Source organism: Pinibacter aurantiacus (assembly GCF_019130065.1).
GTDB lineage: Bacteria > Bacteroidota > Bacteroidia > Chitinophagales > Chitinophagaceae > Pinibacter > Pinibacter aurantiacus.
This window is the reverse complement of sequence record NZ_JAHSPG010000012.1, coordinates 57672-115342: the sequence shown is the minus strand read 5'-3', so window position 1 is coordinate 115342 and position 57671 is coordinate 57672. Positions and strand designations below refer to the sequence as shown.

The following is a 57671-nucleotide window of genomic DNA, read 5'->3' as shown; positions in this document are numbered from 1 at the left end:
GGCGGAAGTGACGTGCAGGGCTTTTGCAAACAACATGCAGAATTGTGGAAACAAACAACGCCGCCAGAAAACTTTTTGCAGGGTACGTACGATAAGTTTGCGACAATGGGTGATGCAGCATCTCATGTGATCATTGCTGCAATGAAACGTGCGCCAACTTCAAAAATTCCGGTAATGGAAGAAATTGCTGCCACAGCATGTGCTGTTCAAAATATTTTGCTCGGTGCGGAAGCTCTCGGCATTGCTACGTTTTGGAGCACGGGCGGCATGACGCTGAAAGAACCATTCAAACCATTTCTGCATTTAAACACTGAGGATGTCGTTATGGGGATCATCTACCTTGGCTACAGCGATGTTGAACCTGCCGGCAAAAGACTGGTTCCATTGGAAGATAAGGTTAGATGGAACGGCGGTCCGTTGAATAAATTTTAATTTCTCCGTAGAGACGCATGAAAATGCATCTCCTGTTGCACAAACGCGATGTTCGAATGAAAAGGTCGGACATCGCGTTTTGTTTTTTTACCATTGAATTTTTTAAATGGGATGCGTATTCGCATGCGTTTTTATCGCACAACAACGGGTTTAACAGAGACGCATTATCATGCGTCTCTACGACAATTCCTCCAATGACCTGGTCTTTTTGGGGGGCAATAAAAAATCCTTCGGGTGCCTGAAAAAATAGCGTCTCAAAATGCCGAGAAACTCAGGATAATCTTTCAACCGTATGCCACGCGATTTCACGGCAACAAAAAAAGCGAGCGAAAAACTCACCAGGAAATTGATGAAACCAATCAGTAAAACACCTGCAATGACAGTCAGCAAATAAGATAGTGGCACGTTATGATCGAGGCCATAATAACCAATGGCCGTGTTACCGGCAGAAATGGTGATGTGCCTGATGTCGAACGGAATGCCGAATATTTTTCCTAGAGGCGCCGCCCAACCTAAGAAGAAGCCAAGTGAAATGCTTCCTGCCAGCGTGCCGGAATTTTTATTAAGAAAATTGGCGAGTTTATCAAGTCTTTTTGCCGGTATGGTATTCACAAAAATGGGGTGATTTTTAAGCCGCTCCGCCACATTTCCATACACTACATGATTTTCTACATAGCCCGCAATAATGCCGCTTAAAAACAGAAAGAAGCCTGTAACACAGGCCCATAATACGGACATACTTTGCCAGGGATGTTGATCTGCCAGTAACTTTTGTGCTGCATCTCCTGCGGCAATTTTAAAACCAAATGAGAGATTGAAGAGCCATGCCAGCAAATAGGTAAAGGGAAAGACAACCAGCAGATTACCAGCAAAGGAGGCGATCTGGCTGCGTGAGACTTTCGCAACAGTTAAGGCAAGGTTGCGAAGATCTGGGCGTGACTGGCTTTTTTTCACATCGAGCGAACTCGCTACAGCGGAAGCAGTGTAGGCCGGTTGTTTGGTGGCGAGCGTGGCATCCGACTGATCCATTAATACAAAACAAGTTGCATAGTTTGTCCCGTAGCTCATGCCTTGCCAGAAGTAAGGCAAATGAACAAGACCAAGCAGGTTCTTTATAATGGCGCCAAATGATATAATGAAACTGCCAGCCATGGAGCTGTTAAAGAGATGTCGAAAATCTGCCCGACTATTGCTGATATATTTTTGCCCCTTCTTTCCTTTGTGTTCTGCTATTTGATAAGCCACCAGCCCAAGGTTTACAGAAAGAAATTCACGAAGGCTGTTTTTTGTGTTTTCATTTTTTACGACTGTCTTAAAATATTCAATGAATCTTTCTGTATCAAAAAGTTCATCTGTATCCAGCACATCAATGATTACATGCATGCGCTCAATTTGTTGCTGCATGCGCACTGTTACAAATGTTTGCGCAAGACTGGTGCCGTATTCCAACCGCTGATCTGTTATCCATTGCAGGCTTTGCGTGCAGTTGTAAAGGTTTTCCTGTATGTTGGCAAACAACCATTTTTTTTCCCGGCTGTCGAAATTGTTTTTTTGCGTCATGTACAAATTCACCAGCCTGTTTTGTTCGATAAACGGTTGGATGGCGTCTTGCACATTACTAAATCGACCGGTTATTTCTTTCTCCATTCCCAGCGTGGCAACTTTGTAAGAAAGCATTTGCAACGATTCTCCCAATTGCCGGATGATATCGGGGTCGGTGATGTTTACCTGTATGCCCAGCAATTCAAAAAATTGTCGCCAAAGATCCTGGTCAATATTTTCTACCCAGACATGATCGTTCTTCAGGTAAAAAACTCTTTCTATTACGTAACGAAAGTCTTTAGGATGGGGAAGGGGTGGAAGTATTCTATGTTTCAGTTTGCTAATCAGTTCCTGCACGAATCCGCGTGAGCTGGTAATGCCGCTTTCAGTAAGTGTGGGTATGAGATCAGTATTTTGAAATTGCGACAGTAAAGCTTTGCGTAAGGCAAATAGTGCAACACTTTCTTCGCGCAGTTTTGCCAGCACTTCCCTGAATTTTTTCTCCGCTTCTTTTGTGTTGCGATAGTTTCCCGGACGTATATTTTTAACAAGGTCAACCACATATTGGAGACCACTCGTTCCTGTATACAAGGGAAGAACAACTGCTTTATCTTTTTTCTTCGCGATAGTCTCTTGCTTTTGGGTTCTTTGAAAAAATATCATGGGCAGATCATAGGTTGTTTTGAATTTCGGTACCGTTGTATCACAGGCAGCAATGCGTCGATACGCAATATACGTAATATAAAAAATACGATTAATGTAGTGGAAACTAATCCTTTGTGAAAGTTGTGCAGTATTAAAAGTAGTTTATAATTTTGCCAAAATTATTCTGTATGAATTTCTACCTTAATGATGACACCAGCACACGTGTAGAAGAGGATGTAGATATACTCACGGCAGTCGATGAACCATACCAGCTTATCGTGTGGAACGATGAAGTGAACACCTTTGAATGGGTGATTGAAACGCTTGTGGAAGTATGCGGACATTCTGTGGAGCAGGCAGAGCAATGTGCCATGATCATTCATGTGAAAGGTAAGTACGCCGTAAAGAAAGGTGAATATGATACTTTGAAACCGTTGTGCGATGCGATCACAGACAGGGGCATTGGTGCAACGGTGGAAGAAACGGTACGGTAGGGGCGAATCGCATTCGCGCTGGTGCATAGAAATAGTGATTGCAAATTCCGCACAAATTGAAAATTGAAAGTTGAAAATTGAAAATGCGGGTGACATAAACCCTGCGCTTTGATAAATCAAACCTTACAGTAAACACAAGAAATCTTAAATATCCAATCTCAAATCATCCTATGCCAGTATTCGCCTTAGATAAACACATCGTTTTTCCTCCCGTTGAAGAATCAGAGCCGGACGGTTTATTGGCGATTGGCGGAGATCTTTCTGTGGAACGATTGCTGACTGCTTATAAGCAAGGCATTTTTCCCTGGTACGAAGGTGAATATCCCCTGTGGTGGTGCCCCGATCCACGATTCGTTCTAGTTCCCGGCAAACTTAAAATCTCCAAAAGCATGGAAGCGCTTTTCAGGAAAAAAGCTTTCTCATTTACAATCAACCAGGCATTTAATGAAGTGATACGCCATTGCAAAAGCATTTCTCGCAAGGGGCAAAATGGAACCTGGATTACCAACGAGGTTGAACTCGCTTATAATCAACTACATCAGCTCGGTTATGCACACAGCGCAGAAGTATGGAGTGATGGTGAATTGGTTGGCGGACTCTACGGCATTCGAATGGGAAAAGTTTTCTTTGGAGAAAGCATGTTCAGCAAAATGAGTAACGCTTCAAAGTATGCCTTTATCAGCTACGTTGAGCAGTTGAAGAAAGAAGGCGTACAACTAATCGATTGCCAGATACACACCTCACACTTGGAAAGCCTCGGCGCTGAGATGATTCCCCGTAAAACATTCACGCATTTACTGAAAGAGCTGCTGTAAGAGAGATTACCGGCAGCCTAACAACTATCAGCAAACAACCTCCTCCGCCTTAACAATGGTCATAAAAAAGCAACGTTCTGCTTTGTTATTTTGTCTTGTCTACCAAACGCGTAGAATTACGATATCTTGTGAAAAACTTTGTAAAACGTTGAATAATATGGTTTGACATTTTGTTGTTTTAAAAACTTTCGTACTTTTATACCGGAAATATCGCATCAGATCGTCACTCCCTTTTATTTAACTATACTTCACATCTCCTATCCCGTGGAAGCTAGATTTTAGTCTGTTTTATTTTATTTTTCTAAACTTTTAAAAGCTCCCATTATGAAAAGAAATTTCCACATTCATCTTAACGGAATCACTATTGCTTTAATCGTTATTGCTTTGTATGCTTCTCTTACTTTGATTACTTACTTAGCTTGGCGCAGTCAGTAGTAGATAACTCTGTTATCTTATATTTTTAATGGTAAACCGGCCGGCAGCAAGCTCCCCGGAATTCTAAATATGATTTACATCACCTGTGAGAGTGTAAATTCCAGAATATTATTAAGGATTGTTGCCGGTCATTACCGCGTCATTTAATTGAGAGTTGAAAATGGAGAGTTGAGAGTTAAAAACAATGCGAGATTCTTTTTATTTCTCAATTCTCAACTTTCAATTCTCCATTAAAAAAGTATTTTCCTCTCCGGATATTTTTCTGCGTATTGATAAATCAAGCCGCGGATGTAATCGTTGTCGGGGTGTGGAGTTACCCGTTCCTTCAATTGTTCCAGCGTAATGTCCTCGCCAAATTCTCCTTTGAGCGCAATGCCGCCGAATTTGCCTTTATTCATAAGCAGGATGGAAGAGTGGTTGTAAGTGCCGTCAAATATGGCGAAGGTGGGCAACTGCTCATGTAATGCGGTGATTGCCTTCAATACTTTTTCATTGTGCAAGGAAGCGGTTTCTATAATGTCGTCATAATCATTTATAGTGCCAAAGCATAAACGCTCATTGAGTTCAAACTCTTCTGCCATTTTTCTTAACAAAGTTTGTCCTTCGTACAACAGATTAAAAGTGTACAACGGATTTAAATGTTGTTTCTTTTTTTCTATTGCAAAACGCACATATCCTTTTCGATCTTCGTAAGTATACAACCCATATGATTGATGAAACCCTTTCTGACTGCGGTTAAACTCTGGCCATAGTTTTCTTATTTCAATACTTTCAAGAATCAGTGCAACCAGTTCGCTCGAGCATTCTTTATGTGTAATGCTGTAAACTTTTCGTAAAAGATCCTGTTTGCGTTTGCCACCATCGTTGTTAGAAAAATGACTCTTCACACGCTTCTGCAAATTGGTAGCCTTGCCTACGTAAATGATCTTTCCTTTTGAATCATGAAAGTAATAGACGCCGGGCATCATCGGCAACTGCTCAATGTAATAAGTGGGCAAATGCGTTGGCAAATACTGTTCTTTGTTTTTGCCTTTCAGCATTTTGGCAACATGTCCTTCTGAGTCGCCTGCAAGAATTTTTTCAAACAGCATGGCAGTTGCAGCTGCATCGCCGTAGGCTCTATGCCTGCCTTCTATAGTAATGCCTAGTGAGCGGCAAAGATTGCCCAGGCTATAACTTGGCAGCCCCGGAATCACCTTGCGGGCCATGCGAACGGTGCAAAGTTTTTTCGCATTAAGCTCATATCCGCAAGCCTGCAGCTGGTGTTTAATAAAAGAGTAATCGAAGTTTACGTTGTGGGCAACAAAAATGCGATTAGAGAGTAGATTGAAAACATTTTCGGCAACATCTTCAAAGGTTGGTGCATCGGACACCATAAAATTATCGATGCCTGTAAGCACAGTAATGAAATGCGGAATCCTTTGGTTAGGATTGATCAGCGTTTGAAACTTTCCTTCCACCTCCATTCCGTTGTGCAGTATAATGGCAATTTCTGTAATGCCATTACCATTTGCAAATCCACCGGTTGTTTCTATATCTACTATCGCATACATGACTCAAAACATTCTCACTTTTAATGATTTTTTTCTTGCTAAAAATCATTCACTAATTTAATTTACGTCGTCAAAATGATGTAGGCGAAGTTAAAAAATTGTTTTGACTTAAATTTTCAAATCCATGCGTTTAATCCTGTCCCTTTTCCTTTCCGTATTGTTTACTGTAAATAGCTTTGGCCAAGAGGTCCGTATTGAAAAAAAGAACATCAGCGACACCGTTTTTTACGATCAGCGGATGTTGATCATTCCTTCCGACTCGCTCGATGCGATGAAAGTAATGCTGAAACTTTTCCCGGGTAAATTGTACAATTTATCAAGTAAAGATTACAAGAATACTTTTATAAGTTGGGAATGTAAAAAATGCAAACCTGCAACTTACACCGACGTGAATGGGGTAGAAGGAGATCAGCTATTTCCTTATAAAAACGGCGTTGCTACAAGATTAATAGATGTGATCCACTACAAGGACACAAAAGGCAACGAATACAAGATACTTGCCTTCAATCATTCGGCATATGATGAAGATGGAGCGCAAACAGGACGCTTTACAGGTGGTCTCCTTGGGCTTGCAAAGTTTGCCAAAATGGACGGCAGCTGGCAAATGAGATCTTTTCAACCAGCTATTGCTGCCTTTGGTTCATTTGCAAGTTCTCCAAAACCATTGCCGCTTGTTATAGGCGAGGACCAATACGCTTTTACCGTTCTGCATCGAAATGGTGGCGCGGGCGGTCCATTTGAAGGCATGTTGTTTCTCATTGCTGGGACTGGCGGTAAATACCGTCCCATTCTCGCCACAGGGCAATACGAACTGACAAATACAGATAAAGGTGAAACCTCGTGGAAGAGCTCGATCAAAGTTGACAATGACAGCAAGAAACAATATTTTATAGATATCATCATCACTACAAAAGGATATTACCACAGAAATGAAAATGAAGAAGACGAGTTATACAATGGTCCTTACGAAATAGCGTCGTTCATTAAGAATAAAACCTCCTTCGATTTTGTAATTGAAAAACGATATTCTTTCGATGGCAAGTACTATAAAATGAAAGGAAAGCCGGTGGTAGCGATAACGAATGCGAAGTAGAGACGCGTTCAACGCGTCTCTCTTATGTCGTTCAATTGATAAAAATGCAACGACATCCTGATACAAAAGAGACGGATTCAATGTATACAAGAGACGCATTCAATGCGTCTCTACTGGGATTCGAAATTATTTCTAACAGCGATGATGATAGGCCCTTAGTGAAACTTAGTGCCCTTAGTGGCTTAGTGGTAAATATTCGAGTCTTTTCTCAACAAGCTGTACCTATGTTCATTGATTAGTTGATTGTTCTTGAAAATAGATTTTTCAAAAATGCAGTCAAATTTGAATCCGGCGTTTTCAAGCACTTTCATAGACCCGGCGTTCCATTCAAACACACAAGCAAACAGACGTTCGAGATTAAATGTCTTGAAGAAATGTGGGATCGCATGTTTGGCGGCTGTGGTCATTATCCCCTTTCCCCAAAAAGGCTCTGCCAGCCAGTAACCGAATTCTGCATTTTTGCGATAAATATCTTCCTGTAAAATAATGCCAATAACACCAATGCATTCACCATTGTACTCGATCGCTAATTCTGTCGGGAGTACTTTTTTTCGTGAAAGAAAAATTCTTGCATCTTCAATAGTATAAGGATGCGGAAAACTATCCCGGAGATTGTTTTTGATCTTGATATTATTTGCATACCGTGCAATGCTCTCCGCATCGTCGGTATGTAAATAACGGAGGATGAATGTTCCGCAGTTTATGGTCATTTAGTTTTGAGTTTTGAGTTATGGGTTTTGAGTAGGATGTAGTGAGTTATAAGTTTCGCGTTCCCTTACTCATAACTCACTACTCATAACTCACAACTTTCCGCCCTCGATTCCTTTAATGTAAACATCCTGTTTTGGATATGGAATTTCAATGCCTGCTTTGGCAAATTGTTCGAAAATTTCAATCATTATGTTGCTGCGTAAAGTGCCTGCATCAGAAAGGTCGTAGGACCAGAAATTGATCTTAAAATCTACAGAGCTGTTGCCGAAATTATTTAGCAGTACAGAAGAGGCAGGCGATTGCATCACCTTGCTGTTGTTTTTCAAAACGTTTTCAATGATCTCTTGTGCTTTGCGTACATCAGCCTCGTAAGCAATGCCTATGACGATTTCCATGCGTTTGTTTCGGTTGTGCAGCGTCCAGTTGATAAGGTGTTTTGAGAGCATGTCTCCGTTCGGCACAATGATGTCCGCACCATCGGCGTTGCTGATCTTGCTCGAGCGAACGCCTATTTCTTTAACCGTTCCTGCACGCCCGTCTATTTCAATATAATCGCCCACCTGGATGGGTCTCTCAAATGCGAGAATAATTCCTGATACAAGGTTGTTAACAATGTTTTGCAAACCAAAACCGATACCAACACCCAAGGCACCGATCATGATGGAAATTTTATCAAGCGGAATACCTGCGGCAGCGATGGCGATCATAAAGCCCAGTGCCCAAACAGCCAGCCTTACCAGCAGCATCACAGAACCTATGTTGCTTCTCTTGTTGGTATTGTCATTGAGCTTGCTGCCGAAAAAGAAATTGATGAATTGCGAAATGATAGAGGATATCCAAATAACAAATACAAAAATGGCGATGCTCATAAAGCTAAACTGCATGTTGCCAATGGAACGCGTTTTGTTAAAGAACCAGTCAATAAATTTGAAGAGCGAATCATACATGGTGAGGCTTTTCGTGAAAGCGATCAAAAACAGAATGCCTGTGATGATCCAAAGCGCTCTTCTCAATTTTGTTTTTAATTCATCATACACAAGAAACTCCGAGAACCTGCTTTCACGCAATGATTTGGACTGCAGATATACCGCTTCTAAAATAATAGTGCTGAATGCTTTCAGCGTAAAGGTGAAAATGAAACTTTGAACTGCAGTGATGCCGAATATTTTCGCAAGCGTAACACGTCCCGTAAGATTGAATATTATTGATAAAGCAGCAAATGAAAATGTAAGAATGGTGATTGATTTTTTTACAGGAGATTCATCCAGTCTTACAAACATGTCTTCTTTTTCACGCAACATTTTCACGCATGTCAATACTACTCCGGTACTTCCGATGATCAACCAGAAACGCTCTCCAAATGCAGATTCCAGGAAGAGATCATCCAAGGCAAAGAAAAGCCATAGTATCGACATGATGATCCAGTTTGTTTTTGCCGAAGGCGTAAAGAACGGCATCAGCAGATACGTTATCAAAAGCAACCTGATCACTTCATTTACGTGCATGTACACCATTGGTGGATTAGGATACATGAATGGTCCCACACATAAAAAGGCAGTGAGGCAGGATATTATTACTGAATGATTCAGAAAATGCAGCGGTCCAAGTATTTTTTCAGCATCAGCATATTTTTTAACGCGTCTGTAGTTGAACCAGCACCAGCTGAGGAAAGCAAACAAGACCAGCAGGTTAATGCTGCGAGTGTCCCAGCTTCCAGCGACATAAATATTAAAAACGCGGATCGACCTCGTAAAGGTGCTCGTAATTACATCCCACAAAGATTGTTTGTAATCAGACGGTCTTATGCTATACAGCGGTTCTTCTTCCTTTCCCCACATTGCGGTTTTGAACGATGTTGTGCGGAAATTAAGGTCAGACATCATGTCGCTTATCAACAAGTTGCTGATCGAGACCTTGTTCTTCATCAGGTTGATGCGTGTGATGGCCTGCTGTTGTACAGAGTCAAGATTGTGTGCTTTTCTCAACACATTTTGAACTTGTCTGCTTAACGAAGTATCAGGAATGCTTAGTTTTAAAGTACCATCGTTAACTATCTTTTTCACCTCCTGGTTGCTTTTAACGATCTGGTCGGAGTAATCAGCCAGGCTTTTTTGCCAGTCGGCCAACTTTGAACCGATTTCCTGCAACATGATGGTAAATGTGTTGAGGTTGCGGAGGTTCATTTCCGCATCATTTTTATCGAGTCGATTTTTGAAGAACGTAAGGCTTTTTTCTATCGATGGAATACCAGCCGCAATTTTTGTGGTATCCATTCTTCGTTTAAAATAGTTGGATGATCTCGATATCGTGAACGTGTATGTTTCAATCTTGCTGGCAATTTTAGAAACTGCAGTATCTGCCTGCTGCTTCAGCGCTATTGAATCGCGAATTTGTGCTTTGCGAATAGAGTCTTCAGGAGAAAGATTGTGTTGTGCGAAACTCTTTTGCAGAGTGATGCACAATAAAATAAAAATAATGACCGGTCTGGCGTGCCTCAGTTTTTTCATGTAGGATTTTTCTTGTGACTGCAAAGTAATTTGAAAAAACCGGAAATGTGAGAATTTGAAGATTTGAAAATTTGAAAATTCTTTCCGTTCGGCAATTTAGAATGGAACGCAGATTTTCAAGATCTTCATGATTTGATAAGATTTTTTGAGTATTATTAATGACGTGTTGGGCATTCAAATCATTTAAGAAAAATCATAACAAATCATGAAGATCTTGAAAATCTGCGTTCCGCTTATCATTGCGCTCTCAGCGTGCAAAGCCAGTCATTCCGATGAATCATTTTTCTTCGTGCAGATGTCAGATCCGCAATTTGGTTTTTATACCGACAATAAATCATTTGACATAGAGACCGCTCATTTTGAAAAGGCCATTCAAAAAGCCAATCGCCTGCATCCTGCATTTGTAATTGTTACAGGCGACCTGGTACATAAAACACTTGATGCTGCTCAAATTGATGAATACAAAAGGATTGCGGCGCGGCTTGATTCCGATATTCCACTGTATAATGTGCCCGGCAACCATGATGTAGGGAACGAGCCTACTCCGAAAGACGTTGATGGATACAATGCAGCGTTTGGTCCCGACTACTACACATTTCATTGCGGCAATATGTTGGGCATTGTATTAAATTCAAACTACCTCCACAGTCCCGAAAAGGCGATGGATAAAGCAAAGGCGCAGGAAGAGTGGCTCATCAGAACATTGGATTCTGCCTCCAATAAATCATACAAGAACAAAGTGGTGTTCATGCATCATCCGCTATTTATTGAAAGAGCGGAAGAGGGTGATGGCTATTTTAACATCCCGACGGTAACAAGAAAAAAATATCTCGACCTGCTAAAGGCCAATGGCGTTAAATACATTTTTGCAGGTCATCTGCACCGTAACTTTTTTGGAAAAAGTGATAGTCTCGAAATAACAACCACCGGACCGGTAGGAAAGCCGCTGGGCCAGGATTCATCGGGCCTGCGCATTGTTCAGGTGAATGGCGGGGTTATTACGAGTAAATACTATGTTCTTGATTCAATACCGGCGAAAATGCAATGAATTTGAAAATTTGAGGATTTGAAAATTTGAAAATACACTCTGTGCGAGTGGTGATGGAACGCAGATTTTCATGATTGCCATGATCTGTTATGATTTTTTGATTTGAGATTTAATAGACTTCATCAGATCTCAAATCATCAGCAATCATGACAATCATGAAAATCTGCGTTCCGTCTTCCCATTTTCAAATCTTCAAATTTTCAAATTGAAAACTACCGTATTTTGCACCACAAACAACCCGGTGCATGCATACATTTGAAACATTGAGTAAGCTTTTTATTGCCAGATTTGATACCAAACATTTTACGGGTAAGCCTGTGACGCTGTATGAACCGGCTGATTATTTTTTGTCTTTAGGAGGAAAACGAATTCGTCCTGTAATGTGTTTGATGGCGAACGAACTTTTCGATGATATCATTGAAGATACCTGGAATGTCGCGACGGCTATTGAGTTGTTTCACAACTTTACGCTTATTCACGATGATATAATGGACAAAGCGCCTTTGCGTCGTGGCCTTACAACAGTTCATATTAAATACGGAGAGCCAACTGCTTTGCTGGCTGGCGATGTGATGCTGGTGACAGCCTATGATTACCTCAACAGAATGAAAAGTGGCCATCTTCAAAAGGTGATACATCTCTTTAACAAAACGGCGAAGGAGGTGTGTGAAGGGCAGCAGCTTGACATGGATTTTGAGCAAAACATGCAGGTCAGCATGGATGAATACCTGCATATGATCGAGCTTAAAACGTCTGTTTTGCTTGCTGCAAGTTTGAAGCTGGGCGCCATTCTTGGCGGAGCAGGCGATGGCAACCAGCAGCACATGTATGAGTTTGGAAGAAACCTCGGCATCAGTTTTCAGATACAGGATGATTACCTCGATGCATTTGGAGATCCGGCGAAAGTAGGCAAGCAGGCTGGGGGAGATATTAAGGTGAACAAGAAAACCTTCTTAATGATCAAAGCGCTGGAAAGCTGCAATGATGATCAGTTGGAGCAGCTTACAAAACTGATGAAAGAAAATCCTGATGATAAAGTCGAGAGAGTGTTGGAAATTTTCAGATCACTCGGCGTTGACAAATGGGCGATTTCATTAAAGGAGCAGTACATGGAAAAGGCATTCCAACATCTTGAAGAAATTGCGGTATTAAACGTCAGAAAGGAGCCGTTGAGACAATTGACCTATGCCTTGATGCAGAGAGAGTACTAATTTGAAAATGTGGGGATTTGAAAATTTGAACATGAGGGAGAACGCAGATTTTCAAGATTTTCATGATTTGTCATGATTTGAAAAATTTTGACAATGTGCGTTAAGTTTTTCAAACGTATCCTTTTGTATAAGACTTTTGTACTTTTACTAACTACAAACTTTTTCAAATCTTATACATTTATGAAAAGAATAAACAGTATGGTTAACGTTTTGTTGTCCTTTTCATTATTTCCCTTTAGTTTAACAAATTCGACGGATGATTTTAGAAAAAAGTTATCCAAATATCAAAATACCAATCAACAAACGGATGAGGTCAATATTTCCAACGATTGGCAAAGCGTAGGAATTGATATTTCTCAAGCGGTTGAAAAAGGAAAGAATGGATAGGAGAGAAAGTCCAATTCCCAATCAGCAACACAGAAATCCTGAGAAAAATGGCGGAGTCTTAGCCACTCACATGCAATACCATCAAGGCCCAATTCCGCCGGCAAGTGAGCTGCAGCGCTATAATGAAATTAATCCCGGCTTTGCGGACAGGATTATTTCAATGGCTGAAAGGGAACAAAAGGCACGGTTAGAACTTAATCTATCTTCTTCAGAAAAGGTATTTGAGATAGAAAAAAATAAGGTCAGCATAACTAAAAGGGGACAATGGTTTGCACTGGTAATAGTTATCTTCATTTTACTTTTTGCATCATTTGTGGCCTATCTGGGTTATGCAAATGCAGCGGCTGGTTTGGTTGGAGCTGTAGTGGTTGGAGTCATAGTTTCATTTGTGGGAGGGAAAAAGAGAGAAGCTGAATCTTAGAAAACTAACTGCTCAGGATTTGAATGTCCCATCTTCTGCTTTTAATTCACTTTCAAAATATTAAGGAAATAAAAAGATGAAATTCTTTTAAAAAACCGGAATAAAAATTTTGCAGAAACATTTTCAACCTTATCTTTGCACTCCCAACAACGAAAAACGGTAACGCAAAACGTTGATAACGGGAAAGTTCTTACAGAAATGGGAGTTTAGCTCAGTTGGTTCAGAGCATCTGCCTTACAAGCAGAGGGTCGGCGGTTCGAGCCCGTCAACTCCCACTAAAGCCGAAATTCTTAAAAGATGAGTTTCGGTTTTTTTATTCAGATTTTCTGTTACAAAGTTCTTACAAAACGGGAGTTTAGCTCAGTTGGTTCAGAGCATCTGCCTTACAAGCAGAGGGTCGGCGGTTCGAGCCCGTCAACTCCCACAACCGAAGCCAGAATACTTAATAGTGTTCTGGCTTTTTTATTTGTGGTATTTGAAAGTTTGATCGGTTCAGAGCATTCCGGCTTGTAAGTCGGAAGGGTCGGCGGTTCGAGCCCGTCAACTCCCACAAAAAAAGCCAGAATACTAAAAAGTGTTCTGGCTTTTTTATTCCCATTGTTCTCCGTTATAATGCAAAAAAACTGGCAGATTAGGTTCTTTTTACATCTGGCATAAAATAGTAAAAGGCAGTCATAGACTGCCCTTTACCGTTTATTTATCAATTTTATAGATTGGATGCTATCATTTTTTATTTCAAGCTAAATTCAATTACCGGAACTTCATAAGGTGGCTTGTTTTTGGGAAGTTTTAAAATCAAGTCTGAATTGTTATCGCCGGTTTTAAATGCTACTTCAGAATCATCATTTAGGAATTGTGCATACTTTATTTTGCCACTATAATTAGGCAATACAAGTTGTCCATCTGCCGGATAACTGAAAAGATGCAGGTATAACTTCTTTGTAGTCGGATTGTATGTCAGCCTTTCGCCCATCGATTCTGGTATATTATATTCTGCGGGAGGAAAGGTGCAATTATAGATAGCCTGATTGTTTTCATGCATCCAGTATGCCAGGCTGTCCAGCGCTCTTTTAGCACGATAATCAAACTCTCCACGAGCTGTAGGGCCAACATTTAATATGAGGTTTCCACCATTGGCGGTGGAGGTGATTAACAGGTCAAGTAACTGACGTTGGTTCTTCCAGGTGTTTTCATCACGGTAGTATCCCCAGGAGCCAGAGAAGGTTTGGCAGGTTTCCCAATATTTTCCTTTATACGGTAATAGCTCCGATGGTTTTACCTGCTCAGGTGTCACAAAATCGCCGCCATCTGCATATCCATCCTGGTCAAGTCCTAACCTGTTGTTCACCAGGATTCCAGGCTGTAATTTTCTTACCAGTTTTATCAGGTTCAATGCGTCCCAGTCTTGTGGATGTTTACCATGTTTACTTTCTTTTCCCCACGTCCAGTCCAACCAAAGGATATCGATCTTTCCGTATTTTGTAAGCAGTTCCGTGATCTGGTCCTTCATATATTGCTGATATTTTTTCATATCGCGCCCTTTGTTTACACGCAGATAATAAGCATCTTTTTCTTCATTGCTAAGGCTGTCTGCCGGGCGTTGTGGATGGCAATCGTCAATGGTATAATCCGGATGGTGCCAATCAAGTAACGAGTAGTAAAAACCCACCTTTATTCCCTCGGCGCGGAAAGCATCTACAAATTCCTTTACCAGGTCGCGATGTGCCGGTGTGTTCGTTGCCTTGTAATCGGTATATTTTGAATCGAACAGGCAGAACCCTTCATGATGTTTTGTTGTAAGCACCGCATATTTCATGCCTGCGGCTTTGGCTTCTTTCGCCCATTTTTTGGGATCAAATTCGTCAGGGTTAAAATTGTCGAAATATTTTTGATAGTCTTCGTTCGTTATGCGTTCGTACATCTTTACCCACTCATGTCTGGCCGGCAAAGAATACAGCCCCCAATGTATGAACATGCCGAAACGACCATTGGTCCACCATTTCAGACGGCTCTCTTTTTGAGCAGCAGTCTCCTTAAATATTTTTATATCCTGCGCGCCGGCAAACAACGAACAGCATAAAAGCAATCCAATCGTGATACTTTTTTTCATCGGTGTATTTTTGTTTTTACATTTTGTCAATAGAAACTTTCAATAGATTATGATCACAACAAACAACAGTAAAAAGGAAAATGAAATTAACTTTTATACTATTTGAAATTTTAAGATTGATAAAATAGTACACTATTGTAGATAGGAAATTAAACGAATGATATATATTAAACGAAAACGACCAGATCTCACAGAGGAATCCGGTCGTTTTTTGATTTGTATGCGGCACATAAAGTATTTTCAAATTCCCGCATCCTCAAATTTTCAAATTATTTCTTCCTCTTCTTTTTGTCCTTAGCCGGCGCTGCCGCTTTGGACGAAGGTTTTGAAGTTTTCTTCTTTTCTTTTTTTGGTTTGGTTACTTCGCTTTCGCCTTCTTCAGGTTTTGCTCCACTGGTAAGCACCCACTCATAATCAAGCTGACGTTTGGCAAGATTTGCAGAAATCACTTTTATGCGCACTTTATCGCCCATGCGGAATGCACGACCACTGCGTCTTCCAACAAGTGCATAATCGCCCTCCATGTGGCGGAAATCATCGTAATCGAGCAGGCTGTTGATGCTTACAAGACCTTCGCATTTATGCTCCACAGTTTCTACCCAAAAGCCAAAACTTGCTACGCCGCTAATCACGCCGTCAAATTCATCACCCAGATAGTTTTGCATGTACTCTACCTGTTTGTATTTGTTTGCCGCACGTTCTGCGTCCATCGCAGCACGTTCACGTTCACTACAGTGCTTGCATTTTTCTTCCATTTCTTTGTCGGGCTTCACAGCGCTATCAAGCACTTCCTGTAATACACGGTGAACCATCACATCAGGATAACGGCGGATGGGAGAGGTGAAATGCGCGTAGTGCGTAAATCCAAGACCATAGTGACCTATATTGTCTGAGGTGTAAACAGCTTTTGCCATTGTGCGGATACCCAGTTGTTCCAGCACATGTTGCTCCGGTTTGCCCTGCACGTCTTTCAGCATGGTATTGAAGGATTCTGCAATGCCTTCCGGTGTTTTCGTATCGAACTTGTGACCGAATTTTTTGGCAAACTCCACGAATGGCAACAGTTTTTCTTCGTCAGGTGTGGCGTGCACTCGATAGGGGAAAGGAACCGGTTTTTTGGCAACCTTTACTTTCGCAACACTTTCTGCCACCACTTTATTTGCGAGCAACATCAGCTCTTCGATCAACTGGTGTGCCTCTTTGCTTTCCTTTATTACAATGCCGATTGGCTTGCCTTTGTCATCCAGTTTAAAGCGCACTTCCTGTGAGGAAAAATTGATCGCGCCTTTCTTGAAACGCTGTTTGCGCAAGCGTTGTGAAATATTGTTTAGGATGAGCACTTCGTCTTTATACAGTCCATCTCCTTTTTCAATCACTTCCTGAACTTCTTCGTAAGTAAAGCGGTGATTGGAGTGTATAACGGTGCGGCCCAGCCAGAAATCCTTCACTTCAGCTTTTGGCGTTATCTGGAACACTGCTGAGAAGGTGAACTTATCTTCTTTCGGACGCAAAGAGCACAATTCATTTGAAATTCTTTCCGGCAACATCGGATTTACTCTATCCGGCAAATACACGGAGGTTGCACGCTGGTAAGCTTCTTTATCCAATGCCGTATCCGGCGTCACATAATAGCTCACGTCTGCAATGTGAACGCCTATTTCGTAATGTCCGTTTTTCAATACACGGAAAGAAATGGCATCATCAAAATCCTTTGCATCTGCTGGATCTATAGTAATTGTAAATACATCGCGGAAGTCCTTTCGTTTCTTGATCTCTGCTTTTGGAAGCGCATCAGGAATGCGTGCTGTTTCTTCCTGTATTTCATCGCTAAAGCCAATAGGAAAGCCGTTTTCGAGAATGATCTCACGCATTGCAAATTCGTTCTCGTCGCTGGCATCCATTATCTTGAGCACCTCGCCGGTTGGCTTTTTATTCTTTTCCCAGCCCGTAATGCGAACGGTCACCTTGTCATCGTTCTTCGCGTTGTTCAATTTATCCAACGGTATGTAAACATCCGGCATTGGCTTTTGAGACTCCGCTATAAAAAAGGCGAAATTTTTATTCAGGTCTATTTTACCAACAAATTCTGTTTGTTTTCTGTCCACCACTTCCGTGATCACGCCTTGCGCCCTTCCTGTTCTGTGTGGATCGCTGGTGATCTTCACCAGCACGGTATCGCCGTGCAATGCAGTATTAAAATCGTTTGGCCTTACCAGTATGTCATTGTCAAGTTGCGGTACAATAATAAATCCAACGCCTGATCTGGTGATATCAAGCACACCTTTGTACTGACGGGTATCGGATGACGGCTTTTTCTTCTTTGTTTTTGAGTTTTTTCTACTCATGTAATTTGTTTAAGATGGAGCGAGTAGGAAATGAGTGATGAATTATGAGAGATGAGAGATGAATTGTTCATGATGGCTGTTTAATGCATTCATAATTCATCACTCATCGCTCATCACTTTTTTTGTTCGCTCTAATAAATGTAATAATTAAATTATTGAAATCATTGCCTTCGTTAAATAGAAATTGCATTTCTATAGGTATAACGTAAAAGGGAAGGCTTTTCAACTGGTCGTCAAACTTGGCGAGGCGAACGGCGTCTTTTTCCGTGGTCAGAATAATTTTATGATCGGCATTGAGAGCGGCGAATTTCTTTTGAATGTCCTTCAGGTCGTCAATGGTAAAAATATAGTGATCGTTGTAAGCCTGTTCCGTATAGGATTTTGTTTGCTCGGCCAGCAGCTTTTTTAGTGGTTTTGGGTTGGCGATACCCGTTACCAACAGCGCTTCTGTTTCATCGTTTAATACAAAAGGCGTTTTTTCAGTTATGTGATACAACGAACCGTAGCGTATGGTGGAGAAGAAAATCTTTTGATCTTTCGTAGGCGCCAGTTCTTTTATGATCTCGTTTTTCTTTTCAACAGAAAGATCAGCAGGACATTTGGTAACAACAATAACATCGGCACGTTGTACACTGCTTTTTACATCCCTTAAATCGCCTGAAGGCAAATACCAGTCACGAGTGTACAGATTGCTGCAATCTGTCAGCACAATATTAAAACCCGCTTTGACAGCCCGGTGCTGGAAAGCATCATCCAGAATGATCAGGTCTGTATTGGGTTTGTCGTGCAGTAGCTGCGGAATAGCAACAATTCTTTCTTCGCCCACGGCCACCGCAACATCCGGAAATTTCAAATGAAACTGCATGGGTTCATCGCCAATGTCAAGAGCGGTAGTAGATGCGTTTGCCAATGCATATCCTTTGGTTTTTCTTTTATAACCGCGGCTTAAAGTTGCTACCTGGAAATCATTTCTAAGGAACTTCGCCAAATATTCCACCATCGGCGATTTGCCGGTTCCGCCCACAGCAATATTTCCGACGCAGATCAACGGAAGATTAAACGACGCAGATTTCAGAATGCCTTTATCATAAAGCTTATTGCGCAGCCAAACAACGAGAACATAAACCAATGAAACGGGAAACAATAAAATGCGTATGGTCTTTAAAAGAGGGATGTTAAAATTCATACGTTTGGTTCGGTGTGATACATATGTTTAAAGGTACATCAAATTCATCAACATCGGCAATGCGTTGGATCGGGTCGAAATATGAGAAGCCGACTTTCAGCACATCGGGGCGGCACATGGCGAAAAACTTGTCGTAGTAGCCCTTGCCATAACCCACTCTGTAGCCGTTTGTGTCAAATGCGAGCAACGGGGTTAGCACCATGTCAATAGCTTCCGGTACAATGATCGTACCGTCAACAGGTTCCGCAATATTGTATTTGTTGAGTTGATAATTGGTGTCATCATCCACGACTACGGCTTCCATGTTGCCCTGCTTTATAACGGGGTAGGCTAGGTGCATGCCAGGCATACGGAAAGCCATGAAATCGGTAAAAATATGCGTATTCAGCTCCGCCATTGTTTGCAGCGGCCAGTAACTCATTACCACCTGCACATTGTCAAACCACAGCTGTTGAAAATTGATGAGCAGCAGGTCGTCGAGTTTCAACCGGTCGCGCTCGGCAAGTTCGAGGCGTTTTTGTTTGTATTCGTTTCTTATTTCTTTTTTAGTCATAAAGCATTTTGTAGCGCTGAGCGCAAAATTACTGCTTGCTGCTGAACAAAAGCTTTATCCGGATTTTCCGTAAACGGAACACTGCTAAGTGATGGATAACCGCTCCATCTCGCAATTTCGCTTTCGTAGTGCATATACTGGTCGTTAAAGATCCAACCTGCAACATCCAAATTTCTTGCCTTGCAAGCTTCTGCTGTCAAAATAGAATGGTTGATACTTCCAAGATAGTTGCGGCTTACCAAAATAACTTTCGCTCTCAGTTTTGCGATCAGGTCTATCACAAATTCATCCTCATTCAGCGGGACAAAAATGCCGCCGGCGCCCTCAATCACCACATACTCATTTGCAGCGGGAAGTGCTTTGTAAGCATCTGCAATTACGTCGAGGCTTATGCGCACATTCTCGTCCTTTGCCGCAATATGCGGAGAAGCCGGCAGCGCAAGTTTATATGCCTCTTTGTGAAATATCGTTTTGCTATTGGAAATTCTTTCCTGTATCCAACCCGTATCCGTACCATCATCAAAGCCGGCCTGCACAGGCTTCCAATAATCCGCCTGCAGCGCTTCTGTAACAATCGCCGATACAAGTGTTTTGCCAATGCCGGTGCCGATGCCCGTTATGAAGACAGGGTGCATTATGGTCGAATATTAGTGAGTAATAGTTAAAAGTGTAATGGACGGAATTAATAATTAATAATTAAGAATTAATAGAAGTGACATCTATTGTATGGTCGACTTTAATGAATGTCGAACAGGACGGAAAACTTCAAACAAACGAATGATGCCCTATTAATTATTCTTTATTAATTATTAATTACCTCATCTATTTATAAAAAACGAAAACAACGTCGTTCCATAGCTTCTTTCAGATACGAAAAGATCGAAGCCTTTTTCGTAGTTGTTGCGGGGTGTGTGTTCAAGGACGAACCAGCCGTTTGGCTTCAGCAGTTTCCTGGAAGCTACAAGGCGCGGAAGATCGTCGATCGTTTCAAGAGCGTAGGGTGGTCCTGCGAAAATGAAATCGAATTGATCGTTGCACTGTTCGAGGAACTTGAAAACATCCATTTTCACCACTTTGAAATTCTTGATTCCGAGCGATTCGCTGTTCTTTTTGATGAAATCGTACATCGCAGGATCTTTTTCTACAATAGTGAGATCCGTAGCGCCCCGTGAAGCCAGCTCATAGCTGATGCTTCCCGTTCCGCCGAAAATATCAAGCGTTTTAAAGCCTTCCAGTTCGAGGTTGTTTTGGATAATATTGAACAGGCCTTCCTTCGCGATATCCGTGGTGGGCCTTGTGTGGGGCATTTTGGCGGGTGGATTTACGCGCCTGCCACCCAGGCTTCCTCCTATGATACGCATGTGGCCAGTTTGAGAATGGGTGAAAAAAAGTGCTTTGGATAACCCTGCAACAGAACGCCTTCTTTGATATAATCCGGATGACTTTCAAAGTCAATTCTCGAAAAATATTTCAGCAGCTCTGTGTACATAGCGGAGTCTTCATCGATCATGCCTGATATTTCAAGCGGAGTTGATAATTGCTCAAGGTTGAACTGATTGTAAATATTCAGCAGCCAGTAAGCAACATCCTCCGTTGTCTGGTAACCAAACTGTTGCATTAGTTGCAGTTTGCTATCCTTAACAACGATGGCGATAATATTTTTCCTGTAAAATGAAACCACTACCTTGTCGCTTTCCACACCGGCCGTTTTATATAAATGATCCAGCAGGAGCGTGTAGTAATGATGTTGCGTATTGAGCGGGAATTTTCTCAATAAAACCTGGTGAATATCTTTAGGTATACGGTAAATGTTGTGCGCATGTAAGTCACTCACCTTTTCATTCAGGATCACTCCTTTCACAAGATCGCCGTGAATAACTTCCAGCAGCTGCTTGTTAACGTGCTCGTGGTAATATTTTTCAGGAATCAGCTGATTAGAAGAAAAATTATAGATGATATGACAATTGGAGAAATTTTTACCCAGCAGATCATCATTTGCAAGAATCTCTTCCAGTGTTTCAGATAGGTCAGCAGGATTGTTGATGTCAATCTGGTAGTACCTCAATTTCTGCAGCGATCTGTCTGACTGCATGATCATGTAATTAAGCGCCGTTGCGCCCACTTCAAGTACAAGCAATGGTTGGGAGCCAATAATTACCTCCGAATAGCTTCCTATGTCCTGCGTGATTTTATACATAATATTGAACTGTGTGCAATAATACTATATTTCGGGGAAAACAGGCAAGGCAAACGTGTCTAAATGCATTTCACGCAAAGGCGCAAAGGTGCAAAGAAGCAAAGGTTGTAAGATATACGAGTGGGGCGTGTTGCAAATGCCTTTGCGCCTTGGCTCCTTTGCAGCTTTGCGTGAAATATTTCATATCCCGTACTCCGTACATCGCACATTGTAATTATCTTTCATTACAATAACATTAACCACGACACTATTCTTCAAATGCCGCATATGCACACAAAAGCCCGGAATAAAAGATCACTCTTGAAAATATTGGTTACGTTTTGCCTGCTGACGATAACATTATTGCAGCTTAATGCTCAAAAAAAGAAAGTGGAAAATACATTCAACAATATTGACGTAACATGGCAAATTGAGGAGAATGGCCACAATGGAAAATTTCAATCGCTGACCTCACTGGTGCTTACTAACAAAAACAAGAAAGACTTGCCGGCAACGGGCTGGACGATCTATTTCAATTTTGCCAGAATGATCGTGCCCGGTTCTGCGACAGGTGCCGATGTGCAGATTGAGCATGTAAATGGCGATCTGTTTAGAATTACTCCGTCGGCAAATTTTCAACCATTAGCAGCAGGAAAATCCTTTAAAGTATCATTTGTTTCCAGTGATTGGGTCGTGAATTTTACAGATGCACCAACCGGTTTTTACATCGTGTGGCAGGGCGCAGAAAAAGGATATTCGCTAAACAATGTGAAAGCAATCCCTTCAACAGAACCTAAACAATACTTGCGTTTTGCGGGAGATAAAATAGGGTTGATCACACCTCAGGATATCTATCAGAAAAACGCCGGGATTAAGAATATTGAAGAGGCGCAATTGCCAAAAATCTTTCCAACGCCGGTGAGTTACAAAGAAACCAACAGCTTTTTCAATTTATCAACTGCCACAAAAATTACGGCTCCGGAGGCTTTTACACCGGAGTTAAATTACCTGGTAAAACAAACTTCAAAGCTTGTTGGATCGCCCACACAAAAACTTTCGGAAATAACGAACAGCATAGAGCTTAAGCAAAACAATTTGCCGGAAGGCGCATATGCATTGCATGTAAAGGACAACGCTATTGTGATAGAAGCGTCAAGCGGTGAGGGTGTTTTTTATGGCATACAGTCGTTGCTTTCTTTGATTTCTCCAACCGCTTTTGCAAGAACACAAAAAGCAATCGCCGTGCCGACAGTAGAGGTGGAAGATGCACCGAGATTCGGCTACAGAGCATTCTTTCTCGACGTTGCCAGAAATTTTCAAACGAAACAAGAACTACTTAGAGTGCTTGATTTGCTGGCTTTGTACAAACAGAATGTCCTGCATTTGCACTTTAGTGATGATGAAGCATGGCGCGTTGAAATCCCATCGCTGCCTGAACTTACGCAAATTGCTGCTGTTCGTGGCTTCACAACTGACAATAAAAAGTTTCTTCAATCAACATTAGGTTCAGGTCCTGATACAAATACTGTGGCAAGCGGCCATTATTCCCGACAAGATTTCATTGAGATACTTCGCTACGCAACTGAACGTCACATACAGGTGATACCTGAAATAGAAAGCCCGGGACATGCAAGAGCAGCGATAAAAGCAATGAATGCACGCTATGAAAAATACATGAAACTTGGCGACTCTGTGAAGGCAAAGGAATTTCTGTTGTATGACCTGCAGGATACTTCAAAATATATGTCGGTACAGTTTTACAACGACAATGTGATGAATGTTGCTCTTCCTTCGGTTTATAGTTTTGTGGAAACAGTAGTGAACGATCTTGCAGCAATGTATAAAGAAGCCAATGCGCCTTTGAAAACCGTTCACATGGGCGGTGATGAAGTGCCGGCGGGCGTTTGGGAGAAATCTCCTTTGTATTTGTCTTTAAAAGAAAAAGATAAAAGCATTCAAAGCACCGATGATCTTTGGTACTATTATTTCGGCAGAGTAAACAATATTTTGAAAGCCCGGGGCTTGTTCCTCTCCGGATGGGAAGAAGCGGCGCTTCGCAAAACGCAGCAGGATGGTGGTAGAAAAATGATCCCGAATCCTGATTTTGTAGGTGAACATTTTCAGGTGGATGTGTGGAACAATGTGTTGGGCTGGGGCGCGGAAGACTTGGCGTATCAGTTGGCCAATAGCGGCTACAAAGTAGTGCTGTCGTGCGTAAGCAATCAATATTTTGACATGGCTTACTATAAAGATTTTGAAGAGCCGGGCTATTACTGGGGCGGTTATGTGGACATTGACAAACCGTTTTATTTTGTTCCGTTTGACTATTTTAAAAACAGCAGGGAAGACAAATTCGGCAATCCGCTCGATAAGTCGATTTTCATTGGCAAGCAACGCCTCACAGATTATGGTAAATCAAACATCGTGGGCATAAAAGGCTTACTTTGGGCGGAAACATTGATAAGCAGCAACAAAATGGAATATATGCTTTTGCCTAAATTATTGGGACTGGCGGAAAGGGCCTGGAGCAAAGATCCTGACTGGGCGATAGAAAAAGACAGTGCCAAATCTGCGGCTTTGTATGCCGATGCATGGAGCACATTTGTGAATGTAGTGGGCAAGAGGGAGCTACCCAGACTGAACTACTACGCAGGCGGTTTTAACTACAGAATTCCCTCACCAGGAGCGAAAGTGGACAATGGTAAAGTGTACGCCAACATTCAATTGCCCGGTTTCACCATTCGCTACACTATTGACGGTAAGGAGCCAACTGCCACCAGCAACATTTATAAAGAACCCATTTCTGTACAAGGCACAATTAAGTTGAGGGCATTCGATGAAAGAGGAAGAGGAGGTAGAAGTGCGGAGGTGAAGAATAACTGAATAACTGAATAACTGAATAACTGAGTAACTGAAAAATTGAGTAGCCGGAATAATTGGGTAACTGCATTGTGAAGCGAGTAATGCAAACTCAAGTTCAGTTATTCAGTTACTCAGTTATTCAGTTGTTTTTTCAAGTTGTTGATAATCAATGTTAAATGTTAAAAAATGACCAGCGGCGCCGCATTTCCTAAATAAAGTCCTTCTTTTGTGCAACGAACGCAAAACGTTTTTTGTCAACCTAATTAACCAGAATGACCGATCACAGACAACTCATAAAGGATTGCCTGAAAGGGAGTGCAGTTGCTCAAAAGCAACTGTATACACTTTTTGCTGAGCCTATGTTGGGTATTTGTTACCGGTACACGAAGTCGATTACCGATGCGGAAGATGTTATGCAGGAAGGCTTTATTAAAGTATTTCTTCACTTGCACCAGTACAAAAGTGAGGGAGAGCTTGGAGGATGGATCAGAAGGATCATGGTTACCACAGCCATTAATTACCTGAAAAAGAATAGTCAATACAAATACGACCTGGTTTTTGAAAACAGCAATGTTCATCTTGTTACGGACGATGATCCTGAAATGCAAATGAGCATGAAGGAACTTGCTGAAATGATACGACAACTCCCAACAGGTTATCAAACAATATTCAACTTACATGCTGTGGAAGGGTATAGCCACGTTGAAATAGGCAAAATGCTGGGCATCAATGAGGGCACGTCCAGATCGCAGTATGCAAGGGCAAGAGGTTTGCTGATCAGTTGGATCAACCGAAACAAAGAAGACGTTAAAAAACAGCTATATGCACAATAACGAATTTGAACGGAAGGTGCAGCAGCAAATGGAGGAGTTCAGGCTTCCTCCGTCTGATGCTGTATGGCTGAATGTGCAGGACGGCATAAGGAAGGAAAAACGCAGAAGGATCTGGAGATATGTTCCGGCAGCTGCGGCTTTGCTTTTGCTTGTTCCGGGCTATTTACTTTTTGTTCATACCCCTAATCCGGCTTTGAAAGCTAACACGGCGAAAACGACCTCAACTGTTAACAGCGAAAAGAATTCGCAGGCAGCCGTAAACCCATCAACAAACATCAAAAATCATTTGAATGATTCAAATCTTTACACTCAACCTGGTGCTGGCTCAGTAATTAAAGAAGAAAATAAAAATGCGAACGGCAAAGATGCATTGGTGAAAGGAAGCCTGAATGATGAATCGGGTGCGACGCAAAGCACATCCAATGCATCCGTAGAAAATACAGCAGTCGCAACAAAACCAAATACGACAGGCACGGCAAAAACAAATGCACCGGATGCTGAAAAGAATAAAGGCAATAAGGCAGTGAGTACCGGCAACGTTGCTTCTTCTGCGGCACTTTTAGCCGGCAGCACTCACAATAAAAACGCTGCAGGGAAAAGATCAGTGACTTCTAATAACGCTGCTGGTAAAGATGATTTGACAAATGACAACGCAGGTGGTTCTTCTGCAAATAACCTTGCGAAAAATAATAACAAGCATCAAAACAACATTAAACGCGGGGATAAAAACAATTTAGTAAATGCTACTAATAATATTGATCACCTGGATAATGTTGTGTTGATTGTGCCGGCAAATGATAATGTGGTGATTGATGAGGACTTGCGTCACGCAATGGTTCCGGCTGTTGCATTTAACGCATCTCCAAAGGTAAGTGCACCGGCGATTGCTGTGCCTGAGACCAAGCCAATCCAGGTTGTACGTCCGAGCACATGGTCGTGGGGTATTCAGGCAACACCGGGAATGTCTAACATTACCAAGACCTATGCCACCACTGAAAATGTCATGAATACAGCCCAGATGGCATTTGCAGCAGGCCCGTACCAGAGAGGTAATTCTTATGTGGTTCCTTATTCTCAACCCAACAATGGTACTGCATTTAGCATAGGGATGTTTGCGAAAAAAGCCATCAGGAAAGTATCAGTGGAAGTGGGAATGAATTACAGCTACTATTCCGCAGCAGTGAAAGTAGGAGCGAAACAAGACAGTACTGCTGTAGTTAGATTGCAGAACATGACATTGCTTTCTGCGAATACTTTTTACCAGGCAGGCAAGGATTATACTTATCACAACAAATATCATCTCATCGAAATACCGGTTACTGTTGCCTTTCATATGTTCCATATGGGAGATGCCAATGTTGTCGGAACGGTGGGCGGAACACTTGCCTACATGGTTGATGGAAAAATGCTTTTCCGCAACAGTTATGGAACGCATTTTGAAAATAACACACTAATTAATCGTACGCAGATATTCCTGAATGCGGGCATAGGTGTTGAGTTTAATGAAAGGGGAAGACTGCCAGTGACCATTGGTCCGGTTGTGTCCTATGGCGTAACGCGTTTGGCGAAGCCTGCAACATCTACCAGTCAGCACCTTGTTTCACTGGGACTAAAAACATCGTTCCAGTTGCAAAAATTATTTAAATAGGTTCGCCCTTTGTAACACACACGTGAGCGGAGCTGAGAGGCTTCGCTTTTTTTATTTACAAACTTCTTGAATGCAATGATTTGAAAATTTGAAGATTTGAAAATTTGAAAATTCATTGTGTGTGGCATTTACAATTCAAGATATAATTGCCGGTGGGCTGAATGCGATAAATAATGAAAGATGCATAGCTCGCATTTTCAAATCTTCAAATTTTCAAATCTTCAAATTTTCCTATTGTTTATGGAATAGCTTGATAAAATTTCTCTTAGTATATTGGCGAACGTTAACCCAACGCCTAACCAAATGAAAAAACTTTTACTTGCGGCCAGTCTTCTGGGCTTTGTGGCTTGCAATCAGCCCCAAATTTCTTCCTCTTTAATTGAGCAAACACTCAACACAAACAATTTAGAAACACAGTCCTTCGTCATTAACACGCAAAAAGATACATCCATTAAAACAAAGGAAGGCATCGTTGTGCAGATTGAAAAGGGTTCCATCGAATCCTCCACAGAAACTGTTACGCTGCAAATAAAAGAAGCCTTGTCGCTCTATGATATGATCAGGGCAAGGCTATTAACCAAAAGTGATAAGGGAATACTAAGCAGTGATGGCATGTTTAATATTACTACCAAAGAAAAATCTACAATTAAAAAGCCACTGCGTGTTTCTTTGCCAACAAACTATGCAAACAAGAACATGAGTTTATACAAGGGGCAAATGAATGATAGCAGTATTACATGGACGGATCCGCAGCCGGTACAAACAAAGGAGTCTGATTGTTATACCAACGGCAAGGCGCTTTTCAAGGCAAGTTGTGCATCATGCCATGCGATTGAAAAAGAGTTGACTGCTCCGGCACTCGCGTGGGTAGAAGATAGATGGAAGGATAAAGATCTTTTGCGTGCCTACATTCGGAACAATCAAAAAGTATTAGCCTCCGGAGATGCATATGCCAACTACCTCTGGTGCAAAAACCATAAAATGCCAAAGCCGGTATATGACAGCCTTAGCAATGATCAAATGGAGTGCTTGTTGAGTTACATTCGTACCGAGACTGTAAACAAAGGAATTCCGAAGCCAGCACCAGACTCCTGTCTTTATTACAGGGACTATTACGAACAGCTTTTACGTAAAAGAGATTCGCTTGTTAAAGACAATAAGTCAATGGCAAAAATTACAATAATTCCGCCCGCTGGAGATAACAATAACAGAGATACCGGGGGACTGCCTATTAAAGTGAGTCCTCCTCAATACAATGCAGAATATTATCAGTTTACCATTGATGCCTATGGCTGGTATAACATAGATATACAGCTGGAGAAAACGGAAGGTGTTGTGTACAGTGAATTGTTTGTAAATGTACAGGCTGAGCCAGCCGCGCATTTGAAAGCCTTCTTAATAATACCTGATAGAAAAATATTTCAAGAGGGTGGATATCTGACAAATGGTAAACAATTTGGTTTTTACGAGAACACAGGCAAGCTTCCGTTGCCTCAAAATACTGATTGCTTTATTGTGGTGTTAGGTGAGAACAACGGTAAGATGTTCTTTGGTGAGAAACATTTTGTATCCTCTGTATCGCAAACCATTGATGTAAAAGTGGAAGAAACAACCCAGGAAAAGTTTGCTGAATCAATTAAGAAGCTCCATTTTGAAGATGTCTCCGCCCGGGTCGATACTGCTAAAAATTTCTCAGGAATGAAGGCTGTTGATAGTGAGCTTGAGCAGGTTAAAATGAAAGTGGAACATTGTGGTTTTTGTTCAGAGCCCGTGCCTGCAGATTCAAGCACGGAAATGACATCCAAGTAGAGCGATTATACAGGTATACGGAAATCGTCAGCGGCACCCTGCATTTTCAATCTTTTCTATTACCACTAAGGCACTGAGGACACTGAGTTTCACTAAGAGAATCCGAATTTTAAACTACCCTTAGTGAGCCTTAGTGCTCTTAGTGCCTTAGTGGTAAATCTTAACCCAGCAACTTCTTCATCTTCGCAATTTCTTCCACATCTACGCCAGTGTTAGTAAGCGTTTCCTGCATAGAAGCATTTACATGTGCCATGGTTGACGGAAAAACTTTTCTCGCAGAAGAATGAGCTTCCACTGCGCCCGTAAACTCAAGCAATTCTTTAACGTTATTGCTTCTCACGCCGCTGCCCGGTAAAATAATTATTCTGTTATCTGCTTTTATAACGAGTTCGCGAACCAACTCTTTCCCATCCATCACGTTCGGATATTGACCACTGGTAAGTATGCGATGACAACCACATTCAATGATCGTTTCCATTGCATCAAGCGGATCTTTGCATCTGTCAAATGCGCGGTGAAACGTAACCTGCATTGGATAGGCAAGTGCCACCAATGCCGCTGTACGCTTTTCATCTATAGTTCCGTTACTGTTCAAAAGACCGATAACAACACCTTCAAAACCCAGCGACTTGCACAGCAATATTTCTTCAATCATAACTTCAAATTCATCTAAAGTGTACAGGAAATCGCCGCCATGTGGCCGTATGATGGGAAACACCGGAATGTTTACTTTCTCTCTTACTTTTTTCAAAAAACCAAATGAAGGCGTAGTGCCTCCATCAAAAGGATTTTCGCAAAGTTCCAGCCTGTCTGCGCCCGCATTAGCAGCAGCGATGGCTGATTGTATATTAAAGACAGCTATTTCAAGAATGGGTTTCATGTTAGTTGTTTGTTGTTAGTCATTAGTTATGAGTTGTTAGTTGACAGTTGTTAGTTGTTAGGCTATCTGTGTTACATTCTCTACTAACAACCAACAACTAATAACGATCAACTATCCTTAATAAAATGAAGGTTTCGTTGAATGCCTTTGAACTTTGTTCGTTTAAGCGGTGAATGTTTAAATATTTTTTTAAAGCCTTCTTCTGTCATATGCTCCCAATCCTGCGTAGAAAGATTCAGTATCTCAGGAATAGGTGTGAACGCGGCTTCTGTATTGGGTTTTGAAAAACGGTTCCACGGACAAACATCCTGGCAGGTGTCACAGCCAAACATCCAATCGTCGAATTTTCCTTTCATTTCATGCGGAATTAAAAGGTCCTTCAATTCAATGGTAAAATAGGAAATGCATTTACTGCCGTCTATTACTTTGTCCGGCAAGATTGCTTCAGTGGGGCAGGAGTCGATGCATTTTGTGCAACTGCCGCAAAAATCTTTCGCAATCGGATCGTCATATTCCAAATCAAGATCGGTGATCAACGTGGCGATGAAGTAAAAAGAACCGCTGCCCTTATTGATCAGATTGCCATTTTTCCCAATCCAACCTAAACCACTCTTTTGCGCCCAGGCCCGCTCCAGAACAGGCGCTGAATCGACAAATCCACGACCCTGGATTTCACCAACATTTTCCCGGATATGCTGTAAAAAAAATCTCAGTTGTTCGCGTATCACCTCGTGATAATCATTGCCATATGCATATTTAGCAATTTTGGGTGTGTCGTTTGATTGCTCAACAGACGGGTAATAGTTTTTCAATAATGTAATAACTGATCTGGCTCCCGGCACTAGCTTCGTCGGGTCAACGCGCATGTCGAAATAATTCTCCATATACTGCATTGAGCCATGAAAGCCCTTTTGCAGCCAGCGCTCCAGTCTTCTGGCATCCTCATCCAGCGGTTTTGCCATTGCAATACCGCAATAGTCGAAGCCCAGCCTCTTCGCTTCGGATTTAATAAACTGCGTGGTGGTTTCTTTGTTCATTTGCCGATGCAAAGGTAATTGTAGAAATCGTAAAAGCCCGGGCAATACCCTAAACAGGGTAAATAGAACCACTTAGTTGTCAGACAGGTAAAAAGTACTAATTTCACCGCGTTTAACCCCCCAAAAAGCTATACATGAAAGCTGTTACCCTTATCATTACGGGCTTAATGACCTGTATTACTATGTGCTCAATTGCACAAGAAAAACTCAATATTAAATTCGGCAGAGTAAATCCCCAGGACTTTGATCTATCACAACAAAAAATTGACACCGGCGCAAATGCAGTAGTGATTGCAGACGTTGGTAGTTCGTCATTTGATGGAAATACAAAGGGCTTTTTCTCCATTGTATTCAAAAGGCAAATGCGCATCAAAATTCTTAGCAAAAACGGAATGGATGCCGCTAATTTCCAGATACCACTGTATTCAAGCGTAAACACCAGCGAAGGTGAAGAAAAGCTTGAAAACTTAAAAGCTTATACCTACAACCTCGAAGGTGGAAAAGTAGTAGAAACCAAATTGGAAAGCAGCCAGGTTTTTAAAGACAAGCTTACAAAAACAGTTGTCGTTAAAAAATTTACGATGCCTGCCGTTAAAGAGGGGTCGATCATTGAAATAAGCTATACGGTTTATTCAGATTTTCTTTTTAACCTGCAGCCATGGGAGTTTCAGGGCAAATACCCTGTTCTTTGGAGTGAGTATCAAACAAATATCCCCGAGTATTTTAACTACGTTGTGCTTGGCCAAGGGTATAGAAACTACGACATAAAGAAGAACGATCAAAGCCAAAGCACCTTCAATATTACTTTCCAGAATGGCGCAGCCGCGAGCGACAGAGCATCTTTGACGGGGCAGGTTTATTCTACACGATGGGTTATGAAGAATGTACCGGCGTTAAAGAAAGAACCGTTTACTTCTACGCTCGACAATCATGTTCAGAAATTGGAGTTTCAGTTGAGTGAATACAGGTTTCCCAATCAGCCAACAAAGCCAATTATGGCAAGCTGGCCAAAGGTGCGTGAGGACTTGATGAAAGATGAAGACTTTGGATTCCAGTTATACAAAAACAACAACTGGCTGGACGATGATATGAAAACCATTGTTGGAAATTCAAAGGATACTTTGGAGAAAATGCACAAGATATATGCATATGTGAAAGACAATTTTACGTGCACTCGCCACAGCGGTAAATACCTTACAAATGCTTCTCTGAAAACAGTAATGAAAACCAAAAGCGGCAACGTTGCTGACTTGAATTTGTTGCTGATTGCAATGCTTAGCCATGAAGGCATACAAGCTTACCCGGTTTTGTTAAGTACAAGATCAAACGGATATACGCATGAACTGTATCCATTGCTTGATCGTTTCAATTATGTGATTGCCTGCGCATTGAACGGACAAGAAAGAATATTTCTTGATGCGACTGATCCTTTATTGGGGTTTGGCAGACTTAACGAAGAATGCTACAACGGGCACGCCCGTTTGCTTGCAGACATTCCTGAAGCAATTTATTTTGAACCGGATTCAGTTAAAGAAAGAAAGCTGACAACAGTGTTCCTTACATCCACAGATAAAGGTCAGATACAGGGAAGCTTTACCAGCCAGCTTGGATATTTCGAATCACTTGGTGTACGTGAACGCATTAAAGAAAAAGGAAAGGAGGAATTTACCAAGAAAGTGAAAACAGCTTATGGATCTGATTGGAAAATTGATTCTGTTGGTTTGGACTCATTGAAGGTATTAGATGAGCCTGTTGTTGTTCACTACGAAATTTCAATGGACAGCCAGGAAGATATCATGTACATCAATCCGATGTTGAATGAGGCGTACAAAGAAAATCCGTTCACCGCTGCAGAAAGAAATTATCCGGTAGAAATGCCTTATTCATTTGACGAAACTTATGTGTTCAATATTGAAGTGCCGAAAAACTATGTGATAGATGAGATGCCAAAATCAACCAAGATCGCATTTAATGATGGTGACGGATATTTTGAATACCTCGTTTCCCAATCTGAAAATCTTGTTCAGATGAGATCAAGGATCTACTTCACCAAAACAAATTATCAGCCGGAAGAATACCAATCTTTACGTGAATTCTTTTCTTACGTAGTAAAGAAAGAGTCTGAACAAATCGTATTGAAAAAGAAAAAATCTTAATAGTGAAGAGAACATTTCAGCTATTGTGAACAATAATGTTTTATTAGACCAAGTTTGCATTCCAGTAGACTAGATTAGATAGTAACCTATAGCCAAAACACACTTACTGTTTGTAATATCTAATTAAATCTAAAATGAAACGCTCATTCTTATTTATTGTTTTGCAATTATGTTTTGGCTTGATAGTTTCGGCACAAGAGAAATGCGTTGTAGACTTTGGAAAAGTGTACCCAAAAGACTTTGATCTGTCCAAGGAAAAAGTGGATACGGCTGCTAACGCGGTTGTCATTGCCGATATTGGCAGGTCGTCTTTTGACGGAAACCTAAAAGGCGCTTTTTCCATAATTTTTAAAAGACAGCTTCGCATTAAAATACAGAACAAAAATGGTCTGGATGCAGCTTCTTTCGAGATTCCTCTTTATCAAAGCGAAGGTAATAAGCAAGAGGAGCTAGGTAATTTTAAGGCATCTACCTATAATCTTGAAAACGGTAGTGTGATAGAAACAAAACTGGAAAATAGTCAGGTGTTTGAGGAAAAGCGTTCAAAAAACTGGGTTGTAAAAAAAATTGCTATGCCCGCTGTCAAGGAAGGCTCTATTATAGATATCGTTTATACTGTTTACTCAGATTTTCTTTTCAATTTGCATTCATGGGAATTTCAGGGGAAATACCCAAAATTGTGGAGTGAATATGAAGTAAATATTCCGGAATATTTTACATACATAACACTTGCTCAGGGCTACACTCCATACCATATTAAAGAAGAATCCAGGCAACTGGGATCCTTCAATATTATGTGGCAGGATGTTATAGGCGGTTATGATCGTCAAAGTGTTACAGGTACGGTTAACAGAACTCGATGGGTAATGAAAAATGTGCCTGCCTTGAAAAAAGAGGCATTTACAACAACGCTTGATAATCATGTATCCAAACTTGAATTCCAGTTATCGGAGATTAGTTATCCCAATTCAATGCCGAAGTCTGTAATGTCTACTTGGAACAACGTTGGAGAGGAGTTAAGGAATAGTGAATACTTTGGGGCGCAACTACACATAAACAACACCTGGCTTGGTGACGAAATGAAAACTATAGTTGCAGGATCGAAAAATTCGCTGGAAAGGATGAAACGTATTTACGCTTTTGTACGAGATAATTTTACTTGTACTTTTCATTCCGGAAGTTATCTTACCACAAATTCACTCAGAACCGTTTTCAAAAATAGGAGTGGAAATGTTGCCGATCTTAATCTACTCTTAACTGCAATGCTTTCATATGAAGGGTTTAATGCTTATCCGGTATTATTGAGCACAAGGTCTCATGGTTACACAAACAAGATATATCCTGTTATGGACAAATTTAACTATGTTGTAACCTGTGTAAAAACGTCAAGTGATCAATGGTTTTTGGATGCCTCTAATCCGTTGCTGGGATTTGGAAAATTAGATGAAGAGTGTTACAATGGTCATGCCCGCATGTTAGTCAGGAAAAATCTCTTGCCCATTTATTTTGAGTCCGATTCTGTACGGGAAGAGAAATTTACGACGGTATTTATTGAAATGGATGAAACAGGTACATTAAATGGACATGTTAATTTCACTCCCGGTTACTACGAATCAATGACGCTTCGCGGTGTTGTAAAAAAGAAAGGCAAAGAGGAGTTTGAAAAAAGAATAAGATCTAACTACGATTCGGACTGGCACATTGATTCAATTGGCATTGATTTATTGGATTCATTAGAAGCACCTCTTGATTTGCATTATGAATTGGCTTTAAACAATTCCGCCGATATCGTTTATATAAATCCACTGCTAACCGGTGGACTTAAAAATAATCCGTTTATTTCTACGGAAAGATACTATCCGGTGGAAATGCCATATGCATTTGACGAACTTCATGTTTTCAATATGGAAGTTCCGAGGACTTACGAAATAAATGAACTTCCGGGGTCAGTAAAAGTTACGTTTAATGGGGGACAGGGTGGTTTTGAATATCAAATTACCCAGGACGATAATCTGATTCAAATGAAAGCCAGAGTTTATTTCAAGAGAACAAACTTTCAGCCTGAAGAATATCAGTCTCTGCGCGATTTTTTTTCTCACGTAGTAAAAAAAGAGTCTGAACAAATCGTATTGAAAAAGAAAAAATCTTTATAATGAAAAGAACATTTCAGCTGTTGTTGTGCCTTTGTGTTAGCGCTATTTGTAAGGCAGGAAACGGCGATTATTCTATTGCCAAAATTACACCTGCTTTGATGAAGGAGGCCAACGTGATCAAGCGTTACGAAGAGATTAAATTCGAAGTACTCAACGTAAACAAGGCACGCACATATAAGAAAGTAGCATACACGATATTGAATGAGAAGGGCGATGAGAGTGCAGAAATAGTGGAGATGTATGACAAGCTAAGCAACCAGCCATCTATTGAAGCTACATTGTACGATGCGATGGGCGTTAAGGTTAAGAGTCTCAAAAGATCCGACATTAAGGATATGAGCGCAACAGACGATAATAATCTTATAGACGACAATCGTTTGAAGGCGTTTAATTTCTATTGTAAAAATTATCCTTACACAGTTGAGTACGAAGTAGAGCAGGATCAGTATTACACCATGTTTTTCCCAGGATGGATTCCGGTGGAAAAAGAAATGATGTCTGTGCAATACAGCAGTTTTTCTGTGATACTTCCTGCCGATCTGCATTTCCGCTACAAAGCATCCAATGGTGCGGGAGAACCTGTAAAAACCACTGTCGATAACAAGCAGGTTTTTACATGGAAATTGCAGGATTTCAACGCAATTAAAAGAGAGCCCTATGCACCTTACTGGCTGGAATTGGTCCCTTGCGTTTATATGGCGCCGTCTGAGTTTGCCATACAAGGTTACCAGGGAAATATGAATAGCTGGCAGGATTTCGGCAAATTTGTGTATGCTTTAAAAAAGGATCGCGACGCATTACCTGCAGAGGTGAAAGCAAAAGTGCATGAACTAACAGACAACATCGCCGATACGCATAAGAAAGTAGCACTACTGTACGACTTTATGCAAAAAAATACACGCTATATAAGTGTGCAATTAGGTATCGGAGGCTGGCAGCCATTTGATGCAACATATGTTGCAACCAAACGCTATGGCGATTGCAAGGCTTTGAGTAACTACATGTTTTCTTTGTTGAAAGAGGCTGGCATTCCTTCGTGCTATGCGCTGGTAAAAGCAAAAAACAACTCATTCGTGGCCGATTTTCCTTCATCGCAATTCAATCACGCCATTCTTTGTGTACCTCTTGCAAAAGACACCATGTGGCTTGAGTGCACGAGCCAGACAGAGGCACCGGGCTACATGGGCGATTTTACCGGTGGACATTACTCTTTATTGATTAACGAAGCAGGTGGAACGCTTGTAAAAGTGCCAGGTTACAAAATGAACGACAACTTACAGGTAAGAAAAACCTTTGCTACAGTAGATGCGACAGGTAATACAGAAGTTCACGAGAACGGTCAGTATAAAGCAATACAACAGGAAGATCTTCATAACCTGATCAACTATAACGCAAAAGACAAACAGCTGGAGAGATTGAAAAGTCAATTTGATTTACCTCAATATGATGTTGTTTCTTTCAGTTATAAGGAAGAAAAAAGTCGTATTCCCGTGATTAATGAGGATGTGCAGTTGAACGCCATTGGCTATGCTTCTGTAACAGGTAAGCGTTTGTTTATAATGCCAAACATTTTGTCTAAATCGTCGAGCAAACCTACCGCGGCGGACGCAAGAAAGTATGATCTCGTTTTGGACCTGGAATATAAAGATGTAGATACTGTTGAAATTAAAATTCCGGATGGATATATACCGGAGTCTGTTCCGCAGCCCCAACAAATCGCTACCAAATTCGGAAAATATACCAGCTCTGTAAAAATAGAAGGCAACAAAATCTATTATTACCGCTCCATGGAACGCATTAGCGGTCGCTTTACAGCTGCAGCATACAACGAATTCGTTCAATTCTATGAGCAGATTTATAAGGCGGATAGGAGTAAGGTGGTGATGGTGAAAGCCAATTAATAATTAATAATTAAAAATTAATAGGGTAACATTCTTTGTGAATAGTTACCCTATTAATTTTTAAGATGTATGACCAATATTTTGGCTGTGCCATGAGTTGTGGTGACCGCCTTGTTAATTATTAATTATTAATTATTAATTTGCACCATGGCATTGATCACTTACACCGCCTGCCCTTGCTGCGGTTCGTCGAAAATAAAAGAAGTTTTAAAGGCAGAAGATTTTACGGTTTCACACGAAAAATTTGCTATTTGGGAATGTGCTGACTGCACGCTGCGATTCACGCAGGATATTCCGGACGCTGCGTCGGTAGGAGCTTACTACAAATCGGAAAATTACATTTCACATTCAGATACAAAAGAAGGACTGGTGAACGGCCTTTACCACAAAGTGCGCCAGCGTACTTTGAAAGGCAAGCATACTTTGGTGCAAAAGGTTACCGGCCTGAAAACAGGAAAGTTGCTTGACCTGGGCGCAGGAACAGGAGCTTTTTTGAATTTCATGCACACCAATCAATGGGATGTTATGGGCCTTGAGCCGGATGATGTTGCCAGGGGGAAAGCCAAAGAATTATACAACCTGGACCTTAGAAGCGCCGACCAGTTGTTTAAATTACCACCAGGTAGTTTTCACGCCATCACCATGTGGCACGTACTTGAGCATGTGCATGAATTGCATCCATACATTGAACAATTGCACAAACTTTTAAAAAAGAATGGTAAGCTCATCATTGCAGTACCTAATTATACTTCTTACGATGCGTCTGCGTACAAAGAATTTTGGGCAGCATACGATGTGCCAAGACATTTGTACCACTTCTCACCGGCATCCATTAAAAAGCTTGTTTCCCTGCACGGCATGAAAGTAGAAAGCGAGCACGCCATGTGGTTCGATAGTTTCTATATCAGCATGCTGAGCGAACAATATAAAAATGGCAAAGGCAATCTGCCAAAAGCTTTCATCAACGGCTTGTTGTCAAACACTAAAACATCAATGAATAAAGAGAAGTGCAGTTCCTTGGTGTATGTGATTTCTGGAATTGAAAATTGAAAGTTGAAAATTGAAAATGTATGATCACCTGGGAAGATTTTGAAAAAGTTGACATGCGCATTGGCACGATCATAGAAGCGGAAGTTTTTCCCAAAGCCAAGCGTCCTGCATATAAACTGAAAGTAGATTTCGGAGAATTGGGCATCAAGCAATCCTCTGCCCAGATAACAGCGCATTACCAACCTGAAGAATTGATCGGGAAACAGGTAATGGCGGTCGTTAATTTCCCTCCCAAGCAAATAGCCAACTTCATCAGCGAATGCCTCGTAATGGGCGTGTATGACAGCAGCGGGGACGTTGTTTTGTTGCACCCCGGGAAGACTGTGCCGAATGGCTGTAAGGTCGGTTAGTTGAGAGTTGAGAGTGGAGAATGGAGAGTTAATTGAAAAAATGAAAATGGGCGGTTTTGAAAGGAGTTGGAAGAAAATCTTATTTGAAACCATTCACTCTCAACTCTCAATTCTCCACTCTCCACTCTCAACCAATTTTCAACTTTCAATTTTCAATTAATTAGTGCTAAATTGAAGTATGCAACAGCACTACCACACCTTCTACTCATCGCCTCTGGGTATATTGAAAATTTGCGCCACTGATACTTATATATCGGAGGTGACATTTTTGGAAGAAGGGGAGCCGTATCCTGAAATGGGAGATAGTAAGGAAATGCTGAACAATGTGCTGCAGCAATGTGTGGAACAGTTTATTGAATATTTCCAGGGCTTTCGCAGACAGTTTGAAATACCTGTTGCCCAAAGTGGCACAGAATTTCAGCAACGTGTGTGGAGCGAATTAATAGGCATTCCCTTCGGTAAAACCATCAGCTATAAAGATCTCTCAAAACGTCTTGGCGACCCCAAAGTAATCCGCGCTGCTGCTTCAACAAACGGCAAAAACAAAATCGCCATCATTGTCCCCTGTCACCGTGTAATAGGCACCAACAGCGACCTCGTTGGCTACGCCGGCGGCCTGTGGAGGAAAAAGTGGCTGCTTGCGCATGAGAATAAGGTGGCACACGGGGTGTTGACTTTGTTTTAATATGGTGTCTTCAAGAGTGTGCTTTATTTGAAAATTTGAAAATATGGGAATTTGAAAATTCGTCCTGTGCGATTTTCCATTTTCCAAATTACTCTCGAAACATCCGCGAGTAAATAGTTCATTCAGAAAGTCGCACCTAAAGCATTTTCAAATTCCCATATTTTCAAATTTTCAAATTAAACGTCAACCCAGTTGACGTTTATACATCTGCACCGTATTCTCATACCCAAGATAAATTGCATCGCAAACAAGTGCGTGGCCAATGGATACTTCCAAAAGACCGGGAGTGTGTTGCGCGAAATATTTTAGATTGTGGAGATCAAGATCGTGGCCTGCATTGATACCAAGGCCAAGGTCGTTGGCTCTTTTTGCAGCAGCAGCGTATGGAGCAATGGCCGCTTCCTTATTTGAAAGAAATGCAGTTGCGTAGCCTTCAGTGTATAGTTCAATTCTATCTGTTCCTGTCTCTGCAGCGCCCTCTACCATTTCAATGATCGGATCAACGAATATGGAAGTGCGTATACCCGCTTTTTTAAATACACCGATAATCTCCACCAGGTACTCTCTGTGAGCAATTGTATCCCAACCATGATTGGAAGTAATTTGCCCCAATGCATCCGGCACAAGTGTTACCTGGTCTGGTTTTACCTCTAGCACAAGGTCCACAAATTTTTGTTCCTGTGAGTTGCCTTCAATATTGAATTCTGTAGTAATGATCTTTTTAATCTCCCGCACATCGCTGTAACGAATGTGGCGCTCGTCTGGTCGGGGATGCACCGTTACACCATCAGCGCCAAATAACTGGGCATCTATAGCCGCTTTAAGAACGTCTGGATTATTACCGCCACGACTATTACGTAGCGTCGCAAATTTGTTGATGTTTACTGAAAGCTTAGTCATGGTGCGAAGGTAACGACATGATTTGAAAATCATGTCGCAATTTGAAAATTTGAAGATCTGAAAATTTGAAAATTCTTTCTGTGAAGCTTACCTTTTTTATTACCCCGTTGAACTATTGCGAGCTAGTAATACGCCGTGAATGTTACACTTAAAGCATTTTCAAATTTTCAAATCTTCAAATTTTCAAATTGATGCGCTACCAGTGCATCACGCCCTTCACAAACCCCGTCAGCTCTGCAGCCATCTGTTCATGTTCTTTTAAATCTGGATGTCCGCCGCAACCGTTGTGGAATTGTTTGGAGAAAAAGAAGGAATGCACTTTGGCGTCGCCACGTTTGTGCATAAAGTTGACTATAAAATTGACGTAGCTTTTTAATACTCTATCGAGGTCAGCGTCTGCCATAGGACTGTTGAGACAAACAAATTCAGCATTGGGATAATAGTTCCTCAACTGACCAAGGAAAATAATGTACGCAGTGCAGAATGTAAGTGAATCCTGGATGCCATCGTTTTGTCCAAGCGACACGGTTACTACATCTGGTTGGTAGTTTTGGAAGTTCCACGCCAATGAATCATCGCGCATATTCACCTTGTTGTAAACCTGTGGCATTGTTATGCTCATGTTGCAGCAACTATGCAGGAGTCCGATGCCTGAAACAGAACTCAATTGAAATTGCGCATTCAACTTTCGCGCAGTAAGAGAACCATAACTTAAGTACGCATTATTTTGATCGTACCATGCACCCTGACCGCAAGGCGCTGTCGATAAATCACTACCGGCACCACATGTAATAGAATTGCCGATAAATTCCATCTTGCGTGCAGGCACTTTGTTGAGTGGTAAAAGAGAAGAGCATTGCACGCCACAAAAATCCAAATATCCAATGCCCGCTTCAGTGTCTTTATAGACAGTTACAGAATGTTCTTTTGCCTTGGGCAATGTAAATGAGAGCGTATCGATTTCAGTCTTTAATCTTATTCTTTTTGCAGGCTGGTTATCCAACACCACTTCCACAAAATTGTGGTTCTGTCCATATTGCACCTGGTCGGAGATCAGCAATTTGATTGTATTGCCTGTAAAGCGAGCCTGCATATAAACGCCGGCCGCCCAGCATCGCACATCTTTTGTTTCCGAAAGAACCGTTCTTCCGAAATATTGAATGTTGCTATCCAATGCAGGAAAATAATTCAGTTTCTCTTGCGCCATAAGCGAGTATGAGAGAGACAGGGTAAGCAGAATTGCAAGGAGGTATTTCATTAAATGAAAATTGAAAGTTGACAATGATTTTGGGTGCGGGATGTATAAAAATAGTTTTTTGTTTTGGTTAGTGGAAGTGGGGATTTCAATTTACCACTAAGGCACTAAGTACACTGAGTTCCACTAAGAATGGCCTAATTTTAAAACAACCCTTAGTGGGGCTTAGTGCCTTTAGTGTCTTAGTGGTTAAAGAAAAAAATGCAACATAAATACCGGCTTCCGACTACTGACAACAACTCTCAACTCTCCATTCTCAACTCTCCACTAAATAAAAGTTCTCACGCCCGTACTTGTATACGCGTCTCTAAACTCTTTCGGAGTGCAGTCTTTCTTCTTTTTAAAAATGCGGTTAAAGTTAGACATGTTGTTAAAGCCGCATTTGTAGGCGATTTCAGTAATGCTTTGAGTGGTATCGATCAGCATGCGGGATGCATGACCAAGTCTTATTTCATTCAATGTGTCAATAAACGTTTTGCCCGTACGCAGTTTGAAAAAACGGCTGAACGCAACTTCTGTCATGGCCGCCATCTTCGCCGCTTCTACGAGGGAAATGTTTTTATCAAAATTCTTATTCAGGTAAGCCATTGTTTTTTCGATGCGCCGGCTATTGTAGGAGAGTGTTTCTGTTGTGTTGAAAGATGCGTCGGAAAGCAAACGCATGTTGCGTGAAATAGAAAGGTCGTGCAGGATAGACATGAGTTCCAGCACAGAATCAAAGCTTTGTTTTTGCGGCAGCGCCACAATGCGCGGCATAATTGCTTGTATGGTTTCCTTTGAAAACTGAATGCCACGAAGTGAGCGCTCAAACATGTTGCGGATGAAAGCCATCTGGTTGCGATGTAAAAACTTCTCATCAAACAGGTCACGGTGAAATTGAATGGTGACTTCTCTGATTTCCGGATGTGTGCATTTGTGTGTAAACCAGCCATGCTGAAGGTTTGGGCCAACAAGTACCAATTCCAGGTCATCAATTTCCTCAATGTGATCACCAATAACTCTTTTGGCTCCTTTCGCATTTTGAATGAAGTTGAGTTCAAATTCTTCGTGGTTGTGAAGTGGAAAATCAAACTTTGATTTTACCCTTGAAAAAATGGTGAAGCAGTCACTTTGAGTAAGAGGTGTGATCTCTCTAAGTATCTTGGTTTGCATGGCAATCGTTTCTTAAAGAACATGAAAGTACAATAATTGATTAATAAAGTATCAGTTTGTAAATATTTTTTAAACTAACGGGTAACGGAGAGCATCCTTTTCGGTTAGTCACATAAATGGTCGTGAATTAGCCTGTTATATTGATTCCTGTTGATTTCTATGCTCCGTCTTTTAGCTGTTTTTCGTGCGAAGTGCTGTTTTTTTTCTTTAACCAATTTAAATTAGTATCTCTATTGGATAAAAAAGTATGTATAGGATAATGTAATTCGGAATAGATTTGTATTGTCTTATAACCAAAACGATTGTACGTAAAACGCCAAAACACAGACATGCATAAACGCTTAGCCCTTTTAATAACCGCTTTATTACTGGCTGCCAATTTTGTTTTTGCACAAACCCACTCATTTGTTAGAGCCAAAGACGGGAGTTTCTCCGTAGATAATCAGCCCTATTATTTTGTAGGTACCAACTACTGGTATGGGAGTTTGTTGGCAAATGACAAAAAAGGAAAAGAAAGAGTGATCAGGGAACTTGATTTCCTTGTAAAAAATGGTGTTACCAACTTACGGTTGCTCGCAGGTGTGGAAGGGGAAGGATTTGTAAATGGTGTAAACCGCGTAGCTCCGGCATTGCAGAAGCCACAGGGTGTTTTTAATAAGGATATATTGAAAGGATTAGATTTCCTGTTGAACGAAATGGGAAAACGAAACATGAAAGCCGTCATCTTTCTCAGCAACAACTGGGAATGGAGCGGCGGTTTTCTTCAATATCTAAACTGGAACGGGCAAATTCCCGACAGTATTTTTCGCCGCAAACTAAACTGGGACGAGCTTCGTGACAACATCGGCAAATTTTACACCTGCAATGCTTGTATGAGCGCTTACAAAAAGCAAGTAGAGTTTGTAGTGAACAGAACCAATACTGTTACAAAGAAAAAATATAAAGATGACGCAGCCATCATGGCCTGGGAGCTGGCAAACGAACCGAGGCCCATGCGTGAAAGTGCAATCCCATCTTATGAGAAATGGGTGAGCGATGCTGCAGCATATATTAAGTCATTGGATAAAAATCATCTGGTAACCACGGGTGCCGAAGGTTATATGGGCACTGAGAATGTGGATGTGTTCAAGGCCATCCACTCCGATAAGAATATTGATTACGCGACCCTTCACATTTGGCCAAAGAATTGGGGTTGGTTCAAAGACACGTCCATTGCCGCGTCTATAGACAATGTAGTGAAGCAAACACAAACATACATTGACGTGCATGCCCAGGCAGCAAAAGATGTAAATAAGGCGCTGGTGATAGAAGAGTTTGGCTTGCCGCGTGATCATCACTCATACTCGCTTTCAGCATCAACAACCATGCGCGATCAATATTACAACGTTGTACTAAAAGCATTGTGGAATAGTGAGCAAAATAATGGCATTATAGCCGGTTGCAATTTTTGGGCATTTGGTGGTGCGGGCAGGCCTTCGGGGAAAGATATTTTCTGGCAGAAGGGAGATGATGTGTTGGGAGATCCGCCAATGGAAGAACAAGGATTAAATTCGGTGTTCGATTCTGATGCCACAACATGGCAGCTGATCAATTCATTCACGCAAAAAATCAATGGACTGAATGCCAAAAACTAACGCTATCATTTTATTGCTGCTAAGCCTTGCGGGTCGCATGTTTGCGCAGGATTTGCCTTGCGATAAAAATGCTACAAAAGAAACGGTGAACCTTTATAAAAATCTGAAGAGATCTGCGCAGAAGGGATATCTGTTCGGTCACCAGGATGACCTTGCATACGGTGTGGGCTGGAAATATGAAAAGGGCAGAAGTGATGTGAAAGATGTAGTCAATGACTATCCGGGCATATACGGTTGGGAAATTGGCGGTATTGAATATGACAGACCTGTGGACCTCGACAGTGTGCCGTTTGACAAGATGAAAGGCTTCATTGAAGATGCTTACAACCGTGGTGGCATAATTACCATAAGCTGGCATCTGCATAATCCTTTCAACGGGAAAACTGCCTGGAGCACAGATCAGGGAAGTGTTGCATCGATATTGCCGGGTGCCGAAAAAAATGCTTTATTCAAAACCTGGCTCGACAAAGTGGCTGCATTTTTGCTTAGTTTAAAAGGAAAGAATGGCGAAGCCGTTCCCGTATTGTTCCGTCCTTTTCATGAGCTAACGGGCAATTGGTTCTGGTGGGGAAGAACAGCCTGCACTCCCGATGAATTCAAGCAACTCTGGCGATTTACCATCAACTATCTGCAAAAAGAAAAAGGCGTTCACAACCTTTTGTATGTTTATAATACGAGCGGAGATTTTACAACAGCAAACGAATTTCTCGAAAGATATCCGGGCGATGATGTGGCAGATGTTTTGAGTATGGATGCGTATCAAACGGGTGATCCTTCAAAGGACGACAGTTTTGTAAAACATACAAATAGCAACCTGCAAATCATTGGAGCGCTCGCGAAGGAAAAGAACAAAATTTCCGCCTTCGCAGAAACCGGTTATGAAGCCGTGCCTTATGCTCAATGGTGGACAAACACACTGACAAAAGCAATCGGCGACAATAAAATAGCGTATGTGCTTGTATGGCGCAATCATGGCCTCATGAAGGAAAACGGCCGCATGCACTATTACGCACCGTACAAAGGGCAAGTATCGGCAGACGATTTCATGAACTTTTACAAGATGAAGAATACGTTGTTTGAAAAAGATGCGAAAAAAGAAAAACTGTACAACAATTAATAATTAATAATTAAGAATTAATATGCAGGGACTTCGAAAGTGCGAATGATTTCTAATACACAAAACGGTTATTAATTATTCATTATTAATTATTAATTACAACGATGCATTTACAAACGATTGACGTTGCCATTGTTATCGCGTACCTCATAACGATGGTAGTTATAGGTTGGGTGTTACGAAAAAAAGCAAGACAGAATAAAGAAAGCTATTTACTTGGCGGAAAATCGCTTCCGTGGTATATGTTGGGTTTGAGTGACGCCAGCGATATGTTCGACATCAGCGGCACCATGTGGATGGTTGCCCTTTGCTTTATCTACGGCATGAAAAGCATCTGGATTCCCTGGCTGTGGCCGGTTTTCAATCAGGTGTTCATGATGATGTTCTTAAGCAAGTGGCTGCGACGTTCAAATGCAGACACAGGCGCAGCGTGGTTGAAAACACGTTTCGGTTCTGTTGGCAGCGGCATTCGTGGTTCACATAATGTAGTAGTGGCCTTTGCGCTGTTGAGTTGCTTCGGTTTCCTTGCTTACGGTTTTATAGGATTAGGAAAGTTCATTGAAATATTTGTTCCCTGGCAGTATGTGAAAGCATATGTTCCGTTTGATGTAGCGCAGCAATACGTACCGCATTTTTATGGAATTGTTTTTACGCTCTTTGCAATGTTTTACTCCATTCTGGGCGGTATGCACAGCATTGTATTGGGAGATGTGATCAAGTATGCGATCATGACTGTCGCTTGTTTATCCATCGGCGTAATTGCAATGATCCATTTGCATAAAGATGGGACGCAGATGAGCATTCCACATGGATGGACGAGCCCGTTCTTTGGCTGGAACCTCGATCTGAAGTGGGATGACATTGTGCCTGCAGCAAGTAAGAAAATTGCAGATGACAAGTTCGGCCTATTTGGAATTTTCTTTATGATGATGTTGTTCAAAGGAGTGTTTGCAAGCCTTGCAGGTCCGGCGCCAAACTATGATATGCAGAAAGTGTTGTCAACACGATCACCGAAAGAAGCCAGTAAGATGACAGGATTTGTATCCATCATTTTATTACCGATCAGGTACTCGATGATCATTGGTTTAACCGTACTGGCATTGTTGTACTACAACCAGCTTGATCTTGCCGGTACTGACGGGACTGACTTTGAAAGAATTTTGCCTGCGACCATTAATGCATTTTTGCCGGTGGGTATAATGGGTTTGGTGTTGACAGGATTACTCGGCGCTTTCATGGGAACATTTTCAGGCACTTTGAATGCGGCCCAGGCTTACATCGTAAACGACATTTACATTAAATACATCGATCCGGATGCGAAAACAAAAAAGATCATAACGGTTAACTATATCGTAGGCATTGTGGTTGTGGCAATTGGAGTGGTGCTTGGTTTTTTTGCGAAAGATGTAAACAGCGTATTGCAATGGATCGTTGGCGCACTGTATGGTGGCTACATTGCTGCAAACGTTTTTAAATGGTACTGGTGGCGTTTCAATGCAAGTGGTTTCTTCTGGGGAATGATAAGTGGTATTGCAGCAGCATTGATATTTCCACGGTTGTTTCCTGATACGCTGCCGCTGTACTACTGGCCGTTGTTGTTCCTGATATCCATTATCGGAAGCATTGCAGGAACATATGCAGCCCCACCAACAGATGAAGCAGTTTTGAAAAGTTTTTATAAAACAGTAAGACCATGGGGATTCTGGAAACCCATTCACGACAAGGTTGTAGCAGAGGATCCGACCTTTGAACCAAATAAAAGATTCAAGCTGGACATGTTCAATGTTGTGTTGGGAATCATTGCCCAGTGTTGCTTAACGATATTGCCAATGTACGTTGTGTTATGGCTAAAGCTACCATTGATTATAACAGCGGTGGTGCTTGGAATTATAGTATTGATTTTGAAAAGAACATGGTGGGATAAGCTGGAAAATTAATAATTAATAATTAAGAATTAATAGAGAGAGCGAGACGTAATCTTAGCGGGTTGGTTGATGGAATTATTGAATGACCTCTTATTAATTGTTAATTATTAATTATTAATTCCCCTCGCATTTCCACCTAAAACAAAACAGCAAAAGTGAAGTATATGGAATTCGAAAAAAGGCTGGACATGCTGCAAACAGCATACGACAGATTGATTCACAGAAGTAATGAAATCGTGGAAGAAAGCAACGGTGTATATCATCGCTACAGGTATCCGATATTAACGGCGGCGCATGCACCTGTATTCTGGCGCTATGATTTGAATGAGCAAAGCAATCCTTATCTGATGGAGCGTTTTGGTATTAATGCTGTTTTGAATGCCGGAGCGATCAAACTTGATGACAAATATTACATCGTTGCAAGAGTGGAAGGGCTGGACCGTAAATCATTTTTTGCCGTGGCAGAAAGCGAGAATGGTATTGACAATTTTGTGTTTTGGGATTATCCGGTAGTGATACCGGAAACCGAAAATCCGGATACCAATATTTATGATATTCGACTAGTTCAACATGAAGACGGGTGGATCTATGGCTTGTTCTGTACGGAGCGCCGTGACCCGGCTGCGAAGCCCGGCGATCAATCAGCCGCAATAGCACAGTGCGGTATCGTACGCACAAAGGATCTGAAGAAATGGGAAAGGTTGGCTGATTTAAAAACACCGTCTCCGCAACAACGAAACGTTGTGCTGCATCCTGAATTTGTGAAGGGTAAATATGCTTTTTATACTCGCCCGCAAGATAGTTTCATAGAAGCCGGTAATGGCGGAGGAATTGGTTTTGGTTTAAGCGATAGCATTGAACATGCAGAGGTGAAGGAAGAAATGGTGATTGACAAGAAGGTTTATCATACAGTGTACGAAGCAAAAAATGGACTGGGGCCAGCACCGATCAAAACAAAATATGGCTGGTTGCACCTGGCGCACGGCGTTCGCCACACCGCTGCAGGACTGCGTTACGTGCTGTATGTGTTCATGACAGATTTAAACGACATTACAAAAGTTACTCACAAACCGGCTGGATATTTCATTGCACCGGATGGCGAAGAAAGAGTAGGAGATGTGTCGAATGTTGTGTTTAGCAACGGTTGGATATTGGATGAGGATGGCCGTGTGTTGATTTACTATGCGTCTTCTGATACGCGCATGCATGTGGCAGAGTCATCGCTTGGTCAACTGCTCGACTATGTAATGAACACAGCACCGGATGGTTTGCGTTCCGCAACTTCCGTGAATACATTGATGGGTATTATTGAAAAAAACAAGGCTTTGGTAAAACGATTCGCCACAACGTAAACAATGAATCTTACGCAATACAAAAATGAACTGACCGAAGAACTTGATAACATTCTTCAATACTGGATTGACCACACGATAGATGAAGAATACGGGGGTTTTTATGGAAAGATCGATAATGAAAATAACGTTGACAATAAAGCGCCGAAGGGCTCTGTGTTAAACGCCCGCATTCTCTGGACGTTCGCTGCAGCCTTTAATTTTACAAGGGAAAAAAAATACTTCGACGTAGCAACGAGGGCGTTTGACTACATCTCAAAACATTTTATTGACGAGGAAAATGGTGGCGTGTACTGGACGGTAGATTATTCAGGGCGACCGCTTGATACAAAAAAGCAGATATACGCGTTGTCATTTGCGTTGTATGCTGCAAGCGAATACTATCGTGCGTCTCATTTGCCGGAGGCGAAACAAGTCGCGATTGGTCTTTACAATATTATAGAAAAGTATAGCTTCGACCGGGCGAGAGGAGGCTATTTTGAAGCCTTTACAAAAGATTGGAAACCCGTAGCTGATCTGCGGTTGAGTGAGAAGGATGCAAATGAGAAGAAAACGATGAACACGCATTTGCATGTGTTGGAAGCGTACACAAATTTTTACCACATAGAGGAAAACCCCGCTGTAAAGCAAAGCATTCAAAACCTGTTAGCTGTTTTTGACAAACACATTATAAATCAACAAACACATCACCTCGAATTATTTTTTGACGAAGACTGGAACACAAAGGGACAAATCGTTTCATTCGGGCATGACATAGAAGCTGCGTGGTTGTTATTGGAGGCCGCCGAAGCGATTAATGATGAAGAGTGGATCGGCAAAATGAAGACAAACGCTGACAGAATGGCCGATGCTGCCGCCGAAGGTTTGGACAAAGACGGAGGCTTGTGGTATGAGGTAGAGAACAATCACCTGGTAAAAGAAAAGCATTGGTGGCCCCAGGCGGAGGCAATGGTGGGATTTTTCAATGCGGCACAAGTAAGCGGCAATGAAAAATATATCCAGTATTCAATGGATAGCTGGCAGTTTACAAAGCAATATATTTTGGACGCAAAAAATGGTGAGTGGTTCTGGGGCGTGAAAGAAGATTACAGCATAATGCCAAATGAAGACAAAGCGGGTTTGTGGAAATGTCCGTATCATAATGGTAGGGCGTGTTTGGAACTGCTGAAGCGTTTGTAACCATCACGATTTGCAGAATTAATAATTAATAAATTCGACATCGTTTACCTAAGGAAAAACCCTCAGAATATTAATGCCCTACGGGCAAAAAATGGAGGGTTGTGCTGATTTCTATTGATATTATTTCCCTACGGGAAAAGTTCCATTGCCCGTAGGGCACCGATATCAATAGAAAATGTAACAGGTAAGACTACTTTGTCCGTAGGACATTAATCTGATAGGAATGCTATTGCTTTACTAACGATATTGAACTAAGAATTAAGAGGGCTACATTCTTTACTGGATGTGGCCCTGCTATTTTTTGAACAGCTCTGTATATTGCTTTTTTCAAGTATGTTACCTATTAATTGTTCATTATTAATTATTAATTTCTTTTTTTCCCACTTTCTCTTAATTTTAAAAATCCTTAACTGGCCAACAAACACACGTATGAAAAAAGTACTTGCGATTGCCGCATTGTTCATTCTTTGTGCATCTATGTCCGTAATTCAAAAGAAAAAGAAGGTTATCTTCTTTGGAGATTCCATCACTCAACAGGGCGCCAATAAAGGCGGTTATATCGACCTCATTCAAAATACCATCAACCAGGGTAATCTGCAGGATCAATATGAATTGATCGGAGCGGGCATTGGGGGCAATAAAGTGTATGACCTTTATTTGCGTCTGGATGATGACGTGCTGGCAAAAAAACCAGATGTTGTTTTCATCTACATTGGTGTAAACGATGTTTGGCACAAAACCAGCTACGGCACGGGCACCGACCAGGACAAGTTCGAAAAATTTTATCAGGCACTCATCAGGAAAATTCAAGCCATAGGTGCGCGGGTAATCGTTTGCACCCCGGCAGTAATAGGCGAAAAGAAAAACGGAGAAAACAACCAGGACAGCGATCTTGACAAATACAGCGCAAGCATTCGCAAAGTTGCCAACGAATTTAAAGTGCCTGTTATTGACCTGCGCAAAGCATTTACCCAATACGATAAAGACAACAATCCACAAGACACTTCCAAAGGCATTTTAACAGTAGATGGTGTGCATTTAAATGATAAAGGAAATGCATTAGTGGCGGACAAAATGTGGGGTGAACTGAGTAAGTGATGAGTGATTGGTCTCTAGGTACATTACTCTTAATTCATTTTTAAAATTCAGGGCGAATGCAATTCGCCCCTACCATTTTCAATTTTCAACTGACAACAACTATATGAAGAAACTATCACTCTCCGCGCTGGCGCTGTTCACTGCAATGGCGGGCTTTTCAAATGTAACATTGCCGAAGGTATTTGGCAATCAAATGGTGCTGCAACGCAATCAGGCGATTCCTGTTTGGGGTTGGGCAGACAAGAATGAGAAGATCACCATTCAGTTCAACAAACAGACTAAAACTGTTAAAGCCGGTAAAGACGGCAAATGGAAAATTGCATTGGACGCTGAAGCTGCCGGTGGGCCATACACGCTGGTCGTAAAAGGAAAGAACACCGTGACTTTTACGGATGTACTTGTTGGCGAGGTTTGGGTTTGTTCAGGTCAGTCGAACATGGAGTTTCATGTAAGCGGCACTAAGAATGCAGTAAACGAAATTTCATCGGCAAACTATCCACAGATCCGGCAAATAGAAGTAGTGAAAGATTTGTCTGGTGTGCCTTTGGAAGATCTTAAACATACGGCGGACTGGAAGCCTGCAACGTCAGATAATGTTAAAGACTTCACTGCGGTGGGATATTTTTTTGCAAGAGATCTTTACAACAAACTACATGTGCCAATTGGTTTGATCCACACTTCCTGGGGTGGAACAGAAGTTGAAACCTGGACAAGTCGCGAAGCTTTTCAAAATAGCGATGAGTTCAAAAATATGATCAGCGCTTATCCGCACATCAATACAGATTCGATTGGTCAACTTAAGAAAGCCGAATTGCAAAATAAAATAACCGCTTTGCAAGGCAGCATACCAGATGCAAACACTGTTGCTACGTGGAAAAATGCAGACTATAACGATGCGAAATGGCCCGATATGAAAATTCCCGCGCTTTGGGAAACGCAACAATTGCCGGACTTTGACGGTATCGTTTGGTTCCGTAAAACAATTGACATTGCTGCCGAAGATGCAGGCAAACCTGCAGAGATTGAACTCGGCATGATTGACGACGCAGATGCAACGTACGTGAATGGCACTGCAGTAGGAGGCTTGAATGGTTATAACGTAAAACGAGTGTACAATATTCCTGCAGGTGTTTTGAAAGCCGGTAAAAATGTGATCGCTGTAAGGGTTCAAGACACAGGCGGTGGTGGTGGAATTTACGGTGATGCAGAGTTTGTAAAATTAACAGTTGGAAGTAAAGTGCTTTCCCTTGCCGGCTCATGGAAGTTCCAGATCGAAGGCTTGATCAACGGAAACCCAACAGCAGGCCCAAATGATTATCCTACATTGTTGTTCAATGCAATGATCAATCCGATCATTCCGTATGGCATTAAAGGAGCGATCTGGTACCAGGGTGAAAGCAATGCAAGTCGCGCATACCAATACAGGAAAGCGTTTCCTTTAATGATCAGCGACTGGAGACAACGATGGAACGAAGGCAATTTCCCTTTCTATTTCGTGCAACTGGCAACTTTCAATTCTGCCAACGGCACCAGCAAAAACGGCAGCGCATGGGCAGAATTGCGTGAAGCACAAGCCATGACGCTTGCTTTGCCTAACACCGGCATGTCCATCACAACAGATATCGGCGAGCCCGGAGATATTCACCCGAAAAATAAACAGGATGTTGGTAAACGTCTTGCTGCAATTGCCTTGCATGATACCTACGATATTGAGGGTGAATATGAAGGCCCCGTTTTTCAATCCGTTAAAGTAGAGAATGGGAAAGCAGTCGTGTCATACACTCATACCGGAAGTGGTCTCTATGTAAAAGATAAATACGGCTATGTAAAAGGTTTTGAAATTGCAGGTGCAGATCAGCAGTTCCATTACGCACAAGCCATTATCAAGGGAGATAAAATAATTGTTTGGCAGGATGGTCTTGCCAATCCAGTGGCCGTTCGCTACAACTGGGCAGATGACGCAAGCGACGGAAATCTTTTCAATAAAGAAGGATTTCCGGCTGCACCGTTCCGTACAGACGACTGGAAAGCAGTTACGGCGGAAGTGAAATACAAGGTTAATTAGGAATTAGGAATTAGGAATTAGAAAATAGGAATTAGAGGGACGCCGAGACGGCGTCCCTTTTTTGTTTTCGGATAGGGTTAAGGTTTATTGTGAAGTAAACCGGGTTGATTTTTACCTGAAAACCTGTAATTACTTGATTTCTATTGCTCTCAATTGTATGATATATTATAAAATAACATCAAATGTTTATCCTTCGGCCCTCTAATTCCTAACTCCTAATTCCTAATTCCTTTTGTTAATCTGCCACACTTCCAATATTTTTGCCCGTCTTTTTAAAATACAATAAACAATGGCAAGAACAATTGCATATCGTGAAGCCCTTAGGGAAGCAATGAGTGAAGAGATGAGAAGAGATGAGCGTGTATATTTAATGGGAGAAGAAGTAGCTGAATACAATGGCGCATATAAAGTGAGCCAGGGTATGCTGGCTGAATTCGGTGATAAAAGAGTAATCGATACACCTATTTCGGAATTGGGTTTTGCTGCGATCAGCGTAGGTTCTGCACAGAACGGTTTGCGTCCGATCGTTGAGTTCATGACATGGAACTTTGGTGTTCTTGCATTGGATCAGATTTTAAATACAGCGTCTAAAATGCTGGCGATGAGTGGTGGACAAATCTCCTGTCCAATCGTTTTCCGCGGACCAAACGGCTCTGCCGGTCAGTTGGGCGCACAACACTCTACAGCTTTTGAAAGCTATTACGCAAATATTCCTGGTTTGAAAGTGGTTTCTCCAAGCAATGGCTACGATGCCAAAGGTTTGTTGAAACAAGCCATCCGTTACGAAGAAGATCCGATCATGTTCATGGAAGCCGAAGTAATGTATGGCGATAAAAGTGAAGTTCCTGAAGAAGAATATTACATCCCATTGGGTAAAGCCGATGTGAAAAAACAAGGCCGCGATGTAACGATCGTTTCCTGGAGCAAAATGATGAAAATTGCGATGGGTGCTGCTGCTGAATTGGAAAAAGAAGGCATCAGTGCAGAGGTAATCGATTTGCGCACCATCCGTCCTCTTGACTGGATGACTGTTCTGGAAAGCGTTAAGAAAACAAACCGCCTTGTAATTGTAGAAGAGCAATGGCCAATGTGCGGTGTTTCTTCTGAATTGGCTTACCGCATACAAAAAGAAGGGTTTGATTACCTGGACGCACCTGTTCGCCGTATTACTTGCGCAGATGCTCCTTTGCACTATGCGCCAAACCTTATTGACCTTGCATTACCAAATGTACCACGTACCATTCAGCTTGTGAAAGACGTGATGTACATGAAAAAATAAGTTTGTTTTATACATGAGAGAGGCAAAAGCTCTGGGTAACACCAGGGCTTTGTTGCTTGTAGGGGCGAATCGCATTCGCCCGATCTTGCACCCGCAGGTTACCCCGACCTGATAGGGAATAGTTGAGAGCTGTTAATTGTATTCTGTTGCTTCAAACGTCTTAATGTAGCGTTCGATAGCCTCAATAACAGTGTTTATATCACTTCGTACTTCCTCGTCACGAAAGCGAAGGAAATGCAGGCCCATTGATTCTAAGATTTGTTGCCTGTGCTGGTCCCTTACTCTTTGCTCGGGTGTAATATGATAACCACCGTCCACTTCGATAACCAACTTTAAGGGCTTGCAGTAAAAGTCAACGATATATTCGCCTAAAGATTTTTGTCTGTTGAATGTAAAGCCTTTCAATTGTCCTGCACGCAGCTGCATCCAGAGAAGAATTTCACCCACTGTAGAATGATTGCGTAGTTTTCTTGAAAATGCTTTCAAATCAATGTTATAGGGTATGTGATACATAGTGCATAAGTATAAGAGTATAGTCGAGTACCAGGAGGAAATGGTTGCACTCGCTAAAATCCATCCAAGACTCTTCTTCTCTTGTTTAACAAACACCCGCCTTTGCAAGCAAATTCTTCGCATTCGTACATTTAATTTTCAACTTCTCCCTTTCCATTTTCAACTCCCTTATTTTTGTTAAATCCTAAATTAAACAACGAATTGCTTTCTATGAGTACCATTAACAGGCAGGTCATGACCCTGGATGAATTTACTATCCAGCAGTTACGCATGTTTCCCAAAGCTACGGGTGAGCTCAGCATGCTTTTACGCGACATCGGTCGTGCCGCAAAAAGAATCAATGTAGAAGTTAACAAAGCCGGTCTGGTTGATATTCTCGGCGAAGCAGGAAATACAAACGTACAAGGCGAAAATGTGAAAAAGCTGGATGTTTTTTCCAACAATCAAATGCTCGGCGTATTGCGTCACGGCATCAGTTGCGCAGGCATCGGAAGTGAAGAAATGGACGACATTGTCGTGTTTGATGATCCGGTAAGTAACGACAGCAAATACGTTGTATTATTTGACCCTTTGGATGGCAGCAGCAATATTGACGTGAACGTCTCCATCGGAACCATCTTCGGCGTTTATAGACGTGTTTCTCCCATTGGGCAACCTTGTACAAAGGAAGATTTTTTGCAGCCCGGAGTTAAGCAGGTGGCGGCAGGTTATGTAATTTATGGATCGTCTACAATGCTTGTATATGCAACACGCAGAGGTGTAAACGGCTTTACGCTGGACCCGTCTATCGGTGAATTTTGTTTAAGCCATCCCAATATCAAAACCCCTGAGTTAGGAAAAATATATTCTGTCAACCACGGCAATTTTTATGAATACGAGGAGCGTATCCAAAACTACATTACCAATTGCCAGAAAAAAGACAAAACAACCGGCGGCCCTTACACACAACGCTACATCGGAAGCATGGTGAGCGACATGCACCGTAACCTTATACTGGGAGGCATCTTCATGTATCCTTCCACAAAAACGATGCTTACGGGCAAGCTGAGACTGCAATATGAATGTAATCCGTTTGCGTTTATCGTAGAAATGGCAGGAGGAAAAGCTACCGATGGCGTTAACAGAATTCTCGACATCCAACCCGAATTTTTGCACCAGCGTTCGCCATTCTTTGCGGGTAGCAAGGGGATGATGGAGGAACTGGAGAGTTTTTAAAGTAAAAATTAAAAAGTAAAAATTAAAAAAATGGAAGCGCTTGTAACTGTAACTTTGCAAGAGTAACCTCCTGTAAAAGGTGCGTTTTTACTTTTTAATTTTTACTTTTTAATTTCACTGTATGAAAACCATTATTTCGGTAAAGAATCTGCAAAAGAAGTACGGTGATTTTACAGCAGTAAAGGACATTAGTTTCGATGTGCATGAAGGAGAAATATTTGGTTTGCTGGGACCAAACGGCGCGGGAAAATCCACTACGCTTGAAATCATAGAAACCTTACGTGACAAGACTTCCGGGGAGGTGATCGTAGACGGATTTAACCTTGATCAGTCTCCCGATGCCATTAAGAAAATCATAGGCGTTCAACTACAATCTTCAGGATATTACCCTGGTTTAAATCTTACCGAGCTTATTCATTTATTTGGCGGCTTATATAACCGAACGGTAAATCCGCATGAACTATTAAAGCTGGTAAACCTTACAGACAAAGCAAAAGCGAAATACAAGGAGCTCAGTGGCGGACAAAAGCAGCGGTTCTCCATCGCCACCACACTTATCAACCAACCACGAATTATTTTTCTCGACGAACCAACAACAGGGTTGGATCCTCAGGCGCGACGCAACCTGTGGGATCTGATCAGTGATATACGATCAAAAGGAACAACGGTGATCATTACCACGCACTACATGGATGAAGCGGAATACCTGTGCGACCGTGTGGCCATTGTTGACGCAGGAAGAATTGTAGCCATCAATTCTCCGCATCAATTGATCGACAACCTTATTGCGTCTGGCTTTGAACGAACAACCGAAGTGAAGAAAGCAAACCTTGAAGATGTGTTTATCAATCTTACAGGCAAAGAGTGGAGGAAGGAGGACTGATAGTTGAGAGTTGAGAATGGAGAGTTGAGAGTTAGTTAAAGTGCTGTTTTGACAAGTATTCTTCGATTATCAACTTTTAGCTAAAGAAGTGTAAAATGTAGCTTCGATTGCAACAATGATTAGTTTTGATTTGTAAACAAAAAGCAATAGACAACAACTCTCAATTCTCAACTCTCAACTCTCAACTAATATGGAAGATCTTCGTTACCCAATCGGCAAATTTGAGCCACAGCCATTTTCGATAGAGCAATTAAAGAGATGGGCAGATGACATCAGGTATTTGCCGGATCTTTTAGAGAATGCGATCCTTAACCTGGATGAAGCACAATTGCAAACTCCGTATCGCGATGGCGGTTGGACAATTCAGCAGGTAGTGCATCACGTGCCCGACAGTCACATGACTGCATACATCCGTTTTAAGTTGGCGTTAACAGAAGACAATCCTACGATAAAACCTTACGATGAAGCAGCATGGGCATTGCTGCCAGACGTTGAAAATATACCGATCAACATCTCTATTACACTGCTGCATGCATTGCACAATCGCTGGCACAACCTGGTCATAAACATTAAAGATGAAGACTGGAACAGAACAGTTTTTCATCCTGAACATAACAAAGAAATTTCTCTCTGGAACCTTCTCGGCATGTACGCATGGCATGGCAAGCATCACGTAATGCATGTGGTGAGATTGCGGGAGAGAATGAACTGGTAGGGAGGAATTAGTAATTAAGAATTAATAATTAATAGACGATCATCACGAATGTGTGAAAGTTATAAGTATTGACAACATTCTTAATTACTGATTTCGTTTTTACCAATAATAACCAATACCCGACGTTGAAGAATTCTTAATTCTTAATTGTTAATTATTAATTGTCCCTCATGCATTGGAAAACATTATCATCGCAATACCTAAGTAAACATCATTACTTCACAGCGCGTAAAGACAGGTGCCAGCGCGAAGATGGAGTAATAGTTGATCCTTACTTTGTAGTGGAAATGCCGCCATCTGCAACCGCCCTCGCGATTACAGAAGATGGCCACGCTGTGCTTGTAAAACAATATCGTCATCC

The 57671-nt window shown here is 41.6% G+C and carries 48 protein-coding genes and 2 tRNA genes (2 of these 50 cut by a window edge); 33 read left to right on the top strand and 17 right to left on the bottom strand.

All coding sequences use genetic code 11. The features are described 5' to 3' along the window. Positions 1-432 carry the 3' portion of a nitroreductase family protein gene (locus KTO63_RS14930; protein WP_217792137.1) on the top strand. Its footprint begins 171 nt before the window's first position, so 432 of the gene's 603 nt are visible here — the last part of the coding sequence; its start codon lies off the left edge, out of view; it ends in the stop codon at positions 430-432. Positions 433-609: 177 nt separating this feature from the next. Here KTO63_RS14930 and KTO63_RS14925 read toward each other — a convergent pair whose 3' ends face one another. Continuing rightward, complete coding sequence (locus KTO63_RS14925) at positions 610-2637, bottom strand: site-specific recombinase (protein WP_217792136.1); 2028 nt, start codon at positions 2635-2637, stop codon at positions 610-612. Between the two features lie 170 nt (positions 2638-2807). On the opposite strand from KTO63_RS14925, the gene KTO63_RS14920 reads away from it, so the two are divergent. Next, positions 2808-3113: an ATP-dependent Clp protease adaptor ClpS gene (locus KTO63_RS14920; RefSeq protein ID WP_217792135.1), complete on the top strand. Its 306-nt coding sequence runs from the start codon at positions 2808-2810 to the stop codon at positions 3111-3113. A 170-nt stretch (positions 3114-3283) separates the two neighbouring features. Continuing rightward, complete coding sequence (aat, locus tag KTO63_RS14915; RefSeq protein WP_217792134.1) at positions 3284-3928, top strand: leucyl/phenylalanyl-tRNA--protein transferase; 645 nt, start codon at positions 3284-3286, stop codon at positions 3926-3928. A 665-nt stretch (positions 3929-4593) separates the two neighbouring features. Here aat and KTO63_RS14910 read toward each other — a convergent pair. After that, a complete protein-coding gene (locus KTO63_RS14910; RefSeq protein WP_217792133.1) occupies positions 4594-5916 on the bottom strand; it encodes an exonuclease domain-containing protein in 1323 nt (440 codons plus the stop codon). Between the two features lie 124 nt (positions 5917-6040). On the opposite strand from KTO63_RS14910, the gene KTO63_RS14905 reads away from it, so the two are divergent. Then, entirely contained in the window at positions 6041-7009 is a 969-nt protein-coding gene (locus KTO63_RS14905; RefSeq protein ID WP_217792132.1) for a hypothetical protein, read from the top strand. A 182-nt stretch (positions 7010-7191) separates the two neighbouring features. Here the strand turns inward: KTO63_RS14905 and KTO63_RS14900 are convergent, their stop codons facing one another. Both KTO63_RS14900 and KTO63_RS14895 read right to left on the bottom strand, forming a co-directional pair. Further along, positions 7192-7719 carry a GNAT family N-acetyltransferase gene (locus tag KTO63_RS14900; RefSeq protein WP_217792131.1) on the bottom strand — a complete coding sequence of 176 codons (528 nt, stop codon included), beginning with the start codon at positions 7717-7719 and terminating at the stop codon, positions 7192-7194. A 90-nt stretch (positions 7720-7809) separates the two neighbouring features. Then, complete coding sequence (locus tag KTO63_RS14895) at positions 7810-10227, bottom strand: mechanosensitive ion channel family protein (RefSeq protein ID WP_217792130.1); 2418 nt, start codon at positions 10225-10227, stop codon at positions 7810-7812. Between the two features lie 205 nt (positions 10228-10432). Between KTO63_RS14895 and KTO63_RS14890 the strand changes: the two genes are divergently transcribed. The 6 genes from KTO63_RS14890 to KTO63_RS14865 all read left to right on the top strand — a co-directional run bounded on the left by KTO63_RS14890 (position 10433) and on the right by KTO63_RS14865 (position 13718). Further along, positions 10433-11275, top strand: a complete 843-nt coding sequence (locus KTO63_RS14890) for a metallophosphoesterase (RefSeq protein ID WP_217792129.1) — start codon at positions 10433-10435, stop codon at positions 11273-11275. Between the two features lie 245 nt (positions 11276-11520). Then, positions 11521-12486 carry a polyprenyl synthetase family protein gene (locus KTO63_RS14885; protein WP_217792128.1) on the top strand — a complete coding sequence of 322 codons (966 nt, stop codon included), beginning with the start codon at positions 11521-11523 and terminating at the stop codon, positions 12484-12486. A gap of 180 nt (positions 12487-12666) precedes the next feature. Next, positions 12667-12873: a hypothetical protein gene (locus tag KTO63_RS14880; RefSeq protein WP_217792127.1), complete on the top strand. Its 207-nt coding sequence runs from the start codon at positions 12667-12669 to the stop codon at positions 12871-12873. Further along, a complete protein-coding gene (locus KTO63_RS14875) occupies positions 12866-13294 on the top strand; it encodes a DUF2335 domain-containing protein (RefSeq protein WP_217792126.1) in 429 nt (142 codons plus the stop codon). Before KTO63_RS14880 ends, KTO63_RS14875 begins: the two co-directional genes overlap by 8 nt. 200 nt (positions 13295-13494) lie before the next feature. After that, positions 13495-13569: transfer RNA gene (locus KTO63_RS14870), tRNA-Val, on the top strand. A gap of 74 nt (positions 13570-13643) precedes the next feature. Continuing rightward, positions 13644-13718 (top strand) — tRNA-Val (locus KTO63_RS14865). A 306-nt stretch (positions 13719-14024) separates the two neighbouring features. Here the strand turns inward: KTO63_RS14865 and KTO63_RS14860 are convergent. The 7 genes from KTO63_RS14860 to KTO63_RS14830 form a co-directional block, all read right to left on the bottom strand. Further along, complete coding sequence (locus KTO63_RS14860) at positions 14025-15404, bottom strand: alpha-L-fucosidase (RefSeq protein ID WP_217792125.1); 1380 nt, start codon at positions 15402-15404, stop codon at positions 14025-14027. A gap of 269 nt (positions 15405-15673) precedes the next feature. Continuing rightward, complete coding sequence (gene rnr / locus KTO63_RS14855) at positions 15674-17749, bottom strand: ribonuclease R (RefSeq protein WP_217792124.1); 2076 nt, start codon at positions 17747-17749, stop codon at positions 15674-15676. Positions 17750-17852: 103 nt separating this feature from the next. Continuing rightward, positions 17853-18935, bottom strand: coding sequence for a tetraacyldisaccharide 4'-kinase (gene lpxK, locus KTO63_RS14850; protein ID WP_217792123.1), 1083 nt, complete (start codon positions 18933-18935; stop codon positions 17853-17855). Then, positions 18925-19488: a 5-formyltetrahydrofolate cyclo-ligase gene (locus KTO63_RS14845; protein WP_217792122.1), complete on the bottom strand. Its 564-nt coding sequence runs from the start codon at positions 19486-19488 to the stop codon at positions 18925-18927. Before KTO63_RS14845 ends, lpxK begins: the two co-directional genes overlap by 11 nt. Then, positions 19485-20123 (bottom strand): dethiobiotin synthase, encoded by a 639-nt coding sequence (gene bioD / locus KTO63_RS14840; RefSeq protein ID WP_217792121.1) that lies wholly within the window; start codon positions 20121-20123, stop codon positions 19485-19487. Before bioD ends, KTO63_RS14845 begins: the two co-directional genes overlap by 4 nt. Positions 20124-20306: 183 nt before the next feature. Next, the gene (locus KTO63_RS14835; RefSeq protein WP_217792120.1) at positions 20307-20849 is read right to left on the bottom strand and encodes an RsmD family RNA methyltransferase; all 543 of its coding nucleotides are present in this window, start codon (positions 20847-20849) and stop codon (positions 20307-20309) included. Continuing rightward, complete coding sequence (locus KTO63_RS14830) at positions 20837-21685, bottom strand: DUF3822 family protein (RefSeq protein WP_217792119.1); 849 nt, start codon at positions 21683-21685, stop codon at positions 20837-20839. Before KTO63_RS14830 ends, KTO63_RS14835 begins: the two co-directional genes overlap by 13 nt. Positions 21686-21740: 55 nt before the next feature. On the opposite strand from KTO63_RS14830, the gene KTO63_RS14825 reads away from it, so the two are divergent. From KTO63_RS14825 to KTO63_RS14805, 5 genes are all read left to right on the top strand, one after another. Continuing rightward, on the top strand, positions 21741-21899 hold the full coding sequence (locus KTO63_RS14825) for a hypothetical protein (RefSeq protein WP_217792118.1): 159 nt from the start codon (positions 21741-21743) through the stop codon (positions 21897-21899). Positions 21900-21952: 53 nt separating this feature from the next. Continuing rightward, the gene (locus tag KTO63_RS14820) at positions 21953-24547 is read left to right on the top strand and encodes a family 20 glycosylhydrolase (protein ID WP_217792117.1); all 2595 of its coding nucleotides are present in this window, start codon (positions 21953-21955) and stop codon (positions 24545-24547) included. 251 nt (positions 24548-24798) lie between these two features. Further along, positions 24799-25359 carry an RNA polymerase sigma factor gene (locus tag KTO63_RS14815; protein WP_217792116.1) on the top strand — a complete coding sequence of 187 codons (561 nt, stop codon included), beginning with the start codon at positions 24799-24801 and terminating at the stop codon, positions 25357-25359. Further along, the gene (locus tag KTO63_RS14810; RefSeq protein ID WP_217792115.1) at positions 25349-27007 is read left to right on the top strand and encodes a hypothetical protein; all 1659 of its coding nucleotides are present in this window, start codon (positions 25349-25351) and stop codon (positions 27005-27007) included. The genes KTO63_RS14815 and KTO63_RS14810 overlap by 11 nt, the downstream gene beginning before the upstream one ends. A gap of 303 nt (positions 27008-27310) precedes the next feature. Next, positions 27311-28816, top strand: a complete 1506-nt coding sequence (locus KTO63_RS14805; protein WP_217792114.1) for a c-type cytochrome — start codon at positions 27311-27313, stop codon at positions 28814-28816. A 160-nt stretch (positions 28817-28976) separates the two neighbouring features. On the opposite strand, the gene KTO63_RS14800 is transcribed toward KTO63_RS14805, so the two are convergent. Both KTO63_RS14800 and queG read right to left on the bottom strand, forming a co-directional pair. Beyond that, positions 28977-29696 carry a copper homeostasis protein CutC gene (locus KTO63_RS14800; RefSeq protein ID WP_217792113.1) on the bottom strand — a complete coding sequence of 240 codons (720 nt, stop codon included), beginning with the start codon at positions 29694-29696 and terminating at the stop codon, positions 28977-28979. Positions 29697-29803: 107 nt separating this feature from the next. Next, positions 29804-30733: a tRNA epoxyqueuosine(34) reductase QueG gene (gene queG, locus KTO63_RS14795; RefSeq protein ID WP_217792112.1), complete on the bottom strand. Its 930-nt coding sequence runs from the start codon at positions 30731-30733 to the stop codon at positions 29804-29806. 134 nt (positions 30734-30867) lie between these two features. Here queG and KTO63_RS14790 point away from each other — a divergent pair, with 134 nt between their 5' ends. The 6 genes from KTO63_RS14790 (at position 30868) to KTO63_RS14765 (ending at position 39028) form a co-directional block, all read left to right on the top strand. Continuing rightward, the gene (locus KTO63_RS14790; protein ID WP_217792111.1) at positions 30868-32889 is read left to right on the top strand and encodes a DUF3857 domain-containing protein; all 2022 of its coding nucleotides are present in this window, start codon (positions 30868-30870) and stop codon (positions 32887-32889) included. A gap of 134 nt (positions 32890-33023) precedes the next feature. Further along, on the top strand, positions 33024-35042 hold the full coding sequence (locus tag KTO63_RS14785) for a DUF3857 domain-containing protein (RefSeq protein WP_217792110.1): 2019 nt from the start codon (positions 33024-33026) through the stop codon (positions 35040-35042). Next, positions 35042-36943, top strand: a complete 1902-nt coding sequence (locus tag KTO63_RS14780) for a DUF3857 domain-containing protein (protein ID WP_217792109.1) — start codon at positions 35042-35044, stop codon at positions 36941-36943. The genes KTO63_RS14785 and KTO63_RS14780 overlap by 1 nt, the downstream gene beginning before the upstream one ends. Before the next feature lie 147 nt (positions 36944-37090). After that, on the top strand, positions 37091-37993 hold the full coding sequence (locus KTO63_RS14775; RefSeq protein ID WP_217792108.1) for a class I SAM-dependent methyltransferase: 903 nt from the start codon (positions 37091-37093) through the stop codon (positions 37991-37993). Positions 37994-38013: 20 nt separating this feature from the next. Next, complete coding sequence (locus KTO63_RS14770) at positions 38014-38343, top strand: tRNA-binding protein (RefSeq protein WP_217792107.1); 330 nt, start codon at positions 38014-38016, stop codon at positions 38341-38343. A 178-nt stretch (positions 38344-38521) separates the two neighbouring features. Further along, positions 38522-39028, top strand: a complete 507-nt coding sequence (locus KTO63_RS14765; RefSeq protein ID WP_217792106.1) for a methylated-DNA--[protein]-cysteine S-methyltransferase — start codon at positions 38522-38524, stop codon at positions 39026-39028. Positions 39029-39211: 183 nt separating this feature from the next. Here the strand turns inward: KTO63_RS14765 and KTO63_RS14760 are convergent, their stop codons facing one another. The 3 genes from KTO63_RS14760 to KTO63_RS14750 form a co-directional block, all read right to left on the bottom strand. Then, positions 39212-39928 carry a pyridoxine 5'-phosphate synthase gene (locus KTO63_RS14760; protein WP_217792105.1) on the bottom strand — a complete coding sequence of 239 codons (717 nt, stop codon included), beginning with the start codon at positions 39926-39928 and terminating at the stop codon, positions 39212-39214. A gap of 196 nt (positions 39929-40124) precedes the next feature. Further along, on the bottom strand, positions 40125-41186 hold the full coding sequence (locus KTO63_RS14755) for an SGNH/GDSL hydrolase family protein (protein WP_217792104.1): 1062 nt from the start codon (positions 41184-41186) through the stop codon (positions 40125-40127). 264 nt (positions 41187-41450) lie between these two features. Then, a complete protein-coding gene (locus tag KTO63_RS14750) occupies positions 41451-42335 on the bottom strand; it encodes an AraC family transcriptional regulator (protein WP_217792103.1) in 885 nt (294 codons plus the stop codon). 329 nt (positions 42336-42664) lie between these two features. On the opposite strand from KTO63_RS14750, the gene KTO63_RS14745 reads away from it, so the two are divergent. The 8 genes from KTO63_RS14745 (at position 42665) to KTO63_RS14710 (ending at position 53984) form a co-directional block, all read left to right on the top strand. After that, positions 42665-43969, top strand: coding sequence for a glycoside hydrolase 5 family protein (locus KTO63_RS14745; RefSeq protein ID WP_217792102.1), 1305 nt, complete (start codon positions 42665-42667; stop codon positions 43967-43969). Then, on the top strand, positions 43956-45086 hold the full coding sequence (locus KTO63_RS14740; RefSeq protein ID WP_232373192.1) for a glycoside hydrolase family 26 protein: 1131 nt from the start codon (positions 43956-43958) through the stop codon (positions 45084-45086). The genes KTO63_RS14745 and KTO63_RS14740 overlap by 14 nt, the downstream gene beginning before the upstream one ends. A gap of 104 nt (positions 45087-45190) precedes the next feature. Continuing rightward, positions 45191-47023, top strand: coding sequence for a sodium:solute symporter family protein (locus tag KTO63_RS14735; protein ID WP_217792101.1), 1833 nt, complete (start codon positions 45191-45193; stop codon positions 47021-47023). Between the two features lie 152 nt (positions 47024-47175). After that, positions 47176-48363, top strand: coding sequence for a glycoside hydrolase family 130 protein (locus tag KTO63_RS14730; RefSeq protein ID WP_317195772.1), 1188 nt, complete (start codon positions 47176-47178; stop codon positions 48361-48363). 3 nt (positions 48364-48366) lie between these two features. Next, the gene (locus KTO63_RS14725) at positions 48367-49542 is read left to right on the top strand and encodes an AGE family epimerase/isomerase (protein WP_217792100.1); all 1176 of its coding nucleotides are present in this window, start codon (positions 48367-48369) and stop codon (positions 49540-49542) included. 429 nt (positions 49543-49971) lie between these two features. Beyond that, on the top strand, positions 49972-50640 hold the full coding sequence (locus tag KTO63_RS14720; protein ID WP_217792099.1) for an SGNH/GDSL hydrolase family protein: 669 nt from the start codon (positions 49972-49974) through the stop codon (positions 50638-50640). Between the two features lie 103 nt (positions 50641-50743). Beyond that, positions 50744-52705, top strand: coding sequence for a sialate O-acetylesterase (locus KTO63_RS14715; protein WP_217792098.1), 1962 nt, complete (start codon positions 50744-50746; stop codon positions 52703-52705). Between the two features lie 289 nt (positions 52706-52994). Beyond that, a complete protein-coding gene (locus KTO63_RS14710; protein ID WP_217792097.1) occupies positions 52995-53984 on the top strand; it encodes a pyruvate dehydrogenase complex E1 component subunit beta in 990 nt (329 codons plus the stop codon). A 132-nt stretch (positions 53985-54116) separates the two neighbouring features. Here the strand turns inward: KTO63_RS14710 and KTO63_RS14705 are convergent, their stop codons facing one another. Next, on the bottom strand, positions 54117-54497 hold the full coding sequence (locus KTO63_RS14705; RefSeq protein WP_217792096.1) for an endonuclease domain-containing protein: 381 nt from the start codon (positions 54495-54497) through the stop codon (positions 54117-54119). A 210-nt stretch (positions 54498-54707) separates the two neighbouring features. Between KTO63_RS14705 and fbp the strand changes: the two genes are divergently transcribed. The 4 genes from fbp to KTO63_RS14685 form a co-directional block, all read left to right on the top strand. Then, positions 54708-55712, top strand: coding sequence for a class 1 fructose-bisphosphatase (fbp, locus tag KTO63_RS14700; protein ID WP_217792095.1), 1005 nt, complete (start codon positions 54708-54710; stop codon positions 55710-55712). A gap of 121 nt (positions 55713-55833) precedes the next feature. Continuing rightward, positions 55834-56595, top strand: coding sequence for an ABC transporter ATP-binding protein (locus KTO63_RS14695; protein WP_217792094.1), 762 nt, complete (start codon positions 55834-55836; stop codon positions 56593-56595). A gap of 190 nt (positions 56596-56785) precedes the next feature. Continuing rightward, positions 56786-57310 (top strand): YfiT family bacillithiol transferase, encoded by a 525-nt coding sequence (locus KTO63_RS14690; RefSeq protein WP_217792093.1) that lies wholly within the window; start codon positions 56786-56788, stop codon positions 57308-57310. Positions 57311-57480: 170 nt separating this feature from the next. Beyond that, on the top strand, positions 57481-57671 hold the start of the coding sequence (locus tag KTO63_RS14685) for an NUDIX hydrolase (protein WP_232373191.1). It continues 373 nt past the right edge of the window; 191 of the gene's 564 nt are visible here — the first part of the coding sequence; it begins with the start codon at positions 57481-57483; its stop codon lies off the right edge, out of view.

Bases quoted from the DNA above. Each gene is read 5' to 3' on its own strand.
- KTO63_RS14925 (WP_217792136.1), bottom strand. From the start codon at position 2,637: ATGATATTTTTTCAAAGAACCCAAAAGCAAGAGACTATCGCGAAGAAA.
- KTO63_RS14920 (WP_217792135.1), top strand. From the start codon at position 2,808: ATGAATTTCTACCTTAATGATGACACCAGCACACGTGTAGAAGAGGAT.
- aat (WP_217792134.1), top strand. From the start codon at position 3,284: ATGCCAGTATTCGCCTTAGATAAACACATCGTTTTTCCTCCCGTTGAA.
- KTO63_RS14910 (WP_217792133.1), bottom strand. From the start codon at position 5,916: ATGTATGCGATAGTAGATATAGAAACAACCGGTGGATTTGCAAATGGT.
- KTO63_RS14905 (WP_217792132.1), top strand. From the start codon at position 6,041: ATGCGTTTAATCCTGTCCCTTTTCCTTTCCGTATTGTTTACTGTAAAT.
- KTO63_RS14900 (WP_217792131.1), bottom strand. From the start codon at position 7,719: ATGACCATAAACTGCGGAACATTCATCCTCCGTTATTTACATACCGAC.
- KTO63_RS14895 (WP_217792130.1), bottom strand. From the start codon at position 10,227: ATGAAAAAACTGAGGCACGCCAGACCGGTCATTATTTTTATTTTATTG.
- KTO63_RS14890 (WP_217792129.1), top strand. From the start codon at position 10,433: ATGAAGATCTTGAAAATCTGCGTTCCGCTTATCATTGCGCTCTCAGCG.
- KTO63_RS14885 (WP_217792128.1), top strand. From the start codon at position 11,521: ATGCATACATTTGAAACATTGAGTAAGCTTTTTATTGCCAGATTTGAT.
- KTO63_RS14880 (WP_217792127.1), top strand. From the start codon at position 12,667: ATGAAAAGAATAAACAGTATGGTTAACGTTTTGTTGTCCTTTTCATTA.
- KTO63_RS14875 (WP_217792126.1), top strand. From the start codon at position 12,866: ATGGATAGGAGAGAAAGTCCAATTCCCAATCAGCAACACAGAAATCCT.
- KTO63_RS14860 (WP_217792125.1), bottom strand. From the start codon at position 15,404: ATGAAAAAAAGTATCACGATTGGATTGCTTTTATGCTGTTCGTTGTTT.
- rnr (WP_217792124.1), bottom strand. From the start codon at position 17,749: ATGAGTAGAAAAAACTCAAAAACAAAGAAGAAAAAGCCGTCATCCGAT.
- lpxK (WP_217792123.1), bottom strand. From the start codon at position 18,935: ATGAATTTTAACATCCCTCTTTTAAAGACCATACGCATTTTATTGTTT.
- KTO63_RS14845 (WP_217792122.1), bottom strand. From the start codon at position 19,488: ATGACTAAAAAAGAAATAAGAAACGAATACAAACAAAAACGCCTCGAA.
- bioD (WP_217792121.1), bottom strand. From the start codon at position 20,123: ATGCACCCTGTCTTCATAACGGGCATCGGCACCGGCATTGGCAAAACA.
- KTO63_RS14835 (WP_217792120.1), bottom strand. From the start codon at position 20,849: ATGCGTATCATAGGAGGAAGCCTGGGTGGCAGGCGCGTAAATCCACCC.
- KTO63_RS14830 (WP_217792119.1), bottom strand. From the start codon at position 21,685: ATGTATAAAATCACGCAGGACATAGGAAGCTATTCGGAGGTAATTATT.
- KTO63_RS14820 (WP_217792117.1), top strand. From the start codon at position 21,953: ATGCACACAAAAGCCCGGAATAAAAGATCACTCTTGAAAATATTGGTT.
- KTO63_RS14815 (WP_217792116.1), top strand. From the start codon at position 24,799: ATGACCGATCACAGACAACTCATAAAGGATTGCCTGAAAGGGAGTGCA.
- KTO63_RS14810 (WP_217792115.1), top strand. From the start codon at position 25,349: ATGCACAATAACGAATTTGAACGGAAGGTGCAGCAGCAAATGGAGGAG.
- KTO63_RS14805 (WP_217792114.1), top strand. From the start codon at position 27,311: ATGAAAAAACTTTTACTTGCGGCCAGTCTTCTGGGCTTTGTGGCTTGC.
- KTO63_RS14800 (WP_217792113.1), bottom strand. From the start codon at position 29,696: ATGAAACCCATTCTTGAAATAGCTGTCTTTAATATACAATCAGCCATC.
- queG (WP_217792112.1), bottom strand. From the start codon at position 30,733: ATGAACAAAGAAACCACCACGCAGTTTATTAAATCCGAAGCGAAGAGG.
- KTO63_RS14790 (WP_217792111.1), top strand. From the start codon at position 30,868: ATGAAAGCTGTTACCCTTATCATTACGGGCTTAATGACCTGTATTACT.
- KTO63_RS14785 (WP_217792110.1), top strand. From the start codon at position 33,024: ATGAAACGCTCATTCTTATTTATTGTTTTGCAATTATGTTTTGGCTTG.
- KTO63_RS14780 (WP_217792109.1), top strand. From the start codon at position 35,042: ATGAAAAGAACATTTCAGCTGTTGTTGTGCCTTTGTGTTAGCGCTATT.
- KTO63_RS14775 (WP_217792108.1), top strand. From the start codon at position 37,091: ATGGCATTGATCACTTACACCGCCTGCCCTTGCTGCGGTTCGTCGAAA.
- KTO63_RS14770 (WP_217792107.1), top strand. From the start codon at position 38,014: ATGATCACCTGGGAAGATTTTGAAAAAGTTGACATGCGCATTGGCACG.
- KTO63_RS14765 (WP_217792106.1), top strand. From the start codon at position 38,522: ATGCAACAGCACTACCACACCTTCTACTCATCGCCTCTGGGTATATTG.
- KTO63_RS14760 (WP_217792105.1), bottom strand. From the start codon at position 39,928: ATGACTAAGCTTTCAGTAAACATCAACAAATTTGCGACGCTACGTAAT.
- KTO63_RS14755 (WP_217792104.1), bottom strand. From the start codon at position 41,186: ATGAAATACCTCCTTGCAATTCTGCTTACCCTGTCTCTCTCATACTCG.
- KTO63_RS14750 (WP_217792103.1), bottom strand. From the start codon at position 42,335: ATGCAAACCAAGATACTTAGAGAGATCACACCTCTTACTCAAAGTGAC.
- KTO63_RS14745 (WP_217792102.1), top strand. From the start codon at position 42,665: ATGCATAAACGCTTAGCCCTTTTAATAACCGCTTTATTACTGGCTGCC.
- KTO63_RS14740 (WP_232373192.1), top strand. From the start codon at position 43,956: ATGCCAAAAACTAACGCTATCATTTTATTGCTGCTAAGCCTTGCGGGT.
- KTO63_RS14735 (WP_217792101.1), top strand. From the start codon at position 45,191: ATGCATTTACAAACGATTGACGTTGCCATTGTTATCGCGTACCTCATA.
- KTO63_RS14730 (WP_317195772.1), top strand. From the start codon at position 47,176: ATGGAATTCGAAAAAAGGCTGGACATGCTGCAAACAGCATACGACAGA.
- KTO63_RS14725 (WP_217792100.1), top strand. From the start codon at position 48,367: ATGAATCTTACGCAATACAAAAATGAACTGACCGAAGAACTTGATAAC.
- KTO63_RS14720 (WP_217792099.1), top strand. From the start codon at position 49,972: ATGAAAAAAGTACTTGCGATTGCCGCATTGTTCATTCTTTGTGCATCT.
- KTO63_RS14715 (WP_217792098.1), top strand. From the start codon at position 50,744: ATGAAGAAACTATCACTCTCCGCGCTGGCGCTGTTCACTGCAATGGCG.
- KTO63_RS14710 (WP_217792097.1), top strand. From the start codon at position 52,995: ATGGCAAGAACAATTGCATATCGTGAAGCCCTTAGGGAAGCAATGAGT.
- KTO63_RS14705 (WP_217792096.1), bottom strand. From the start codon at position 54,497: ATGTATCACATACCCTATAACATTGATTTGAAAGCATTTTCAAGAAAA.
- fbp (WP_217792095.1), top strand. From the start codon at position 54,708: ATGAGTACCATTAACAGGCAGGTCATGACCCTGGATGAATTTACTATC.
- KTO63_RS14695 (WP_217792094.1), top strand. From the start codon at position 55,834: ATGAAAACCATTATTTCGGTAAAGAATCTGCAAAAGAAGTACGGTGAT.
- KTO63_RS14690 (WP_217792093.1), top strand. From the start codon at position 56,786: ATGGAAGATCTTCGTTACCCAATCGGCAAATTTGAGCCACAGCCATTT.